This window comes from Pseudomonas sp. SID14000, from assembly GCF_002165135.1.
Lineage (GTDB): Bacteria > Pseudomonadota > Gammaproteobacteria > Pseudomonadales > Pseudomonadaceae > Aquipseudomonas.
Window position 1 is genome coordinate 1 of the sequence record NZ_NFZQ01000007.1, and the last position, 57403, is coordinate 57403.

Genomic DNA, 57403 nt, shown 5'->3' on the forward strand with positions numbered 1-57403 from the left:
GCACGATGGCGCGGAGCTGGTCGAGGGTAACGGAACCGTTGCTGGCGACGCTGACGGTGAATACCAGGAGGTTGGTAGTGGCCGTGCGGCCTTCCACCACGGTGCCGTTGAGCGACAGGTTGACTGCTTCGCCAGTGGCCGTGTCGACCAGGCCGGAGGCACCCGCCACCACGCCCAGGGCGTAGGTGAGCGTACCGGCGCCATCGGCGCCGAAGGCCGAGGTGAAGTTGGCGGCGAAGCTTTGGGTGGCGTTGGTCGTCAGGTCCGTTTCATCGACGGTGAGGACCGGTTCCGTGCCGGTGGTGCTGATACTGGGGCCATCATCTTCGAAGGTCATCCTGGAACCGATTTCGGCGGTTGCGGTAGAGACCTGGCGAAGCATGAAGCCACCGATATCGAAGTCGGCATGTTCATTGCCTTTGGCGTCGACGGCGGCCCCATTCTCGACGAGTACGCGGTTGTGATCCAGCGTGGTGGTGTACTCGATCTTCTGGCCGGCTTTGATGCCGGTGAGGGTGGCGACGCCGGAAGCGAAGCTGATGACGATGCTCGGGTCATTCACCGACCCGTCCGAGTTCTCGATCACTTGCCCGGTGGCAATATTGATGACGCGAACATTGGTGATCGCCACCGACGCATCGTTGGTGTAGCCATTGACGAAATTCACTCCAGGTTCAGCGGCGGTGCTGAAGGCGCTGATCCTGACCACGGCGCTCTTGCCGCTTTGCAACTGCACCACATCGAACGTGGCCGACTTTGCATTGAAGACGGCGGTGAAGTCGACGTTAGCTTCTATATCTGCTTCGTTCTGGTCCAGGTTGGGAATGGTCACATTCTGCCGGGCGCCGGTGACGAAGGTAAAACGGATACCTTCCTGTTCCACGATCATCTGGTTGTTGGTGCCGAAGGTGGTCGGGCCGCCCGCCTGGCTGGTATTTATCGTATCGCCCGTAGTGATATTGGCGCCGCTCGACTGGTCGGCCGGGTCCTTCCCTGTGGCGATGATCGTCGGGTCGGTGATGCGCAGGATGCCGCCATCATTGACCACGGTCGGGTTCGCTGTCGTGAACATCAGGAACAGGTTCTGGCCGGAGGGCGCGTTGGCCAGGCTGAATACCAGGTCCTGACTGGTTCCGATGAACACCTTGTTCAGCAGATTGAGCGCGTCGTCGGCGTTGCTTGTGTCCGGATGCTTCAGTGGTTGGTATTCCACCGTCCAGATCTTGCCGCCACTGACGGGCGATCCGGTTTCTTCGATATAGCCTGCGAAGATGATCGCACCTGTTGGCCCGCCAGCCCGGCCCAGCACGATGTTGTTGTTGGTATCGGTGTAGAGCAGGATGTCGACGCCATCGAGGGTATCCAGCCCGCTGTCCAGGCCATTGAGGGGCGCGCCAAGGCTGTCGGTGAAGCTGATGTCGGTGATGTTGCCTCCCGGTGCCGGGGTGATGGTGAATGCATCGCTCCCGGTGTTGCCCACGGCCCCGGTATAGCCGCTCAAGGCGGCACCTGCCGGGGTACCGGCACCCAGTGCGGTCAAACGGGTCGAGAAGGCGGAGGGCAGGGTCGCCACCAGGATGTCGTTGTCGTCGGCATCCGAGGCCGGGCTTGGTGTGGCTGTGCCGTTCTGCAACCCGGCCGTTTCGTCCAGCGTCACGCTCACACCGGTCGCAGTGATGAGCGGCGCGCTGTCTGTGAACGATGCCGTGGCCATCACGTCGTCAGCGCTGCCGTACACTTGGTCGGCACCTGCGGCGGTCGCGCTGAGCAGGAAGGTGGCTCCCGCCGAGTCGTCAGGGTTGACGTACCACGAGGTGGTGATGCTGCCGTTGACTTGGCCGTCGAGATCACCAGCGCCGCCGTCGGTCACGTACCAGGGTGTGTGCCCCTCGCCGGAGTCGGTGGCGAGCACATCGTCGGGGGTGCCCCACAGGTTATCCGCGCCGGCGTCCGTGGCATGGTCCACCTCGAATGCGACCGTGCTGCCAGCCGAGAAGCCGTTGGCCGTGATGGTGGCAGTGCTGCCAGGGCTATAGTCGCTCAGGTCGGTGCTCACGGTTGGTGAGGAGATGGGGGGCAGGTCGTCGCTGGTGGGGCTGCTGTGTTTGTCCGTTGGCGAAGCGTTCTTTTTGCGAATAGTCATGGCTCTCTCCCAAGCTCTGCCAGTGTCGAGGCCGGACTGCAGACCTCTGTTACAGGCTTTCACTATGGCGAAGCGCCATGGACTGCGCATCGGCTGATACTCCTAGGCGGGCTGGGAGTATCGGACTACCTGGCGTTGGTGCCGGGAGGTCGAATGCACGGTTGCATGCCATTCAACACATGCCTGCCGTATTCGGCTGCAACCACTTCCCGGCATCCGCTACCTGACTTAATATACTCTTCAGTACAAATATTGAATGTGCCCTCCGCGAAAGGATTCATCATGTTGCGCCATGCCTTGTCCATCGCTCTGCCCGCCGCTGCCGTGCTGTTCCTGGCGGCGTGCGGCCAGGAAGCCGCCCCACCTGCCGCGCCACGCCCGGCGCTGGTGGTGCAGCCGCAGCCGGCCGAAGCCGCTGCCGACAGTTACCCCGGTGAAGTGCGTGCGCGCTTCGAGCCGGAGCTGGCCTTCCGCATTGGCGGCAAGGTCAGCAAACGCCTGGTCGAAGAGGGGCAGCGGGTCAAGGCTGAGCAGCCGCTGGCCGAGCTGGACCCGCAGGACGTGCGCCTGCAACTGGAAGCCAACCGCGCCCAGCTGGCAGCCGCCGAGGCCAACCTGTCGCTGGTGCGTGCCGAGCGCGATCGCTATCAGAAGCTGCTGGAGCGGCAAATGGTCAGCCACTCCCAGTACGACAACGCCGAAAACCTCTACCGTGCAGGCCTTGCCCGCTTGAAGCAGGCCAAGGCCGAGTTCGACGTGGCTGGCAACCAGGCCGAGTATGCCGTGCTGCGTGCGCCGCAGGCCGGGGTGATCGCCAAGCGTCAAGTTGAAGTGGGCCAGGTGGTCGCTGCCGGGCAGACCGTGTTCACGCTCGCTGCTGATGGCGAGCGGGAAGTGGCCATCGGCCTGCCGGAGCAGCAATTCGCACGTTTCGCCGTCGGGCAACCGGTAAGCGTGGAACTGTGGTCGCACCCGCAAGAGCGCTTCCAGGGGCGCATCCGCGAGCTGTCACCGGCCGCCGACCCGCGTTCGCGCACCTTCGCTGCCCGCATCGCCTTTACCTCGGCCGCCACGCCGGCAGAGCTCGGCCAGAGCGCCCGGGTGTTCATTGCCCACGAAGGGCTGATCCCGCTGGCGGTGCCCTTGTCGGCTGTCACTGCGGAAAACGGCCAGGCCTATGTCTGGCGGGTGAACAAGGACAGCCGCCTGGAGCGGGCAGTAGTGCGCCTGGGGGCCTATGGCGCCGACAGCGTACCGGTGCTCGAGGGCCTTGCCCCCGGCGACTGGGTGGTCGCCGCTGGCGGCCATGTACTGCGCGAGGGCCAGAAAGTACGCCCCGTGGACCGTACCAACCGCGTAGTGAACCTGACGGCCAAGGAGTAAGTTCCGATGGGTTTCAACCTTTCTGCCTGGGCGCTGCGCAATCGCCAGATTGTCCTGTTCCTGATGATCCTGCTGGCGGCCATTGGCGCCATGTCCTACACCAAGCTCGGCCAGAGCGAGGACCCACCGTTCACCTTCAAGGCCATGGTCATCCGTACCCTGTGGCCTGGTGCCACCGCCGAGGAAGTGTCGCGCCAGGTCACCGAACGCATCGAGAAGAAGCTGATGGAAACCGGCGAGTACGAGCGGATCGTCTCGTTCTCCCGCCCGGGGGAATCGCAGGTCACCTTCATGGCCCGCGACTCGCTGCATTCCAAGGACATCCCCGAGCTGTGGTACCAGATCCGCAAGAAGGTCGCGGACATCCGCCATACCTTGCCGCCGGAAATCCAGGGCCCGTTCTTCAATGACGAGTTCGGTACCACCTTCGGCAATATCTATGCACTGACCGGTGAGGGCTTCGACTACGCGGTGCTCAAGGACTATGCCGACCGTATCCAGATCCAGCTGCAGCGGGTCAAGGACGTGGGCAAGGTCGAGCTGATCGGCCTGCAGGACGAGAAAATCTGGATCGAGCTGTCCAACCTCAAGCTGGCCACTCTCGGCGTGCCGCTGGAGGCCGTGCAGCAGGCCCTGCAGGAACAGAATGCCGTCAGCACCGCCGGCTTCTTCGAAACGCCCAGCGAGCGCCTGCAGTTGCGGGTGAGCGGGCGCTTCGACAGCGTCGAGCAGATTCGCCAGTTCCCCATTCGCATTGGTGACCGTACCTTCCGTATCGGTGATGTAGCCGAGGTGCACCGCGGTTTCAACGACCCACCCGCGCCGCGCATGCGTTTCATGGGTGAGGATGCCATCGGCCTGGCGGTGTCGATGAAGGACGGCGGCGACATCCTGGTACTGGGCAAGGCATTGGAAAGCGAATTCGAACGCCTGGCACGCAGCCTGCCTGCCGGCATGGAGTTGCGCAAGGTCTCGGACCAGCCGGCGGCGGTCAAGGCCGGCGTGGGCGAGTTCGTTCAGGTGCTGGTCGAGGCGCTGGTCATCGTGCTGCTGGTGAGTTTCTTCTCGTTGGGCCTGCGCACGGGGTTGGTGGTGGCGCTGGCCATCCCGCTGGTGCTGGCCATGACCTTCGCCGCCATGCACTACTTCGGCATCGGCCTGCACAAGATTTCCCTTGGCGCGCTGGTGCTGGCCCTGGGCTTGCTGGTGGATGATGCGATCATTGCCGTGGAGATGATGGCGATAAAGATGGAGCAGGGTTACGACCGCCTCAAGGCGGCCAGCTACGCCTGGAGCAGCACCGCGTTCCCGATGCTCACCGGCACCCTGATCACGGCGGCGGGCTTCCTGCCCATTGCCACGGCGGCCTCCAGTACGGGCGAATACACCCGTTCGATTTTCCAGGTGGTGACCATCGCCTTGCTGACCTCCTGGGTCGCCGCCGTGGTATTCGTGCCTTACCTGGGCGAGCGCCTGCTGCCAGACCTGGCCAAGCTGCATGCCGCGCGGCATGGCAAGGACGGTCACGCGCCAGACCCTTATGCCACACCGTTCTACCAGCGTGTGCGGCGTGTGGTGGAGTGGTGCGTGCGGCGGCGCAAGACGGTGATCCTGCTGACCATTGCTGCTTTTGTCGGCAGCATCTTGCTGTTCCGCTTCGTGCCCCAGCAGTTCTTCCCGGCCTCTGGGCGCCCGGAGCTGATGGTCGACCTGAAGCTGGCCGAAGGCGCCTCGCTGGCCAATACCGCCGAGCGGGTCAAGCAGTTGGAGGCGCTGCTCAAGCAGCAGGACGGCATCGACAACTACGTGGCCTACGTGGGCACCGGTTCGCCGCGTTTCTACCTGCCGCTGGACCAACAACTGCCGGCAGCCAGCTTCGCCCAGTTCGTGGTGCTGGCCAAGTCAATGGAGGATCGCGAGCGCCTGCGTAGCTGGCTGATCAGCACCGTGGACCAGCAGTTCCCCGACCTGCGTGCCCGGGTCACTCGCCTGGAGAACGGCCCGCCGGTGGGTTACCCGGTGCAGTTCCGGGTAACTGGCGAGCACATCGAGAAGGCCCGTGCTTTGGCCCGTGAAGTGGCCGACAAGGTGCGCCAGAACCCGCATGTGGTGAACGTGCACCTGGATTGGGAGGAGCCGAGCAAGGCGGTATTCCTCGAGATCGACCAGGACCGAGCCCGCGCCCTGGGCGTGAGCACCGCGCACCTGTCGAGCTTCCTGCAAAGCTCGCTGACCGGCACCACGGTCAGCCAGTACCGCGAGGACAACGAGTTGATCGAGATCCTGCTGCGCGGCACCCGGCAGGAACGCAGCGAGCTGGGCAACCTCGGCAGCCTGGCACTGCCGACCGACAACGGCCAGAGCGTGGCGCTGTCGCAAGTGGCGACCCTGGAGTATGGCTTCGAGGAAGGTATTATCTGGCACCGTAACCGCTTGCCGACGGTGACCGTGCGCGCCGATATCTATGACAAGGAGCAACCGGCGACGCTGGTGAAACAGATCGAGCCGACCCTGCGGGAGATACGCGCCAGGCTGCCGGATGGCTACCTGCTGGAAGTGGGCGGTACGGTTGAGGACTCCGAGCGTGGGCAGAAGTCGGTGAATGCCGGCATGCCACTGTTTGTGGTGGTGGTGCTGAGTTTGCTGATGATCCAGCTGCGCAGCTTCTCGCGCACGGTGATGGTGTTCCTCACCGCGCCGCTGGGGTTGATTGGCGTGACCCTGTTCCTGCTGGTGTTCCGCCAGCCTTTTGGCTTTGTCGCCATGCTCGGCACCATTGCCCTGGCGGGGATGATCATGCGCAACTCGGTAATTCTGGTGGACCAGATCGAGCAGGACATCGCGGCGGGGATGGAGCGCTGGCAGGCGATTATCGAAGCCACGGTGCGGCGCTTCCGTCCGATCGTGCTGACCGCACTGGCGGCGGTGCTGGCGATGATTCCGTTGTCGCGCAGTGTGTTCTACGGGCCGATGGCGGTGGCGATCATGGGTGGTTTGATCGTGGCCACGGTGCTGACCCTGCTGTTCTTGCCGGCGTTGTATGCGGCTTGGTTCAGGGTGAAGAAGGGCTGAAGACCGCAGGGGAGGGCTTTGCCCTCCTATCGCGACACAAGGCCGCTCCCACAAAGGTCCTGCATTCGCCGATCAATGTAGGAGCGGCCTTGTGTCGCGATGGGCTGCAAAGCAGCCCCCAGGGGGCCCTCAGAGGGCGCCGAAGACCTTCTTGGCCAGGCTGGTAGCCGCTTCAGCCGGGTTTTGGCGAATGCTCTGTTCCTGTTTGGCAATCATCTCGAACAGGCCATCCAGTGCCTTTTCGGTCACGTAGTTCTCGATGCTGGCGCTCTTGGCATCGACCACACCCAACGCCACGGCCTGCCCGGCAAAGTTGTTGTACTGCTGAGCCAGGCCAACCTTGTCGGTAGCCTGCTTGACGATCGGCAGGAACCTGGCGCGGATCTGTTCGCGGCTGCTCTTGTTCAGGTACTGGGTGGCCGAGTCGTCACCGCCGCTGAGGATGCCCTTGGCATCGGTCACGCTCATGTTCTTCACGGCATCCACGAGAATGGCCTGGGCCTGCGGTACGGCAGCCTCGGCGGCCTTGTTCATGCTGGTTTCCAGGGCTTCGACCTGTTCACCCTTGCCGAACATCTTCATCGCCTTGGCGGCCTTGCCCAGGTTGCCTGGCAGTTCGATGCGCACTTCAGGGTTGTTGCTGAAGCCGCCCGGGGTGCTCAGTTGCTTGACGGCCACTTGTGCGCCCTGGGTCAGGGCATCCTTCAGGCCACCGGTGGCGTCTTTCTGGGTCAGGTCGCCCAGCGACAGGGCCAGGGTACTGGCCGACAGCAGCAGGCCGGCACACAGAGTGGTGAAGCGCAGGGAGGTGCGGATCATGAAGCTTTCCTTGTAATCAGATGAATACGGGGATCAGCGGACCGGGTCGACCTTGATCCGCACGGGCTGTGGGTCACTGCCGTCGAGCATGACGCCGTGGTGTTCGGTGTTGATGAACAGCAGCTTGCCGTCCAGCTCGATGCGCGCGCTTACCGCATAGCGGTGGCCGGGCTTGACCTGGGCCGGATCGTAGGTGAGGTGGAATGGCAGCGGTACATTGCCTTTGACCGGGCCGGCCTGGCGGGCCAGGGTCACGGCAGGGGCATCCATCAGCGAAACATCCTGCAGTTCCACGCTCAAGGTAGCGGCAGGAGGCAGGGCAATACGCTGCAGGTAGAAGACTTCACCGTCCAGGCTGGCCTGGGTGGATGGGGTTTGGCTGGAGCAGGCTGCGAGCAAGGATGCGCAACACAGCATAAAGAGCTTTTTCATGGGGTCTCCGGTGTCCTTGGAGCTGACTTGTGGCCAACCCCAGGGACTTTAGCGGATTTTGCTCGATGAATCAGCGGCGTGGCTTGCGCAGGACGATCGCAGACAGATCGGGTGGATTGGAAAGGTCCAGGTCCCTGACGACATTGCCAGCGAATATCTTCCTGCGCTCTTTGTCATACAGGCCTAGATGCAGCTTGGCTGGTAGGCCATCCGGGACGGTAGCCGTGTCTACGAACAATGAGAACGGTGCGCCATTACCTTTCAGGTATAGGGAGTGTTCGGCGAGATTGCTGGCGTAACGATTGCTTCGACCGTCGTCCTGAACGACCAGCAACGTGGCATCCAGATAGGCCGTTTCCTGGCACAGCTCGGGTGGAACGCTCACATACCCGCTCAACTCCATGACAACCGGCTGGATGGGATGTTTTTCCCCCGTCGAGGCGGCGATGCCCACGGGCTCCAGGCTCAGTTGCAAGGGTATGCCCCTTGCTGCGTCGGCGGTTGTCAGGCTCTGTGTCATGCGCGCCAGAACGGCATCTTTGCCGGTGCCCGCCGTACACCGTGCGTCGAGAGTGATATCCACCATTCCAGTCATGCTCGCCCGGTCCAGATGCAGGCGAAATGGCATCGGCGATCCACTGGCCTGGGCACTGCAGGTGGCCAACAGCTGTTCGGTGCCCCCGGCCAGGCCTGTCACACTAACGGTGAGGCGTGGCGACCCTTCGGGCAGGTCAGGAATGTACGGGGCAGTGATGTTACCGGCGATTTCCAGGGTAGCTAGCATGCAGTCACCCCCTACGCGGAGCCAGGGTCGATTGGGGCGCAACGACGCTGTCGACAGTTACCTGTTGCGTACCCGAGATAGTGGCCGGCTCTATCGGATGACGGCTGGTGTTCACGAAGTGGAGTTGACCGTCTTTTTCGATACGCACGGCAAGGGCATATACATGGTCCGGAGCGATCAGGCTGCTGTCGAAAGTAAGCTGCAGGTTGATTGGCAGCAGGCCGCCACAGCGTAGGCGTAATTCGGCAAGGCTTATGGCTGGCGCATCCTGGAGCGAAACATCGAGCAGGCTCAATTTGACCTGCCCGGATGGCGGAAGCGTGCTCTTGCCAGAGGAAACGATTTCAACGTTGAATGACTTCATTTGTGTCATGTTGGTGCTCCTTGAGAGGGATATGTTGTTGCAGAACATTGATCCTCGCCCCTCTCAAGGGCCGACAGCAGGTTGAAAACTTACCCTTGCACTTCCTCCGGCGGTTCGTCACGGTGCAATGCCACTTGGCGGATCGACAGGCGCAGCTCGGCCGACAGCACTCGCTTGGCCACGCCTTCAGCCAGCTCGCCCAGCTTGTCGTGATAACCCAGCTTGCCCTGCGCGTCTGCATGCAGCACGCCTTGCTCGACCAGGGTCTGGATGAAGTGGCGGAACAGGGTCTTGTCGAAGAACTCCGGGGCGTTCAGGCCGTGCAGGATCGACAGGCGCTGGGCCATCATCACGCACAGGTCTTCCAGTTCTTCGGCGCTGAGGCTGTTCTGCCCACTGTTCAGCAACAGCGAGGTAGCCATGTAGAAACGCTGCAGGGTCTGGGTGATGGTGCGGGCGAGCAAGGTCAGCAACACGAACTGCCGTGAGCTGGGCGCCGGGCGAATGTAAGTGTCGTTGTCCTGACGCAGCAGCCCGTGCTCGACCAGCGCGGCCAGCCACTGGTCGATCACCGCATCCAGTTGCTCCGGCGTCCAGCGCAGGAACAGTTCGGCCTGCAGGTAGGGGTACAGCGCGTGCACATACTGGCCCAGCAGTTCGCGGCTCATGCGCGAGCTGCTGAGGAAGAAACTGCCCAGCAGCGCCGGCAGGGCGAAGATATGCAGCACGTTGTTGCGGTAATAAGTCATCAGTACCGCGTTGCCTTCGTCCAGGTACAGGATGCGGCCCAGGGCGTCCTTCTGCTCGGCCACCAGGTTCATGCCGCGCACGTGTTCGATCAGCGCCTGGCCGTCGCCGTCGGGAAGTGTGGTGTGCGGTGAGTAGGGCACCTGGCGCAGCAAGGCCAGGTACAGGTCAAGTACGCGGGTCAGGGCGCGCTCGTCCAGGGCCAGGCGGCTGGTGGACAGCAGCGCCAGGGCCACCAGGTTGACCGGGTTGATCGCGGCCGCTTCGTTGAGGTGGCGGGCCACGGTTTCGCCCAGGCGGGTGGTGGTGGCGTTGAGCCAGGTCGGGCGGTACTGCGGGCCATGGTCCTGTTCACGCCAGCCGGGCTGTTGCTGGTCGAGGAAGCCGGCCAGGCGGATCGGCTCGCCGAAGTTCACGTACACCTGGCCAAAGCGCTGCTTGAGCGCGCCGAATACCTTGAAGATATCGAAGATCGACTCTTTCTTCTTGCTGGCACCGCGCAGCTCGCCCAGGTAGGTGCGGCCTTCGAGCACACGCTCGTAGCCGATGTACACCGGCACGAACACGATTGGCGTGCGCGACGAACGCAGGAAGCTGCGCAGGGTAATGGCCAGCATCCCGGTGCGCGGTTGCAGCATGCGCCCGGTGCGCGAGCGACCGCCTTCGACGAAGTATTCGACCGGGAAACCCTTGGTGTACAAGGTGTGCAGGTATTCATTGAATACTGCGGTGTACAGCGGGTTGCCCTTGAATGTGCGGCGCATGAAGAAGGCACCGCCACGGCGCAGCAGGTTACCCACCAGCGGCATGTTGAGGTTGATGCCTGCCGCCACGTGCGGCGGGGTCAGACCGTTGCGGAACAGCAGGTACGACAGCAACAGGTAGTCGATGTGGCTGCGGTGGCACGGTACGTAGATCACTTCGTGGCCAGGGGCAATGCCCTGCACCTGTTCGATGTGGTTGACCTTGATGCCGTCGTAGATCTTGTTCCAGAACCAGCTCAGCACCACTTCGAGGAAGCGGATGGCGGTGTAGGTGTAGTCCGAGGCGATCTCGTTGCCATAGCGCAGAGCCTGGGCTTCGGCCTTGGCCAGCGGCAGGTTTTCGCGCTGCGCTTCATCGACGATGGCCTGGCGCACCTGGGGCGCGTGGATCAGGCCCTTGACCAGGTTGCGACGGTGCGAGATGTCCGGGCCGATAACGGCGGTCTTGAGGTTGCGAAAATGCACGCGCAGCAGGCGCTGGGCCATGCGCACGGTGCGCTCGTGGCCCTTGTTGTGCTGTACCAGTTCGCGCAGGTGGATGGGGGCGGAGAACTGCACCCGGGTCTTGCGCCCGAGGATCAGCACGGTCAGCAGCCGGCGCAGGCGCCCGGTAACCGCCCAGCTGTCGGCGAACAGCAACTTCCACGGGCTGGATTCGCTGGCCGGGGTCTGGCCCCAGAACACACTGACCGGAATGATCTGCGCATCCTCTTCGGCATGCTGGCTGACGGCGGCGACCAGGCGTTCCAGGGTGGGCGGGGCGCCGCGCTTGTCATGGCGGCCGAGCCAGTCCGGGTCCGGGGTCAGGTAGAAGAATGCCGCTGGTTCCTGCTGCGGGCCAACCGCCACCGGCAGTACCGGGCGCGGCAGGCCCGCCTTGGTGCATTCATGGTCGAGCACGGCCAGGTCGGTGAGCGCGGGCGAGGGCAGGGCATAGAACACCGGGCGGCTGCGGTCGAGTTTGAGGGTGAGGGAGGACTGGTTGATGGTCTCGGAGCGCACCCACAGGTACAACAGGCGACGCAGGGCGCCGAAGATCAGGCGGCGCAGGGGGGAACGGGTCATGGGGTGTGTGCCCTGGGTGTGATATTCAGGTGTGTATCCGGCCAATTAGTCTGCCGTATCCGCGCAAGTTCAGCAAAAATCGCCGAAAGGGGCGACGGTCATCAAATTTTTTTGTTCTGTGTCATATACTCGGCCTGCCACTTGCAGGATATTTGCGCAAGCGGCGTCGGCACGTGGCGGAGGCTTCGTGTCTACAAGGCGATTTTCACAATAAAAATCCGGAGTAGTTCAGATGTCGTCTCGTGAGACTGGGAATGTAAAGTGGTTCAACGATGCCAAGGGTTACGGCTTCATTCAGCGCGAAGGTGGTGCGGATGTGTTCGTTCACTATCGGGCGATTCGCGGTGAGGGGCATCGTACCCTGGTCGAAGGGCAGCGGGTGGAATACGCCTGCGTGCAGGGCCAGAAAGGCCTGCAAGCCGAGGACGTAGTGGGCCTCTGAGCCTCATGCGGTAAGGCTTGTTGTGGGAGCTGGCTTGCCGGCGATCACCGGCGAAGCCGGTGCCAGGCACCGTGTTGCCTGCATCGCCGGCAAGCCGGGCTCCCACAAAGAATGCAGTGCATTCAGGTGCGCCAGGTGATTTCCTCTTCACCGTCGGCGCTGATGCGGATCCAGCGATCGGCATCTTCTTCCCCGTCTTCTTCCACCCAGCCACCCGGCGCGCAGCGCACTTCCACACCCAGTGCGGCGAAAGCGGCGCGGGCGCAGGCAACGTCATCGGCCCAGGGGGTCTGGTCGCTTTCCAGGTAAAGGCTGTTCCATTTTCCTACAGCTTTGGGTAACCAGGTGACCGGAATGTTACCGGCCTGGCATTTGAAGGTCTGGCCTTTCTGCTGCCATTCGCTGCACGGGCCGATCGCCTGGGTAAGCCATTCGGCAATCTGCTTGTGGTCGACGTCGGCGTCCTTCAGGTAGATCTCGATATCAGGTTGGCGCATAAGGGCTCCGGTGTGCTCAATCTTGGCGCAGGAAATAGTCATAACGCATGGAAACCGTGACCTCGAACGGCTCGGGCTGGTCGATTACCCGGGCACGCTTTTCGGCACTGGCGCGCCAGCCGTGCGGGGTCATGGCCAGCAGGTCGGCGCGGGCCTTGGGCGCGACCAGGCTCAGGCGAAACTCGAGGGTTTCGCTGTGGGCATGGGCCATGCCTTCGGGTACCAACGCCAGGTGCTTGTCATCGGCGTAAGGGCGTACTTCATCGTAGAGCACTTCGCGCAGTTTCATCAGGTGGCCGCTGGTGGGGCCGACCCGCATCAGGCCGCCGCCGGGGCTGAGCAGGCGTTTGGCCTCGGCCCAGTCCAGCGGGCTGAACACGCTGGCGATGAACTGGCAGCTGGCGTCGGCCAGCGGCACCCGGGCCATGCTGGCGACCATCCAGGTGACCTCGGGCGCGCGGCGGCAGGCGCGCTTGACTGCCTCGCGGGAAATGTCCAGGGCAAAGCCGTCGGCGGCCGGCAGAGCCTGGGCGATCTGCGCAGTGTAGTAACCCTCGCCACAGCCGATGTCCAGCCAGGCACCGGGCTGGCGCTCGGCGGCCAGCTCGGCCAGGCGGCGCGCCACCGGCGCGTAGTGGCCGGCATCGAGGAAATCGCGGCGGGCCTCGACCATGGCCTGGTTGTCACCCGGGTCGCGGCTGTTCTTGTGCTGTACCGGCAGCAGGTTCAGGTAACCCTGGCGGGCGCGGTCGAAGCGGTGACCGGCCGGGCACACCACACCGTTGTCGAGCCGGCTCAGTGGCGCCTGGCAAAGAGGGCAGGCGAGCATCAGGCGAGCAACCGGACCAGGGTCTGGTAGTAGATTTCGGTCAGCAGGTCGAGGTCGCTGGCCAGGATCCGCTCATCCACTTGGTGGATGGTGGCGTTGACCGGGCCGAGCTCGACCACCTGGGTACCCATGGTGGCGATGAAGCGGCCATCGGAGGTACCGCCGCTGGTGGACGGCTGGGTGTCGCGGCCGGTGACGTCCTTGATGCTTGCCGAGACTGCGTTCAGCAATTCGCCCGGTTCGGTGAGGAACGGCAGGCCCGACAGCGCCCAGTCGATTGACCAGTCCAGTTCATGCTTGTCGAGGATTGCCGACACCCGCTCCTGCAGGCCTTCGACAGTCGACTCGGTGGAGAAGCGGAAATTGAACAGTGCGGTCAGCTCGCCCGGGACCACGTTGGTGGCGCCGGTGCCGGAATTGAGGTTGGAGATCTGGAAGCTGGTCGGCGGGAAGAATGCATTGCCTTCGTCCCAGTGCTCGGCCGCCAGTTCCGCCAGCGCCGGCGCGGCCAGGTGGATCGGGTTACGCGCCAGGTGCGGGTAGGCCACATGGCCCTGCTTGCCGCGCACGGTCAGCTTGGCGCCAAGCGAGCCACGGCGGCCGTTCTTGACCACATCACCCAGCAGGGTGGTGCTGGAGGGTTCGCCGACGATGCACCAGTCCAGGCGCTCGTTGCGTGCTTTCAGGCGCTCGACCACGGCCTTGGTACCATGGTGGGCCGGGCCTTCCTCGTCGCTGGTGATCAGGAACGCGACCTTGCCGCGGTGGTCCGGGTAGTCCTGCACGAAGCGCTCGCTGGCAATCACCATGGAGGCCAGGCTGCCTTTCATGTCGGCGGCGCCACGGCCGCAGAGCATGCCGTCGGCGTCGATCAGCGCTTCGAACGGCTCATGCTGCCATTGCTGCACCGGGCCGGTGGGTACCACGTCGGTGTGGCCGGCGAAGCACAGCACCGGGCCGTCCTGAGTGCCGTGGGTGGCCCAGAAATTGTCGACGTCTTCGATGCGCATCGGTTCCAGCTGGAAGCCCACGGCGCCCAGGCGGTTCATCATCTGAGCCTGGCAGTCGGCATCGACGGGGGTGACCGAGGGGCGGCGGATCAGGTCGCAGGCCAGTTGAAGGGTGGGCGAAAGCTCGGCTGGGGCCGTCATGGGGGACTCCGGGGCAAGGCAAGGCGGGGAAATCTGAGGGGCGTTATCTTATATCAAACCGATGGGCCATTGGGGCCGCTTTGCGGCCCTTTCGCGACACAAGGCCGCTCCCACAGGATCACCACAGCCCATCAGGCGTGTGCAATACCTGTGGGAGCGGCCTTGTGTCGCGAAAGGGGCGCAAAGCGCCCCCAGGATCTCAAGCCTGTTGCGGTTCGGCAGCCTTTTCTACGGGCTTGGGCAGCGACGACAGGAACGCCATCACCAGCGCCGCCACATAAGGCAACGACTGCACCAGTAACATCGCCACCCAGAAGCGCATGTCCGAACTCGGCAGCCCCTGTACCAGGTAGATACCCAGCGCCGCGCCCCACAGCAGCAACATGATGAACAACTCTTCTCGCGCCTCGGAAATCGCCACCAGCAGCCCGTGGCTGTCGGCGTTCTTCGGTGTGCGGAAGAACGGCATGCTGCTGGTGAAGAACCCGTACAGCACCGCCTTGGCGATGGTATGCGACAGTGCCAGCCCCGCCAGTGCCGCAGCAAAGGCATCCTTCAGGTTCACCCCCACCGCACGGCGGTAGAGGAAGATGATCTTGCCGACCTTGAAGAAGAACAGCGCCAGCGGTGGAATGGCGAAGATCATCAAGGGCGGATCGACCCGGTGCGGCACGATGATCATGGCCGCCGACCACAGCAGCGCGCCAACGGTGAAGAAGATGTTCATGCCATCGGCGATCCATGGTAGCCAGCCGGCCAGGAAGTGGTAGCGCTGGCCGCGGGTCAGTTCGCTGCCCTTGCCGCGCAGCAGGGCACTGGCATGGTGCTTGATGATCTGGATGGCGCCGTAGGCCCAGCGGAAACGTTGCTTCTTGAAGTCGATGAAGGTGTCAGGCATCAGGCCCTTGCCGTAGCTGTTGTGGGCATAGGCGGCCGACAGGCCTTTCTCGAACACCCGCAGGCCCAGTTCGGCATCCTCGCAGATGCACCACTCGGCCCAGCCAAGCTCTTCCAGCACGCTGCGCCGGGTCATGGTCATGGTGCCGTGCTGGATGATCGCGTCACGGTCGTTGCGGGTGACCATGCCGATATGGAAGAAGCCCTTGTACTCGCTGTAGCACAGCTTCTTGAAGGCGCTCTCGTGCTGGTCGCGATAGTCTTGCGGCGACTGCACCACGGCAATTTTCGGGTCGGCGAAGTGCGGCACCATGTGCTTGAGCCAGTTGCGATCGACGCAGTAGTCCGAGTCGATCACCGCGATCACTTCGGCGTCCTTGGCGGTGTGCGGGATCAGGTAGTTCAGCGCGCCGCCCTTGAAGCCGGCCAGGGGCGCGACGTGGAAGAACCTGAAGCGCTCGCCGAGCTTCTCGCAATGGGCCTTGAGCGGCTCCCATACGGCCGGGTCCTTGGTGTTGTTGTCGATCACCAGCACTTCGTAGTCGGGGTAGTCCAGTGCGGCCAGGGCATCGAGGGTCTGTTTCACCATCTCCGGCGGCTCGTTGTAGCACGGCACATGCACCGATACCTTGGGCCGATAGGCACTGTCGGCCTGCACCGGCAGGAACTCGCGCCGGCGCTTGTGTATCCATACCGCCTCGGCCAGCTCGTGGGCCTCGGTCAGCAGCACGATGAACACGCCCAGCGCGCCGAGGGCCAGCAGCACGCCCACGGTCAGGCTGAACCAGGTGCTGTATTGCTGGCTGTAGTCGTAGGCGATCCATACCAGCACCGACCCGCACAGGAAGGTGATGAAGGTCAGGAAGGTGCGGCCGCGCTGGCGTAGGGCCGAACCGTCGATGAACAGCACCATCAGCGCAATCAACGCCAGCACCACAGAGGCAACCGCCAGGGCACGCCATTGCGGGATCGCCACCACCGGGCCGTCGAAGTTGAATTTTTGCTGGCGCTCGGCGTTGTACACGCCCCAGTAGGCGCCCACCGAGCCTTCGTCGCTGGCCTTCCACGGCTGGTCGTAGGCTTCGATGACGAAGTAGTTGTAGCCACGGCGGTTGAGGGTGTTGACCAGGGTGCGCAGATAGATGGCCTGGTCAGCCTGGGTGGCATCGGCGCCGCCGCGCATGCGGCCGTTGCTCGGCCAGCCGACTTCCGACAGCAGCAGGGGCTTACGCGGGAACTGGTGCTTCAGCTCGCGGGCACGGTCGAGCACGAACTTGACCGAGTCCTTCATCGGCACAAACTCCCAGTACGGCAGGATGTGCGCGGCAATCAGGTCGACGTGCTTGGCCAGTTGCGGGTTTTCCTTCCAGATGTGCCATTGCTCGCTGGTGGTCACCGGCACCTTGACGGCTGCGCGTACCCGGTCCAGGTACTTGATCAGGTTCTCCGGGGTGATTTCCTCACGGAACAGCGCCTCGTTGCCGACTACTACCCGCACCACGCTGCGCGAAGTGTTGGCCAGCTGGATGGCCGTGGCGATTTCACGCTCGTTGCGCTCCAGGTCAGGGCTGATCCAGATCCCCAGTGTTACCCGCAGGCCGAATTCCTCGGCCAGGCGCGGAATATCCGCCTGGGTGCCCTCCACGGTGTAGATCCGGATGCTGTCGGTCAGTTTGCTCAACTGTTCCAGGTCCTGACGCATCTCGTCGTCATTGGGGTACTGGCCCTTCTGCGGGCTTTCGCCCAGGCGGAATGGTGAATACGAGAAGCCAGAGATCTGCTCTGGCCAGGCGGGGGCGGAAACCGGGCGGTTGATCAGTGCCCAGAACCCGGTGAACAACGCGGCGATGGCCAGGACCACGACCAGGTTCAGGCCGAATTTACGTGAAGACATTGTCGTCCATATGTGTCGAAGTGATAGGACATTAAAGCAGGGTTGGTAGTGTCTTTCCTAACGATGCAGGCCATGGGCCCGCTGGCATATAATGCGCGCCGGTTTTTTGGGGTATGAACATGAGCACAGAAGATCCACGCTTCGCCGGCGTTGCCCGGCTGTATGGCGACCAGGGGCTGCACCGTCTGGGCCAGGCCCATGTGGCCGTGGTCGGTATTGGCGGGGTAGGCTCGTGGGCGGCGGAAGCGCTGGCCCGCAGTGGCGTGGGCGAGATCACCCTGTTCGACCTCGACGATGTGTGCGTCAGCAACACCAATCGCCAGGCCCACGCCCTGGACGGGCAGGTGGGGCGGCCCAAGGTCGAGGTCATGGCCGAGCGCCTGCGGGCGATCAACCCGGCGTGCACGGTGCATGCGGTGGCCGACTTCGTCACCCGTGACACCATGGTTGAGTACATTACCGAGAACCTCGACTGCGTGATCGACTGCATCGACAGCGTCATGGCCAAGGCGGCGTTGATCGCCTGGTGCCGGCGGCGCAAGATCACCATCGTCACTACTGGTGGCGCCGGTGGGCAGATCGACCCGACACAGATCCAGATCGCCGACCTGAACAAGACCTTCAACGACCCGCTGGCCTCGCGGGTGCGTTCCACCCTGCGCCGCGACTACAACTTCTCACGCAATGTCAGCCGCAACTATGGCGTGCCCTGCGTGTTCTCCAGCGAACAGCTGCGCTACCCCAAGGGCGATGGCAGCGTTTGCCTGCAGAAAAGCTTCGTGGGCGAGGGCGTGCGCCTGGACTGCTCGGGTGGCTTTGGCGCGGTGATGATGGTGACCGCGACCTTTGGCATGGTGGCGGCGAGCAAGGCGGTGGAAAAACTGGTGGCTGGGGCGCGGCGGCCTTCGGAGCGGGTCAAGCCTGAGTAGACCGCGTGGGCTTCTTCGCGGGTAAACCCGCTCCCACAGGTAGTACATCTCTCCCAGGAAAGGTGAGGATCCTGTGGGAGCGGGTTTACCCGCGAAGAAGCCAGCACCATTTAGTGGGGAGACGCCAGCTCCGCCATCCGCTGCAACACCGCATGCAGCCCATTGCTGCGTGACGGCGACAGCTGGCGCTCCAGCCCCAGCTGAGTGAACCACTCACGCAGATCAAGCCCGGCCAGTTCCTCATTGGCCAACCCTTGCACCCGCACCAGCAACAACGCCAACAGCCCACGCAACAAGCGGGCATCGCTACTCGCCTTGAACCGCCACAACCCCTCAACCTGCTCGGCCACAAGCCAAACCAGGCTTTCGCAGCCATGTACCCGGTTGGCCTCGGTCTTCTCGCTGTCAGCCAGCGGCTCAAGCCGGTCGCCCCACTGCATCAGCAGCCGCGCTCGCTGTTCCCAGCCCTTGCCCTGCTCAAAAGCTTCCAGCGCCTGGCGCGCCTGATCCGGCAGGGTCATCGCAACAGCTCCAGGCCTTGATCCAGCGCCTCGAAGAAACGCTGCAAGTCATCGCTGTCGTTATACAGCCCCAAGGACACGCGGATCGCGCCCTCCAGGCCCAGGCCCTTCAGCAGCGGCATGGCACAGTGGTGCCCGGCACGTACGGCAATGCCTTGCTCGGTCAGCAGGTGGGCGATGTCGGCGTTGTGCACACCTTCGATGACGAAACTGGCAAGGGCCGCTTGTGGCGTGCCGAGGATGCGCACGCCATCGCGGTCCGCCAGGCCACGCAGCAGGTGCTGGTGCAGGCTGGCTTCATGGGTTTCGAGCGCCTGAGCATCGAGGCTGGCCAGGTAGTCCAGGGTTGCACCCAGGCCGATCACCCCGGCGATCGGCGGCGTACCTGCCTCGAACCCCAGCGGTGCCGGGCGGAAGCCGGCGCTGTGGTACTCGGCCACTTGCACCATCTCGCCGCCGAACTGCCAGTGGTGCAGCAGCCCCAGCGCCTGGGTGCGCCCGTACAGCACGCCAACGCCCTCCGGGCCGTACAGTTTGTGGCTGGAGAACACATAGAAGTCACAGCCAAGCTGCTGCACATCATGGCGACCATGCACCACCCCCTGGGCACCGTCGACCACGGTCAGCGCGCCTTGCGCACGGGCATGGGCCAGCAGCGCCGGCAGCGGCTGCCAGGTGCCCAGCACGTTGGACAGCTGGCTCACCGCCAGCACGCGGGTGCGTGGGCCGATCAGTTGCAGCGCCTGGTCCAGGTCAATACGACCATGGGCATCCAGTGGCAGCACCACCAGGCGCAGGTTGCGCCGGCGCGCCAGCTGTTGCCAGGGCAGCAGGTTGGCATGGTGTTCCAGGGCGCTGACGGCAATTTCGTCACCGGCCTCGAAGCGGTGTTCCAAGCCATAAGCCAGCAGGTTCAGCGCCGAGGTGGCGCCGTGGGTGAAAATGATCTGGCCTGAGTCTGCCGCATTGAGCCAGGCCGCAACCTTGTCGCGGCTGGTTTCGAAGGCCTGGGTCGCCAGTGCGCCGGGCAAGTGCTGGGCACGGTGCACGTTGGCCGCGCCATGGCTGTAGTAATGGCTCAGTGCATCGAGCAGGGCTTGCGGCTTCTGGGTAGTGGCGGCGCTGTCCAGGTAGGTCTGGTGCTGCCGTTGCAGGGCGGCGATGGCGGGAAAATCGGCACGCCAGGGGGAGGGCTGGAACATGGTCGCGGGGCCTGGAATGAAAATCGGGTCTGGCGTGGTGCCAGACCCGATCTTAACATTTCAAACGCTGAGAATCCGCTGTTCGCGAGCAAGCTCGCGTCTACAGGGGGTGACGGATTCTCAGTTATGCGCGTGCAGCGCCTCGTTCAGCTCGATGGCCGACTTGTGGGTCTTGCACTCCACCGCGCCGTTCAGCGAGTTGCGGCGGAACAGCAGGTCGGTCTGGCCGGCCAGGTCGCGGGCCTTGACCACTTTGACCAGTTGGTTGTTCTCGTCCAGCAGGTTCACCTTGGTACCGGCGGTGATGTACAGGCCGGCTTCGACGGTGTTGCGGTCGCCCAGTGGAATGCCGATACCGGCGTTGGCGCCGATCAGGCAGCCTTCGCCAACCTTGATGACGATATTGCCGCCACCGGACAGGGTACCCATGGTCGAGCAGCCGCCGCCCAGGTCCGAGCCCTTGCCGACGAATACGCCGGCGGAAACGCGGCCTTCGATCATGCCCGGGCCTTCGGTGCCAGCGTTAAAGTTGACGAAGCCTTCGTGCATGATGGTGGTGCCTTCGCCGATGTAGGCGCCCAGGCGCACACGGGCGGTGTCGGCGATACGCACGCCGGCCGGTACCACGTAGTCGGTCATTTTCGGGAACTTGTCCACCGAGAACACTTCCAGCAGCTCGCCCTTCAGGCGCGCTTCCAGTTGCAGTTCGGCCAGTTCGGCCAGGTCGACCGCGCCCTGGTTAGTCCAGGCCACGTTCGGCAGCAGCGGGAAGATGCCGGCCAGGCTCAGGCCGTGCGGCTTGACCAGGCGGTGCGACAGCAGGTGCAGCTTGAGGTAGGCCTCTGGGGTCGAGGTCAGCGCGGCGTCTTCGGCCAGCAGGGTGGCGACCAGCGGCTTGTGGCTTTCAGCCAGGCGGGTCAGCAGGGCGGCCTGGGCGGCATCCACACCCTTCACGGCTTCGGCCAGTTGCGCGGCCTGGGCGTTGCTGAAGGCGATGGCCTGGTTACCACCTTGGTAACCGAGAACAGGGGCTACCGCGGCGACCAGTTCGGCGCTCGGGTTGAGCAGCGGTTGTGCGTAGAACACTTCCAGCCAGGCGCCCTGGCGGTTCTGGGAGCCGACACCGAAGGCCAGGCTGAACAGGGTATTGGACATGTGATTACCTCGTGCGAAATAGGGTAGGGGCTCAGGCCAGGGCAGCGGCGTACAGGTCAGGCTTGAAGCCGACCAGGGTACGCGCGCCAAGGTCGAGCACCGGGCGCTTGATCATCGACGGCTGGGCCAGCATCAGTTCGACAGCCTTGGCCTGGTCGAGGCCGGCCTTGCTGGCGTCGTCCAGCTTGCGGAAGGTGGTGCCGGCACGGTTGAGGATGACTTCCCAGCCGTGTTCGTCGCACCAGCGGTTCAGGCTGTCACGGTCGATGCCTTGGGTCTTGTAGTCGTGGAATTCGTAGGCAATGGCCTGGTCTTCGAGCCAGGTACGTGCCTTTTTCATGGTGTCACAGGCTTTGATGCCGTAGAGCGTGTAGGTCATTGTGTGCATTGGGATCACAGGCTGCCCCAATCTCTCCGTTTTCCGATTTCAGTCGCGGGATTATGCGGGAACGATCCTGTGAGCGCCACGGGTGTGCATGTCCTGGATCTTGCAGTGTGTCGGAGACCGAGCGCCGCCCGCGCGGCGCTTCGCAGCACAAGGCTGCTCCTACATCTGTTTCGGGCCAGTAACGCCTGTACCAACGCACGCGACCGCCTAGTTTGCTCGACACGATATCGAGGCGTACGCCAGGGGGCCGCGTGCCGCGCTCACAGGAATGACTGGCCCGAAACAAACGGTAGGAGCAGCCTTGTGCTGCGAAGCGCCGCGCGGGCGGCGCTCGATCTCACAGGCACAGCAAGACTCAAGGCATGCATCTGCTGGGCGATAAGGGGGCGAACCTGCGCCACCGACAAACCGAAGTATCATCATGTTACATATTCATCCGCCACCTGCGACTATCGTGCAGCGGCCTCGAATCGCCCATCGCCGCTAACATATTGTTTCAATGGCGATGTTTCGCCTTGTTGTCGTTTCTGGTTCACAAAGGAAGCTTTCCCGGATGCAGTCCGCCTACACCGTCCTCATCCTGCTGACGTTGGTCAGCGTGTCGAAGCTGGTCGGCCGCATGATTCCGCTGCCCTTGCCGTTGGTGCAGATCGCCGCCGGCGCCTTGCTCGCATGGCCGACACTGGGCCTGCATGTGGCCCTGGACCCCGAGTTGTTCCTGTTCCTGTTCCTGCCGCCGTTGCTGTTCGCCGACGGCTGGCGCATTCCGAAGCGCGAGTTGTGGCGCATTCGTGGGCCGGTGGTAGCGCTGGCCGTGGGTCTGGTGCTGTTTACCGTGGTCGGAGCCGGTTACTTCATTCAATGGCTGCTGCCGAGCATCCCGCTGCCAGTGGCCTTCGCCCTGGCCGCAGTGTTGTCGCCGACCGACGCCGTGGCGGTTTCGGCCATTACCCAGGACCGCCTGCCCACCCCGCTGATGCACATGCTCCAGGGCGAGGCCCTGATGAACGATGCCTCGGGCCTGGTGACCTTCAAGTTCGCCCTGGCGGCGGCGATCACCGGGGTATTCTCGCTGACCGATGCAAGCTTCAGCTTCGTGCTGGTCGCCCTGGGCGGCCTGGCGGTGGGTGTGGCCCTGAGCTGGTTGATCGGCCGCCTGCGCGCGTGGATGATCGCCCGTGGCTGGGACGACCCGGCGACCCATGTGGTGTTCATGTTGCTGCTGCCGTTCGCCGCCTACGTGCTGGCCGAGCGCCTGGGTGTGTCGGGCATCCTCTCGGCGGTAGCTGCCGGCATGATGCAGAGCTGGCTCGACCTGCTGCCACGGCAGACCAGCACCCGCCTGCTCAACCGTAGCGTTTGGTCGCTGCTGGAGTTCGCTTTCAACGGCCTGATCTTTCTGCTGCTGGGCCTGCAGTTGCCGGACATCATCAAGGCGGTGGTCAGCCACGAAACCACCGTTTGGCCGACCCTGGCATACCGTTGCCTGGATGTGGTGGCGATCTTCGTGGCGTTGATCCTGCTGCGGTTCATATGGGTGCAGAGCATCTGGCGTTCGATCGGTGTAGTGCGCCGCTGGCGCGGCAAGCCGGCGCTGGTGCTGATGCCCACGGCGCGCTCTTGCTGGCTGCTGACCTTGGGGGGTGTGCGCGGTGCAGTCACTCTGGCCGGTGTGATGTCGATCCCGTTGCTGATCGGAGCAGGCAAGGCCTTCCCGGAGCGTGACCTGCTGATCTTCATTGCGGCTGGGGTGATCCTGCTGTCGTTGATCAGTGCCTGTATCGCGCTGCCGCTGTTGCTGCGCGGGGTGACCAAGAGCCCGGACGAGCGTTTGCACCAGGAAGTGCAGGAGGCCTGGCGGCGCACGGCCGAGGCGGCGATCCATGCACTGGAGGCAGAGGAAGTGATCGACAGCAATGCGCCACAGGATGCCGCACAGGCGACCTTGGCAACCGAGTTGAAGGCGCGTTTGATGGCTGAGTACCGGGATGAGCTGGACAGCTACAACGACAGCGCCGAGGCCAAGGCCCTGGCCGAACAGATGGACCTGCTGGAGCGACGACTGCGCCTGCGTGCGCTGCGGGCGCAGCGGCTGGAGCTGTATGAACTGCATCGCCAGCATCTGGTGGGGGATGAAGTGGTGCGGCAGGTGCTGGGTGAGCTGGATATGAGTGAGGCAAACCTAGGGTCAGTCAGGTAGACCGCAGGGGCCGCTATGCGCCCCCTGTAGGAGCGGGTTTACCCGCGAACACCGGCACAGCCGGTGCCATGCACCGCGTCGCCTGATTCGCGGGTAAACCCGCTCCTACAGGTACTGCACAACATTCGAGAGTTGTACGGCCCCTGTCGAATCAGTGGTTCTGCAGGAATGCGCGAATCCGCTCCGCCGCCTCGATGCACTCGGCCAGCGGCGCAACCAGCGCCATGCGCACACGCCCGGCGCCCGGGTTCACGCCATCCACCTCACGCGACAGGTACGACCCCGGCACCACCGTCACATGCTGGGCCTCGAACAGGTCGCGGGTAAACTCGGCATCGTCGCCGGGTACCTTGGCCCACAAGTAGAAGCTGCCATCCGGGCGCTGCACGTCCAGCACCGGCTGCAGGATATCCAGCACGGCATCGTACTTGGCGCGGTACTGGTCGCGGTTCTCGCGCACATGCGCCTCGTCCTGCCAGGCAGCAATGCTGGCCAGCTGGGTTTGTACCGGCATGGCGCAGCCGTGGTAGGTACGGTACAGCAGGAACGGCTTGATGATTTCGGCGTCACCGGCGACGAAGCCCGAGCGCAGGCCCGGCAGGTTGGAGCGCTTGGACAGGCTGTGGAATACCACGCAGCGCTTGAAGTCGCTGCGGCCCAGTTCCGCACAGGCCGTCAGCAGGCCTGGTGGCGGGGCGTCCTCGTCGAAGTACAGCTCGCTGTAGCACTCATCGGCGGCAATCACGAAGTCGTGTTCGTCGGCCAGGGCAATCAGCTTCTTCAGGGTGTCCATCGGCACCAGTGCGCCAGTGGGGTTGCCCGGTGAGCACAGGAACAGGATCTGGCAACGCTTCCACACTTCAGCCGGCACGGCGTCGAAGTCGGGGTTGAAGCCGTTGCTTTCCAGGCATGGCAGGTAGTGCGGGGTGGCACCGGCCAGCAGTGCTGCGCCTTCATAGATCTGGTAGAACGGGTTGGGACTGACTACCAGGCCGTCATCGGCGCGGTTGACCACGGCCTGGGTGAAGGCGAACAGTGCTTCGCGGGTGCCGTTGACCGGCAGGATGTGGCGGTCGGCGTCCAGCCAGCCGGCCGGTACGCCAAAGCGCCGCTCGCACCACTGGGCAATGGCCTGGCGCAAGGCCGGCAGGCCGATGGTGCTCGGGTACACCGCCAGCTTGTCGAGGTTGTCGGCCATGGCCTGGGCGACGAACGCCGGCGATTCATGCTTCGGCTCACCGATCGACAGGGCAATGGCGCGCTTGTCCGCCGCAGGCTTCACGCTGCCCAGCAGGGCGCGGAGTTTTTCGAACGGGTAGGGCTGAAGCTGGGTCAAGGCATGGTTCATCGGCGCAAGATCTCGTCAATCGTCTAGTCGTTAAAAAGTTACGCGGGTAGGGCTGGCATCGCTGACCTGGCCGGCCTGCAACTGCTGGACGATGGCCTCCTGCAGTCGGCTGCACAGCTGTGGGTCGGACAGCGGCTGGTTGTCGGCATCGGTGATGAAGAAAACGTCTTCCACCCGCTCGCCAAGGGTGGCGATCTTGGCGTTCTGCAGCGACAGGTCGAACTCCAGGAAGATGCGCCCCAGCCTGGCCAGCAGGCCTGGGCGGTCGGGCGCGGTGATTTCGAGGATGGTCACCGGTCGCTGGGCATCGTTGAGGATGGTCACCTGTGGCGGGAAGTCGAAGTGCTTGAGCTGGCGCGGTACCCGACGCTGGATGATGGTCGGGTAGTCCTCGGGGTTGCGCAGCGCTTCGGTCAGGCCGTCGCGAATCTGCTTGACCCGCTGCGGGTTGTCGCCGATCGAGCCGCCGTCGTTGTCCAGCACGATGTAGGTGTCGAGGGTGAACTGGCTGCTCGAAGTGATGATCCGCGCGTCATGAATGTTCAGGTTCAGCTGCGACATGGCCGCCACCGTCACGGCAAAGAAGTCGTGCTGGTCGGGGGCGTAGATGAAGATCTGCGTGCCACCCTCGAACTCGCGCTGGGTGGTTTCCTTGATCAGTACCAGCGGCCCGCCATCGGCCGGCTGCTGGAGGATCGCGTCACTGTGCCAGGCCACGTCGGCGGCGGTGTGTTTGAGGAAGTAGTCATCGCCCAACTGCGACCACAGTTGCTCGACGTCGTCCGGGTCGGTGCCCTCACGCACCAGGATGTCCAGCGCCGCCGATTGGGTCTGGCGAATCTGCTCTTCGCGGTCCAGCGGGTTTTCCAGGCCACGGCGCAGGGCGCGCTTGGTCTCGGTGTACAGCTGGCGCAGCAGGCTGGCCCGCCATGAGTTCCACAAGCTGGGGTTGGTGGCGTTGATATCGGCCACGGTCAGCACGTACAGGTAGTCCAGGCGCGTCTCGTCGCCCACGTGCAGGGCAAAATCGTTGATCACCTGAGGGTCGGACAGGTCTTTGCGCTGTGCGGTGGTCGACATCACCAGGTGGTTTTGCACCAGCCAGACGATCAGCCGGCTGTCCCAGGGCGGCAACTGGTGGCGTTCGCAGAACTTCTGCGCATCCAGCGCGCCCAGTTCGGAATGGTCGCCCTGGCGGCCCTTGCCGATGTCGTGGTACAGGCCGGCCAGGTAGATCAGCTCGGGCTTGGGCAGGCGGCCCATGAGCTTGCTGGCAAGCGGGAATTTTTCGGATACCGGCGTGTATTGCAGCTTGCGCAGGTGCTTGATGAGGTTGAGGGTGTGCGCATCGACCGTATAGATGTGAAACAGGTCGTGTTGCATCTGCCCGACGATCAGGCCGAATTCCGGCAGGTAGCGGCCAAGGATGCCGTAACGGTTCATTCGCCGCAGGTTGCGGTGGATGCCGATTTCGCACTTGAACAGCTCGATGAACAGGCTGGTGTTGCGGATATCGGTGCGGAAGGTGTCGTCGATCAGGTGCCGGTGCTCGCGCAGCAGCCGCACGGTATCGGCGCGTACGCCCTTGATCTCGGGGTGCTGGGCCATGAGCACGAAGATTTCCAGCATGGCGAACGGCGTGCGCTTGAACACGTTCGGCCTGACCGCTTCTATATAGCCGTCATGCAGGCGGAAGCGCGCGTTCAGCGGCTGAGTGGTGCCGCTGTCGTCGTCGGCGAGGATGACCTCCTCGAAGTGCTGGATGATCAGGTCGCACAGCTGGCTGATGCTCATCACCACCCGGTAGTACTGCTGCATGAACTGTTCGATCGCCCGCTTGGGGTTGTCGTCTTTGTAGCCCAGCAGTGCGGCGATGCTGCGCTGGTGGTCGAACAGCAGGCGGTCCTCGGCGCGCCCGGCCAGCATGTGCAAGGCGTAGCGCACCTTCCACAGGAAGTCCTGGGACGAGGCCAGCAGTTCGTTCTCGCTTTCCAGCAGGAAACCTTCGCCGGCCAGCGCGTGCAGGTTGAGGGTGCCGTACTGGCGGCGGGCCACCCATAGCACTGTCTGGATGTCGCGCAGGCCACCGGGTGAACCTTTCACATTGGGTTCGAGGTTGTACTCGGTGTCGTTGTATTTGTGGTGGCGGGCCTTGAGTTCGGCTCGCTTGGCCAGGAAAAAGTCCTTGCTCGGCCACATGTGCGACGTGCTGGTCACCTCCAGCATGTGCTGGCGCAGGGCCTCGGGGCCGGCAATGGTGCGGCTTTCCATCAGGTTGGTGATGACCGTCAGGTCAGCGCGGGCCTGCTCGGCACACTCGTCGACGGTGCGCACGCTCTGGCCCACTTCCAGGCCGATGTCCCACAGCAGGGTGAGAAACCGCTCGATGGCGTCGCGGTACTGCTCGTGCTCGGCAGCGCCCAGCAAGATCAGCAGGTCGATGTCCGAATGCGGGTGCAGTTCACCGCGCCCGTAGCCACCCACCGCGACAAGGGCGATGCCGCCCTGGTCGCCCCAGTCGAACTGGTTCCAGGCCTGTTGCAGGATATTGTCGACGAGCCAGGCACGGGCCTCGATCAGTGGACGGATTTCGCTGCCACTGCGGAAACGCTTGTCGAGCACCTCGCCGGCCTGGCGGATGGCTTTCTTGAAGGCGGCGATGGGGCTCGCCTTGAGGGCCAGTTCCGCCTGGAACTGGCCGCGGTCGAACAGCTCGGGGTCCACCTGGGGCATCGCGTCACGTTCCTGTCGTGGGGTGGCCTGTCGGAGTGCGTTCAGGCCGAGGTGCGCGGGATGGTGTCGTCCTTGCGCAGGGTGAAAATCTCGTAGCCGGTCGCGGTCACCACCAGGGTGTGTTCCCACTGGGCCGAGAGCTTGCGGTCCTTGGTGATGGCGGTCCAGCCGTCGCCCAGCACCTTGGTGTCGGCCTTGCCCTGGTTGATCATCGGCTCGATGGTGAAGGTCATGCCTTCCTTCAGTTCCATGCCGGTGCCGGCGCGGCCGTAGTGCAGGATCTGCGGCTCTTCGTGGAACACCTTGCCGATGCCGTGGCCGCAGAACTCGCGCACTACCGAGAAACCGTTCTTTTCAGCGTGCTTCTGGATCACTTCGCCGATGTCGCCCAGGCGGCAGCCCGGCCTGACCAGCTCGATGGCCTTGTACATGCACTCCTGGGTGACCTTGGACAGGCGCTCGGCCCATACCGGCACGGTGCCGACGTGGAACATACGGCTGGTGTCGCCGTGGTAGCCGTCCTTGATCACGGTGACGTCGATGTTCAGCGTGTCGCCGTCCTTGAGTGGCTTGTCGTTGGGGATGCCGTGGCAGACCACATGGTTGATCGAGGTGCAGATCGACTTCGGGTAGCCCTTGTAGTTGAGCGGTGCCGGGATGGCCTGCTGGACGTTGACGATGTAGTCGTGGCACAGGCGGTCCAGCTCTTCGGTGGTGACACCGGGCTTGACGTGTTCTTCGATCATTTCCAGCACCTCGGCGGCCAGACGGCCAGCGATGCGCATCTTCTCGATGTCTTCTGCGGTCTTGATGGTGACGGTCATTACAGGCTCTCTACAGCGCCGGATAAGGCGCGAACAAACGGGAAAGGCCGGATTCTAGCAGAGCGGGGCGCCGATCGGTCGGGATAAAGGCGGCCATGCTGCTGTCTATAGCTGGCATTCTGGCGCGAAAGCCGGGGTGCTGCAAAAACTGCTGACGGACGCAACAGTATCCGGGTTCCGTTCGGCCGCGGTCTGTGGTATAAAATGCGCCGCTTTCGGGGTGACCCCGTCAGCACTTAACCCACACACGTGTCGACACGATGACCTGGGTGCCCCGAGTTGCAGAATTCGCGGGTTGGTCATTGGGATACGTGGAGGCCCAACCCGACTTATCAAGGAACTATCATGTCCCAAGTCAACATGCGCGATATGCTGAAGGCCGGTGTGCACTTCGGCCACCAGACCCGTTACTGGAACCCGAAAATGGGCAAGTACATTTTCGGCGCGCGTAACAAGATCCACATCGTCAACCTGGAAAAAACCCTGCCGATGTTCAACGACGCTCTGGCGTTCGTAGAGCGCCTGGCCCAGGGCAAGAACAAGATCCTGTTCGTCGGCACCAAGCGTTCCGCCGGCAAGATCGTCGCCGAGCAAGCTGCTCGTTGCGGTTCGCCGTACGTTGACCACCGTTGGTTGGGCGGCATGCTGACCAACTACAAGACCATCCGTGCTTCGATCAAGCGTCTGCGCGACCTGGAAACCCAGGCCGAAGACGGCACTTTCGCCAAGCTGACCAAGAAAGAAGCCCTGATGCGCTCCCGCGACCTGGAAAAACTGGATCGCAGCCTGGGCGGTATCAAGGACATGGGCGGTCTGCCAGACGCTCTGTTCGTTATCGACGTTGATCACGAGCGCATCGCGATCACCGAAGCCAACAAGCTGGGCATCCCGGTTATCGGCGTTGTCGATACCAACAGCAGCCCGGAAGGTGTTGACTACATCATCCCAGGTAACGATGACGCCATCCGCGCTATCGAGCTGTACATGACTTCGATGGCTGACGCAGTCATCCGCGGCCGCAACAACGTTGCCGGCGGCACCGAAGTTTACGCTGAAGAAGCGGCTGCACCTGCTGCCGAGTAATTAGACGCTAGCGTCGACTTGGCACGCAAAAAGGGGGCTCTGCCCCCTTTTTGCCACCTTGAAATCCTGCTGTCAGCATCGGCCCCGCATCATGGGCTCGCTGAGATAAATGCAGCGGATTTGCAGAATTGAACGCCCGTGACGAACGGGTGGAATGGTTGAAAAACTTTCCAAGAGGATTTTGAAATGGCAGCAATTACTGCAGCGCTGGTCAAAGAACTGCGCGAGCGTACCGGCGAAGGCATGATGGATTGCAAGAAGGCCCTGGAAAAGGCCGGCGGCGACATCGAAAAAGCCATTGATGACATGCGTGCCTCGGGCGCCATCAAGGCCGCCAAAAAGGCTGGCAACGTCGCTGCTGAAGGCGCTATCGCCGTCAAGACCGACGGTAAATCTGCCGTCCTGCTGGAAGTGAACTCGCAGACCGACTTCCTGGCCCTGCAAGACGACTTCAAGAACTTCGTTGCCGAAAGCATCGAAGAAGCCTTTGCCCAGAAGCTGACCGACGCTGCTCCGCTGATCGCTTCGCGTGAAGCTGCTCGTGAAGCCCTGGTTGCCAAGTGCGGCGAGAACGTCAACATCCGTCGCCTGGTGCGTGTTGAGGGTGACGTTGTCGGCGCCTACCTGCACGGCAACAAGATCGGCGCTGCCGTTGTCCTGAAAGGCGGCGACGTCGATCTGGCCAAGAACATCGCCATGCACGTTGCAGCTTCGAACCCTGAGTTCCTGCTGCCGTCGGAAGTATCGGCCGAAGCCATCGAGCGCGAGAAGGGCGTCTTCCTGCAGCTGAACGCTGACAAGATCGCCGGCAAGCCGGAAAACATCGTCGAGAACATGATCAAAGGTCGTATCTCGAAGTTCCTGGCCGAAGCCTCGCTGGTCGAGCAAGCCTTCGTCATGAACCCGGAAGTCAAGGTTGGCGAGCTGGCCAAGAAAGCCGGCGCTGAAATCGTTTCCTTCACCTACTTCAAGGTCGGCGAAGGTATCGAGAAGCCAGTCGACAACTTCGCTGAAGAAGTTGCCGCTCAGGTCGCTGCTGCCAAGCAGTAAGACAGCCCCGTCTGTCGCCCCAAAGAGGCTGCCCGCTCACGCGCGCAGCCTCTTTGTCAAAACGGCGAAGGGTTTATAAGGCCCGCCGCCGCTGGCACCGAAGCGGTGCCACGCTACAGTTAGCAGGCTGCAAACAGCCCGCACGAATTTTCTAAAAGTACGCCGCAGGAGAGACTCGCAATGGCTCAGCAGGTGAGTGGTCGCCAACCTCGCTATAAACGCATTTTGCTCAAACTTAGCGGCGAGGCCCTGATGGGCTCGGAAGACTTCGGGATCGACCCGAAAGTGCTGGATCGCATGGCCCTTGAAGTTGGCCAGCTGGTAGGGATCGGTGTCCAGGTCGGCCTGGTGATCGGTGGTGGCAACCTGTTCCGCGGCGCCGCGCTCAGCGCAGCCGGCATGGATCGCGTCACCGGTGACCACATGGGCATGCTGGCCACCGTGATGAACGGCCTGGCCATGCGCGACGCGCTGGAGCGCTCGAATATCCCGGCCCTGGTCATGTCGGCCATTTCCATGGTCGGTGTCACCGATCATTACGATCGTCGCAAAGCTATTCGCCACCTCAACTCCGGGGATGTGGTAATTTTCTCCGCCGGTACCGGCAACCCGTTCTTCACCACCGACTCCGCGGCCTGCCTGCGCGCCATCGAAATCGATGCCGACGTGGTGCTGAAGGCGACCAAGGTCGATGGTGTGTACACTGCCGATCCATTCAAGGACCCGCATGCCGAGAAGTTCGATCACCTGACCTACGACGAGGTCCTGGATCGCAAGCTGGGTGTGATGGACCTGACCGCAATCTGCCTGTGCCGTGACCACAAGATGCCATTGCGGGTATTCAACATGAACAAGCCTGGCGCCCTGCTGAACATCGTGGTGGGTGGCGCTGAAGGTACTCTGATCGAGGAAGGCCAAGCATGATCAACGACATCAAGAAAGACGCGCAGGAGCGCATGACCAAGTCCCTCGAGGCCCTGGCTCGCAACCTGGCGGCAATCCGCACCGGTCGCGCTCACCCAAGCATCCTGGACAGCGTCAAGGTCCCGGCCTGGGGCAGCGAGATGCCGCTGAACCAGGTGGCCGCGATCACCGTCGAAGATGCCCGTACCCTGAAGATCGTCGCTCACGACAAGAACCTCAGCGCCGCCATCGAGAAGGCCATCCTTACCTCTGACCTGGGCCTGAACCCATCCAGCGCCGGTACTACCATCCGTGTGCCGATGCCGGCCCTGACCGAGGAAACCCGCAAGGGCTACACCAAGCAGGCCAGCGGCGTTGCCGAGGATGCCAAGGTGGCCGTGCGCAACGTGCGCCGTGATGCCCTGGCTGACCTGAAGAAGCTGACCAAGGACAAGGAAATCAGCGAAGACGAAGAGCGTCGCGCCGCTGACGAGATCCAGAAGCTGACCGACAAGTTCGTTGCCGAAGTCGATGCCGCCTTCAAAGCCAAGGAAAAGGACCTGATGGCCGTCTAAGGCCGGGGTTTTTTAATGGAAAAGACCAAGCCAGCGGCGCCGTCCTCGGTGCCGCGTCATGTCGCGATCATCATGGATGGCAACAACCGCTGGGCGAAGAAGCGCCTGCTGCCCGGCGTTGCCGGGCACAAGGCAGGTGTCGACGCCGTTCGCGCGGTCATCGAAGTCTGTGCCGAGTCCGGGGTCGAGGTACTGACCCTGTTCGCCTTCTCCAGCGAGAACTGGCAGCGTCCCGCCGAAGAGGTCGGTGCGTTGATGGAGTTGTTCTTCTCGGCCTTGCGCCGCGAGGCCAAGCGCCTCAACGAGAACAACATCAGCCTGCGTATCATCGGTGACCGTTCGCGTTTCCATCCCGAGCTGCAGGCTGCCATGCGCGAGGCGGAGGCGCTGACCGCCGGCAACAACCGCTTCATCCTGCAGATCGCGGCCAACTACGGTGGCCAGTGGGACATCGCCCAGGCCGCCCAGCGGTTGGCGCGGGAAGTGCAAGCCGGGCATCTGCGCCCTGAAGATATCACCCCGGACCTGCTGCAGACCTGCCTGGCAACCGGCGAGCTGCCGCTGCCGGACCTGTGCATCCGCACCGGTGGCGAGCACCGCATCAGCAACTTCCTGCTGTGGCAACTGGCCTACGCCGAGCTGTACTTCTCCGACCTGTACTGGCCGGACTTCAAACACGAGGCCATGCGCAACGCCCTGGCCGATTTCGCTTCGCGCCAGCGCCGCTTCGGTAAGACCAGCGAGCAGGTCGAGGCTGGAGCTCGTGCTTAATGCTTAAACAACGCATCATTACCGCGCTGATCCTGCTGCCGATCGCGCTGGGTGGCTTCTTCCTGCTCAATGGTGGGGATTTCGCCCTGTTCATCGGCTTTGTGGTGACCCTCGGCGCCTGGGAGTGGGCGCGCCTGGCCGGGCTGATGGCCCAGCCGCTGCGCATCGCCTATGCCGTGGTCGTCGCCGGAGCGCTGATGCTGCTGTACATCCTTCCGGAGCTGGCACCCTGGGTGCTGGGCGCCGCAGTGATCTGGTGGGGGTTGGCCACCTGGCTTGTGCTTACCTACCCGCGCAGCAGCGAGCTGTGGGCCAGTGCCGCCTGCCGGTTGCTGATCGGCCTGCTGGTATTGCTGCCGGCCTGGCAGGGGCTTGTGCTGCTCAAGCACTGGCCACTGGGTAACTGGCTGATCCTGTCGGTCATGGTGCTGGTCTGGGCTGCCGATATTGGCGCGTACTTCTCTGGTCGTGCCTTCGGCAAGCGCAAGCTGGCGCCACAGGTCAGCCCGGGCAAGAGCTGGGAAGGCGTGTATGGCGGCCTGGCGGTCAGCCTGGCGATTGCCCTGGTGGTCGGCATCAGTCGCGATTGGTCCTTCGGCCAGATTCTGCTGGGCCTGATGGGGGCCGCGCTGGTGGTCATGTCTTCGGTGGTCGGTGACCTGACCGAAAGCATGTTCAAGCGCCGTTCCGGCATCAAGGACAGCAGCAACCTGTTGCCAGGCCACGGTGGGGTGCTCGACCGTATCGACAGCCTGACCGCGGCGATCCCGATTTTCGCCGTGCTGCTGTGGGCTGCCGAATGGGGTGTGATGTGAGTCGTCCGCAGCGTATTACCGTGCTCGGGGCCACCGGCTCCATCGGCCTGAGCACGCTGGATGTCATCGCGCGCCATCCTGACCGCTACCAGGTGTTCGCCCTGAGCGGCTTTTCGCGTATCGACGAACTGCTGGCCCTGTGCCTGCTCCATCGCCCGTCGTTTGCCGTGGTGCCAAGCGCCGAGGCGGCCGTGCGACTGCGTGAGAGCCTGGCTGTATCAGGCTGTGCCACCGAGGTGCTGGAAGGCGAGGCCGGGCTGTGCCAGGTGGCTTCTGCACCGGAAGTGGACGCGGTGATGGCGGCCATCGTCGGCGCTGCCGGCCTGCGCCCAACCCTGGCGGCGGTCGAGGCGGGCAAGAAGGTGTTGCTGGCCAACAAGGAGGCGCTGGTGATGTCCGGCGCGCTGTTCATCGAGGCGGTGCGGCGCAGTGGCGCCGTGCTGCTGCCGATCGACAGCGAGCACAACGCGATCTTCCAGTGCATGCCCGTCGACTACGCGCGCGGCCTGAGTGCCGTCGGCGTGCGCCGGATCCTGCTCACTGCCTCCGGTGGGCCGTTCCGCGAGACCCCCGTCAAGGCCCTGCTGGACGTCACTCCGGAGCAGGCCTGCGCGCACCCCAACTGGTCCATGGGGCGCAAGATTTCCGTGGATTCGGCCAGCATGATGAACAAGGGCCTGGAGCTGATCGAGGCCTGTTGGCTGTTCGATGCCGCACCGGCCAAGGTCGAGGTAGTGGTGCACCCGCAGAGCGTGATCCACTCCCTGGTGGACTACGTGGATGGTTCGGTGCTGGCGCAGCTGGGTAACCCGGATATGCGCACGCCCATCGCCAACGCCCTGGCCTGGCCCGAGCGGATCGATTCCGGGGTGGCCCCGCTGGACCTGTTCGCCATCGCCCGTCTGGATTTCCAGGCGCCCGACGAACAGCGCTTCCCTTGCCTGCGCCTGGCGCGGCAGGCTGCCGAGGCCGGCAACAGCGCACCGGCCGTGCTCAATGCGGTCAACGAGGTTGCGGTCGAGGCATTTCTCCAGCGGCGTATCCGCTTCCCGGAAATCGCGGGTATGATCGAACAGGTGCTCGACCAGGAGCCCGTCGTACCGCTGCCGTCGCTGGACGCGGTGTTCGCCGCCGACCAGCGTGCCCGGGAGCTTTCCCGTGAGTGGCTGAGGCGTCACGGTCGCTGATGCAGGCCTGCCACGGTTCATGAGGGGGGCTGGGCATGATGCCGGCCCGCTGAACATCATTCGGAGATGGATATGACAGCGCTCTACATGATTATCGGCACCCTTATAGCCTTGGGTGTGCTGGTCACCTTCCATGAGTTCGGCCACTTCTGGGTGGCACGCCGCTGTGGCGTCAAGGTGCTGCGCTTCTCGGTGGGCTTCGGCACGCCGCTGCTGCGCTGGCATGACCGCCATGGCACCGAGTTCGTAATCGCGGCGATCCCGCTGGGTGGTTACGTCAAGATGCTCGATGAGCGCGAGGGCGACGTGCCGCCGGCGCTGCTCGGGCAGTCGTTCAACCGCAAGTCCGTGCGCCAGCGCATCGCTATCGTCGCGGCGGGGCCGGTTGCCAACTTCCTGCTGGCCATCCTGTTCTTCTGGGTGCTGGCGATGCTGGGTACCCAGCAGATCCGCCCGGTGATCGGTGCGGTCGATGCTGGCAGCCTGGCAGCATCGGCGGGCCTGACCGCAGGTCAGGAAATTGTTTCCATCGACGGCAAACCGACCAATGGTTGGTCGGCAGTCAACCTTCAGCTGGTTCGCCGTCTGGGCGAGAGCGGCACCTTGCAGGTTGGCGTGCGTGAAGAGGGCGCCAGTGCCGAGCGCCTGCTGCAGGTGAAGCTGCAGAGTTGGCTCAAGGGGGCCGACGAGCCGGACCCGATCCAGTCCCTGGGGTTGCACCCTTGGCGCCCGGCGATCGTGCCGGTGCTGGCCGAGATCGACCCGAAGGGCCCGGCTGCCGCTGCGGGCCTGAAAACCGGTGACAAGCTGCTGGCCTTCGATGGCGTGGCCGTGAACGAATGGCAGCAGGTGGTCGATGCCGTGCGGGCGCGCCCGCAAGCCAGGATAGTGGTGCGTGTCGAGCGCGATGGTGCTGCGCTGGACGTACCGGTCACCCTGGCGCGCAAGGGTGAGGGCAAGGCTGCCGGTGGCTACCTTGGCGCCGGGGTAAAAGGTGGCGAATGGCCTGCCAACATGCTTCGCGAAGTCAGCTACGGCCCGCTCGATGCAGTGGGTGAGGGGTTGTCGCGTACCTGGAGCATGAGCGTCCTGACCCTTGAATCGCTGAAGAAAATGCTGTTCGGGGAGCTCTCGGTAAAAAACTTGAGCGGACCGATAACCATTGCTAAAGTGGCGGGCGCTTCAGCCCAGTCCGGCGTGGGGGATTTCCTGAATTTCCTGGCCTACCTGAGCATAAGCCTGGGGGTTCTTAACCTGCTGCCCATCCCGGTTCTGGATGGGGGGCATTTGCTGTTTTACCTGGTCGAGTGGGTGCGCGGTCGTCCGCTGTCGGATCGGGTGCAAGGTTGGGGGGTCCAGATCGGTATCAGTTTGGTCATAGGGGTGATGTTGCTCGCCCTGATCAACGATCTGGGTCGACTATAAAGCTTCGCTCAATTGCGAAACCTGCCGTTTTGTCACGGCGGGTTGTTTATTGCCAGTTGGAATAAAAGGACTTCATGAAACGTCTGCTGCTAACTGCGGTCATGTCCGCACTGATGATCGCTGAAGTTCACGCCGAGTCCTTCACCATCTCCGATATTCGCGTCAACGGCCTGCAGCGGGTTTCCGCCGGCAGTGTCTTCGGTGCCTTGCCGCTGAACGTCGGCGACCAGGCTGATGACCGCCGCCTGGTGGAGTCGACCCGTTCCCTGTTCAAGACTGGCTTCTTCCAGGACATCCAGCTGAACCGCGATGGCAATGTCCTGATCATCAACGTGGTCGAGCGCCCGTCGGTGTCGAGCATCGAGATCGAAGGCAACAAGGCGATCAGCACCGAAGACCTGATGAAGGGCCTGAAGCAATCGGGCCTGGCCGAAGGCGAGATCTTCCAGCGTGCCACCCTCGAAGGTGTGCGTAACGAGTTGCAGCGCCAGTACGTGGCCCAGGGCCGCTACTCTGCCGAGGTCGACGCCGAGGTGGTGCCGCAACCGCGCAACCGCGTGGCGCTGAAGATCAAGATCAACGAAGGCACCGTTGCCGCCATCCAGCACATCAACATCGTTGGCAACAACGTGTTCGACGACGAGACCCTGGCGCAGCTGTTCGAGCTGAAGACCACCAACTGGCTGTCGTTCTTCAAGAACGACGACAAGTACGCCCGCGAAAAGCTCTCCGGTGACCTGGAGCGCCTGCGTTCCTACTACCTGGACCGCGGCTACATCAACATGGACATCGCTTCCACCCAGGTGTCCATCACGCCGGACAAGAAACACGTCTACATCACCGTCAACATCAACGAAGGCGAGAAGTACACCGTTCGCGACGTGAAGCTGTCCGGTGACCTTAAGGTGCCGGAAGACCAGGTCAAGTCGCTGCTGTTGGTGCAGCCTGGCCAGGTGTTCTCGCGCAAGGTGATGACCAGCACTTCAGAGCTGATCACCCGTCGCCTGGGTAACGAAGGCTATACCTTCGCCAACGTCAACGGCGTGCCGCAGCCGAACGATGAAGACCACACCGTCGACATCATGTTCGTGGTCGACCCCGGCAAGCGTGCGTACGTCAACCGCATCAACTACCGCGGCAACACCAAGACCGAAGACGAAGTACTGCGTCGCGAGATGCGCCAGATGGAAGGTGGCTGGGCCTCGACCTACCTGATCGACCAGTCCAAGACCCGCCTGGAGCGCCTGGGCTTCTTCAAGGAAGTCAACGTCGAAACCCCTGCGGTGCCTGGCACCGACGACCAGGTCGATGTCAACTACAGCGTCGAGGAGCAGGCCTCCGGCTCGATCACCGCCAGCGTCGGTTTCGCCCAAAGCGCCGGCCTGATCCTTGGTGGTTCGATCAGCCAGAGCAACTTCCTCGGTACCGGTAACAAGGTGTCCATCGGCCTGACCCGTTCGGAATACCAGACCCGCTACAACTTCGGCTTCGTTGACCCCTACTTCACCGCCGACGGCGTGAGCCTGGGCTACAACGCCTTCTACCGCAGCACTGACTACGACGACCTTGACGTCGACGTTGCCAGCTATGCGGTGGACAGCTACGGTGCAGGCGTCAGCCTCGGCTACCCGATCAGCGAGACCTCGCGCCTGACCTATGGCTTGAGCGTGCAGCAGGACAAGATCAAGACCGGCAAGTACACCGTTGACGAGATCTTCGACTTCCTCGAAGAGGAAGGCGACAACTTCCTGAACTTCAAGGCCTCGATCGGCTGGTCCGAATCGACTCTGAACAAGGGCGTGCTGGCAACTCGCGGTCACTCCCAGAGCCTGACACTGGAATCCACCATTCCGGGCAGCGACCTGTCGTTCTTCAAGCTCGACTACCGTGGCCAGCTGTTCAAGCCGATCACCAATGACTACACCCTGCGCCTGCATACCGAGCTGGGCTATGGTGATGGCTACGGCAGCACCTCCGGCCTGCCGTTCTACGAGAACTACTTCGCGGGTGGTTTCAACTCCGTCCGTGGCTTCAAGGACAGCAGCCTGGGCCCACGCAGTACCCCAAGCCGCGGCGAGGCCGACGGTGGCAAGCCGGGTACCATCCGTGACCCGGACCAGGATCCGTTGCCGTTTGGTGGCAACGTGCTGGTACAAGGCGGTGTCGAGCTGCTGTTCCCGATGCCGTTCGTCAAGGACCAGCGTTCGCTGCGCACCTCCGTGTTCTGGGACGTGGGTAACGTGTTCGATACCAATTGTGGCAACCAGCCTGATTGCGAGAAGGTCGGTTTCTCGGGCATGGCCAGTTCGGTCGGCCTGGGCGTGACCTGGATCACTGCACTGGGCCCGCTGAGCTTCAGCCTGGCAATGCCGGTCAAGAAGCCGGACGATGCCGATACCCAGGTGTTCCAATTCTCTCTGGGCCAGACCTTCTGAGGTCGGTCCTTGCTTAATGACAACGGTTTATCCAGGAGTGCATCGTGCGTAAGTTGACTCAACTGGCCGTAGTGGCCGCGGCGCTGGTCGCCACCCCGGCTTTCGCCGAAATGAAGGTTGCCGTCCTGAACTATCAGATGGCCCTGCTGGAATCGGATGCCGCCAAGAAATACGCGGTGGATGCCGAGAAGAAGTTCGGCCCGCAACTGACCAAGCTGAAAAACCTGGAAAGCAGCGCCAAGGGCATCCAGGATCGTCTGATCAAGGGTGGCGACAAGATGCAGCAGCAGGAGCGTGAGCGCCTGGAGCTCGAGTTCAAGCAAAAAGCCCGTGACTTCCAGTTCCAGTCCAAGGAGCTGAATGAAGCCAAGGCCGTTGCCGACCGCGACATGCTCAAGCAACTGAAGCCGAAGCTGGATGGTGCTGTCGAGGAAGTGATCAAGAAAGGTGGTTACGACCTGGTCCTCGAGCGTGGCGCGGTTATCGATGTCAAGCCTCAGTACGACATCACCCGCCAGGTCATCGAGCGCATGAACCAAGCCCGTTGATATGACCGTGACCATGACGCTAGGCCAGTTGGCCGAGGCCCTCGGCGCCACCCTAAAGGGGCCCGAGGCGCTGCAGATTACCGGGCTGGCCACCTTGCAGGAGGCTGGCCCCGGTCAGTTGAGCTTCCTCGCCAACCCACAGTACCGCAAGTTCCTGGATAGCAGTCAGGCGGCTGCGGTGCTGCTGAAGGCGGCGGACGCCGAAGGCTTTGCCGGCAATGCGCTGATCGTCGCCGATCCCTACCTGGCCTACGCGCGTATTTCCCACCTGTTCGACCCCAAACCCAAGGCTGTGGCGGGTATTCATCCCAGCGCCGTGGTGGCCGGGGACGCGCAAGTGGATGCCAGTGCCAGCATCGGGCCGTTTGTAGTCATCGAGAGCGGTGCGCGCATCGCAGCCAATGTCAGCGTGGGTGCACACTGCGTGATCGGTGCCCGTTGCGTGATCGGTGAGGGCGGTTGGCTGGCCCCGCGGGTCACCCTGTACCATGATGTGACCATTGGCAAGCGTGTGGTCATCCAGTCGGGTGCGGTGATCGGCGGTGAAGGCTTCGGCTTTGCCAACGAGAAGGGCGTGTGGCGCAAGATCGCCCAGATCGGTGGCGTGACCATCGGCGACGACGTGGAAATCGGTGTCAACACCGCAGTCGATCGTGGTGCGCTGTCGGACACGCGAATCGCTGACGGGGTCAAGCTCGACAACCAGATCCAGATCGCCCACAACGTGCAGATCGGTGAGCATACAGCCATGGCCGCTTGCGTCGGGATTTCCGGCAGTACGCGCATCGGCAAGCATTGCACTATTGCCGGCGGTGTTGGCATGGTGGGTCATATCGATGTCTGTGATAACGTTTTCGTATCCGGGATGACCATGGTGACCCGTTCGATCACCGAACCGGGTGCCTATTCTTCCGGCACTGCCATGCAGCCACTGGCTGAATGGCGCAAGAGCGCCGCGCGTATCCGGCACCTGGACGACATGGCCAAGCGTCTCCAGCAGCTGGAAAAACGCGTCGATACCGTGACCTCAGGTGGCCAGCCGGCATCAGAAGGCTGATACCATTCCCTGAGCAAGAGTGAACAGTCGCTAGCTGGCTCCTCTTTGGACTGCAAAAGGAGCGTGTGGTCAGCACCTGCGCTCCCTATTCTTATTACAGGCTTCCCCCCCGAAATGATGGACATCAACGAGATTCGCGAATACCTGCCTCACCGTTACCCGTTCCTGCTGGTGGATCGCGTGACGGATCTGGACTACGAGGCCCAGAGCATTCGTGCCTACAAGAATGTCAGCATCAACGAGCCGTTCTTCAACGGCCATTTTCCGGCGCACCCGATCATGCCGGGCGTCCTGATCATCGAAGCCATGGCACAGGCCGCTGGTATCCTCGGTTTCAAGATGCTCGACGCCAAGCCGGCCGATGGCACCCTGTACTACTTCGTCGGCTCCGACAAGCTGCGTTTCCGTCAGCCGGTACTGCCGGGTGACCAGTTGGTGCTGGAAGCCAAGTTCCTCAGCCGCAAGAGCATGATCTGGAAGTTCGAGTGCCGCGCCCTGGTCGACGGCAAGCCGGTTTGCTCGGCAGAAATCACTTGCGCGGAACGCTCCCTATGAGTTCGATTGATCCTCGGGCCATTATCGACCCGTCGGCCAAGCTGGCCGACGGTGTCGAGGTCGGCCCCTGGTCGATCGTTGGCCCCGATGTGGAAATCGGGGAGGGCACCGTTATCGGCCCGCATGTTGTGCTCAAAGGGCCTACCCGCATCGGCAAGCACAACCGTATCTTTCAGTTTTCCTCGATCGGCGAAGATACCCCGGACCTCAAGTACAAGGGTGAGCCGACGCGTCTGGTGATCGGCGACCACAATGTGATCCGTGAAGGGGTGACCATTCACCGCGGCACCGTCCAGGACCGCTCGGAAACCACTGTGGGCGACCACAACCTGATCATGGCCTATGCCCATATCGGCCACGACAGCGTCATCGGCAACCACTGCATCCTGGTCAACAACACGGCCCTGGCCGGTCATGTGCACGTGGGCGACTGGGCGATCCTGTCCGGCTACACCCTGGTGCACCAGTACTGCCATATCGGTGCCCATGCGTTTTCCGGCATGGGCACGGCGATCGGCAAGGATGTCCCGGCCTTCGTCACCGTGTTCGGCAGCCCGGCCGAAGCCCGCAGCATGAACTTCGAAGGTATGCGCCGCCGGGGTTTCAGCGACGAGGTGATCCACGTGCTGCGCCGTTGCTACAAGATCGTCTATCGCCAGGGCCTGACCGTCGAAGACGCGCTCAAGGAACTGGAGGAGCTGGCTGCGAAGCACCCTGAGGTCGAGCTGTTCCGTCAGTCGATCGTGAACTCCGCTCGCGGCATCACCCGCTGACATGGCTCAGCTTTGCGTAGCCTTGGTCGCAGGTGAGGCCAGCGGCGACATTCTCGGTTCAGGCTTGATGCGTGCCCTCAAGGCACGCCATCCCGACGTACGGTTCATTGGTGTTGGCGGCCCCTTGATGGAAGCCGAAGGCCTGCAATCCTATTTCCCCATGGAGCGCCTGGCGGTCATGGGCCTGGTCGAAGTATTGGGGCGCCTGCGCGAGCTGCTCAAGCGCCGCAAGCTGCTGATCCAGACCCTGATCGACGAAAGGCCCGATGTATTCATCGGCATCGATGCCCCTGATTTCACCCTCAACATCGAACTGAAACTGCGCCAGGCCGGGATCAAGACCGTACACTACGTCAGCCCGTCGGTCTGGGCATGGCGGCAGAAGCGCGTGCTGAAGATTCGCGAAGGTTGCGACTTGATGCTGACGCTGTTGCCATTCGAGGCGCGGTTCTATGAGGAGCAGGGCGTGCCGGTGCGCTTCGTCGGCCACCCGTTGGCCGACACCATCCCGCTCGAAGCCGACCGCCCGGCGGCGCGTGCTGCGCTGGGCCTGGGCGATGGTCCGGTAGTGGCGTTGATGCCAGGCAGCCGGGGCGGCGAAGTAGGGCGCCTGGGGGCGCTGTTCCTGGATGCCGCCGAACGGCTGCTCCAGCAGTTACCGGGTGTGCGTTTCGTGCTGCCCTGCGCCAATGCCGCGCGGCGCGCCCAGGTCGAGCAGATGCTCGAAGGGCGCGAGTTGCCGCTGACCCTGCTCGATGGCCAGTCGCACCAGGCCCTGGCGGCCTGTGACGTGGTGCTGATCGCCTCGGGTACCGCCACCCTCGAAGCGCTGCTGTACAAGCGGCCGATGGTAGTGGCTTATCGCCTGGCTCCCCTGACCTTCTGGATCCTCAAGCGCCTGGTGAAGAGCCCTTACGTGTCGTTGCCGAACCTGCTGGCTCAGCGTGCGCTGGTGCCCGAGCTGCTGCAGGACGCCGCCACCAGCGAAACCCTGGCCAGCACCCTGGCGCCGCTGGTAGCCGATGGCAGCCAGCAGACCGAACGTTTCGACGAAATTCATCGCACCCTGCGCCGTGACGCCTCCAACCAGGCGGCCGAGGCGGTACTGGCCTTGCTCAAGGACCGCTGACATGCAAATTGGACTGGACTTCAACCTGGTCGAAGACCTGGTCGCCGGTGTCGACGAAGTGGGCCGTGGCCCGCTGTGCGGCGCAGTGGTGACTGCGGCGGTGATCCTCGACCCGGCGCGCCCGATCCTCGGCCTGAACGATTCGAAGAAACTCACCGAAGCCAAGCGCGAGGCGCTGTTCGACGAGATCTGCGAAAAGGCCCTGAGCTTCTGCATCGCCCGCGCCGAGGTCGAGGAAATCGACCGCCTGAATATCCTGCAGGCCACCATGCTGGCCATGCAACGCGCAGTGGAGGGCCTGCACATTACACCGAAGCTGGCCTTGATCGACGGTAACCGCTGCCCGAAACTGGCCGTACCGGCGTCGCCGGTAGTCAAGGGTGACAGCCAGGTACCGGCCATCGCGGCGGCGTCGATCCTGGCCAAGGTGACCCGTGACCGGGAGATGAGCGCATTCGAGCTGATCTACCCTGGTTATGGCATTGGCGGGCACAAGGGCTACCCGACCCCGGTGCACCTCGAGGCGCTGGCACGGTTGGGGCCTACGCCCATTCATCGGCGCTCCTTTGCCCCGGTGCGGGCTGCGTGGGATGCACGTGAAGGCGTCATCGACTCCCTGATCTGACCTATTAGTTCGTTGCTGCAGGCGTCACGCTATCCTCTGTGGGAGCGGCTTTAGCCGCGAACACCGGCGCAGCCGGTGCCATACACCGCGTTGGATTCTTCGCGGCGGTTCGACGCCTCGATGAACCCGCTCCCACAGGGGCGGCGGTGCGCGCACATTCTTTATTCTCTGCCCGACACCGCAACCCCAAATCCTATCCTCAATTAAGCTACAATCCCGCCCTTGTCGTTCAGCACTGCTACAGGATCTTCCATGTCGGTTCCCTTCGTTCACCTGCGCGTCCACTCCGAATTCTCGCTGGTCGACGGCCTGGTGCGGATCAAGCCGCTGGCCAAGGCGCTGGCCGGGATGAACATGCCGGCGGTGGCGATCACCGACCAGAGCAACATGTGCTCGCTGGTGAAGTTCTACAAGACCGCCATGGGCGCCGGCATCAAGCCGATCTGCGGCGCCGACCTGTGGCTGGCCGCCGCCGACCCGGAAGCTCCGCTGTCGCGTATCTGCTTCCTGGCCATGAACCCAAAGGGCTACCGCAACCTCACCGAACTGATCTCGCGCGGCTGGACCGACGGCCAGCGCAACGGTCTGGTCATCCTCCAGCGTGAATGGATCGCCCCCGCCAGCGAGGGCCTGATCGCCCTGTCTGCAGGCAAGGAGGGCGACATCGGCATGGCCTTGCTGGCCGGTCGGCAAGATGAAGCCGAGGCCCTGCTGCAGGACTGGATGGCAATGTTCCCCGAGCGCTTTTATGTCGAAGTGCAGCGCACCAACCGCGCCCGCGACGAGGAATATGTGCACGCTGCCGTGGCCCTGGCGGACAAGTTCGGGGCTCCGCTGGTGGCAACCAACGATGTGCGTTTCATCAAGCAGTCGGACTTCGACGCTCACGAAACCCGCGTGTGCATCGGTGAGGGCTGGACCCTCGACGATCCGCGCCGGCCAAGGATGTACAGCGACCAGCAGTACCTGAAGTCGGCCGATGAAATGGCCGAGCTGTTCAGCGACTTGCCCGACGCCATCGCCAACACGGTCGAGATCGCCAAGCGCTGCAACATCCAGGTGCAACTGGGCAAGTACTTTCTGCCCGACTTTCCCACGCCCAACGGCATGGGAATCGATGACTACCTGCGGCATGTGTCCCACGAAGGCCTGGAAGAGCGCCTGGCGGTGCTTTGGCCGAAAGAGACCACGCCCAATTACGAAGAGAAGCGCCAGGTCTACCTGGACCGCCTGAAGTTCGAACTGGACATCATCATCCAGATGGGCTTCCCCGGTTACTTCCTGATCGTGATGGACTTCATCAAGTGGGCCAAGAACAACGGCGTGCCGGTCGGCCCGGGCCGGGGGTCGGGTGCCGGCTCGCTGGTGGCCTACGTGCTGAAGATCACCGACCTCGACCCGCTGGCCTACGACCTGCTGTTCGAGCGCTTCCTCAACCCCGAACGTATTTCCATGCCCGACTTCGACGTCGACTTCTGCATGGATGGCCGTGACCGGGTGATCGACTATGTGGCCGAAGCCTATGGCCGTAACGCGGTCAGCCAGATCATCACCTTCGGTACCATGGCGGCGAAGGCGGTGGTACGAGACGTAGCGCGGGTACAGGGCAAGTCCTACGGCCTGGCCGACCGTCTGTCGAAGATGATCCCGTTCGAAGTGGGCATGACCCTGGAGAAGGCCTACGAGCAGGAAGAGATCCTGCGAGACTTCCTCAAGGGCGACGAAGACGCCCGCGAGATCTGGGACATGGCTCTGAAGCTCGAAGGCGTGACGCGGGGTACCGGCAAGCACGCCGGTGGTGTGGTCATCGCCCCGACCAAGCTCACCGACTTCTCGCCGATCGCCTGTGACGAAGAGGGTGGCGGCCTGGTGACCCAGTTCGACAAGGATGACGTCGAGGCCGCGGGCCTGGTGAAGTTCGACTTCCTCGGCCTGCGGACCCTGACCATCATCAAGTGGGCGATGGAGATCATCAACCGGGAGCAGGCCAAGAAGAACCTGCCCGACGTCAACATCGACTTCATCCCGCTGGACGACCGCAAGACCTACGAGCTGTTGCAGAAGGCCGAAACCACGGCGGTGTTCCAGCTTGAATCGCGTGGCATGAAGGAGCTGATCAAGAAGCTCAAGCCCGACTGCCTGGAAGACCTGATCGCACTGGTGGCACTGTTCCGCCCGGGCCCGTTGCAGTCGGGCATGGTGGACGACTTCATCAACCGCAAGCACGGCCGCGCCGAGCTGGCCTACCCGCACCCGGACTACCAGTATGAAGGCCTGAAGCCGGTACTGGCACCCACCTATGGCATCATCCTGTACCAGGAGCAGGTGATGCAGATCGCCCAGGTGATGGCTGGCTACACCCTTGGTGGCGCCGACATGTTGCGCCGGGCCATGGGTAAGAAAAAGCCCGAGGAGATGGCCAAGCAGCGCGGTGGTTTCATCGAGGGTTGCGCCAATAACAATATCGACGCGGATCTTGCCGGCAACATCTTCGACCTGGTGGAGAAATTTGCCGGTTACGGCTTCAACAAATCCCACTCCGCCGCCTACGGCCTGGTGTCGTACCAGACCGCCTGGCTGAAAACCCATCATCCGGCGCCATTCATGGCCGCAGTGCTGTCGGCAGATATGCACAACACCGACAAGGTGGTGGTGCTGGTCGAGGAAGTGCGCAGCATGAAGCTGCGCCTCGACGCGCCGGACGTGAACTTCTCCGACTTCAAGTTCACCGTCAACGATGACGGGCGTATCGTCTACGGGCTGGGCGCTATCAAGGGCGTCGGTGAAGGCCCGGTGGAGGCGATCGTCGAGGCCCGTGCCCAGGGGGGGCCGTTCAAGGACCTGTTCGATTTCTGTGAGCGCATCGACCTCAAGCGGGTCAACAAGCGTACCCTCGACGCGCTGATCCGCAGTGGCGCGCTGGACCGCCTGGGACCGCACTTCCATGACGAGATCAAGGCCTACCACGCCAACATCGACATCAACCGTGCAACCTTGCTCTCGGCACTGGGCGAGGCCATCAAGGCTGCCGAGCAGGCCGCCCATACCGCTGACAGTGGCCATGTCGACCTGTTCGGCGGCATGTTCGACGAAGTGGACGCCGACGTCTACGTCAACCACCGCAAAGTGCGCCCGCTGACCCTCAAGGAACGCCTGAAGGGCGAGAAGGACACCCTTGGCCTGTACCTCACTGGCCACCCGATCGACGAGTACGAGACCGAGATCCGCCGCTTCGCCCGCCAGCGCATCATTGACCTCAAGCCATCACGCGATACCCAGACCATCGCCGGCATGATCATTGCCCTGCGGGTGATGAAGAACAAGAAGGGCGACAAGATGGGCTTCGTCACCCTGGATGACCGCTCCGGGCGCATCGAGGCTTCGCTGTTTGCCGATGCCTTCATGGCGGCACAGTCGTTGCTGCAGACCGATGCCATGGTGGTGGTCGAAGGTGAGGTCAGCAACGACGATTTCTCCGGTGGCCTGCGCCTGCGGGTGAAGCAGGTGATGACCATGGAGGACGCGCGCACCAAGCTTGCCGAGAGCCTGCGCCTGAAGGTGGCACACGAAGCGCTCAAGGGTGACCGGCTGAAGTGGCTGGGCGAGCTGATCACCCGCCATCGCGGTGCTTGCCCGATCACTCTTGAGTACACCGGCAGTGACGCCAAGGCCATGCTGCAGTTCGGTGATCAGTGGGCCATCGACCCGGCCGATGGGCTGATTCAGGCGCTGCGTGACCAGTTCGGGCGTGAGAACGTCTTCCTGCAATATCGTTGAACCGACAAAAAATTTAATCTCGACCTGAATGCGCCTGATCCCTTAAGGTAGGGCGCCAAACGGATCAACCGGCCGGCCGCCTGGCCGTAGACCCAAGACGGATGACTATGAACCCGAATTTTCTCGATTTCGAACAGCCGATTGCCGACCTGCAAGCCAAGATCGAAGGCCTGCGCCTGGTAGGCAACGACAACTCGCTGAACATCAGCGATGAAATTGCCCGTCTGCAAGACAAGAGCAACACCCTGACCGAAAGCATTTTCGGCAACCTGACCAGCTGGCAGATCGCCCGCCTGGCCCGTCATCCACGTCGTCCTTACACCCTGGACTACCTGGAGCACATCTTTACCGAGTTCGAAGAGCTGCACGGTGACCGCCACTTCGCCGACGACGCCGCCATCGTTGGTGGTACTGCGCGCCTGGACGGCAAGCCAGTCATGGTCATCGGCCACCAGAAGGGCCGTGAAGTGCGCGAGAAGGTACGCCGCAACTTCGGCATGCCGCGCCCTGAAGGCTACCGCAAGGCCTGCCGTCTCATGGAAATGGCCGAGCGCTTCAAGATGCCGATCCTGACCTTCATCGACACCCCGGGCGCCTACCCGGGCATCGACGCCGAAGAGCGCAACCAGAGCGAGGCCATCGCCTGGAACCTGCGCGTGATGGCGCGCCTGAAAACCCCGATCATCGCCACCGTGATCGGTGAGGGTGGTTCCGGCGGTGCACTGGCCATCGGCGTGTGCGACCAGTTGAACATGCTGCAGTACTCCACCTACTCGGTGATCTCGCCGGAAGGCTGCGCCTCGATCCTGTGGAAGACCGCCGACAAGGCAGCTGATGCGGCCGAGGCCATGGGCATCACTGCTGAGCGGCTGAAGAGCCTGAACATCGTCGACAAGGTCATCCAGGAACCGCTCGGCGGCGCCCACCGTGACCCGGCGAAGATGTCGGAAAGTATCCGTGCCGACCTGGTACAGCAGCTGGACATGCTCGGCAAGCTCGACCACGACGCGCTGCTGGCTCGTCGTTACGATCGCCTGATGAGCTACGGTATCTGACATGCCCTGGGGCCGCTTTGCGGCCCTTTCGCGACACAAGGCCGCTCCTACAGGATTACGCGATCCCCTGTAGGAGCGGCCTTGTGTCGCGAAAGGGGTGCAAAGCACCCCCGGCAATCTCAAGCCATGTGAGGCCCCAATGATCAACCTCACCCCCTGGCTCAACGCCCCAACCTGGTACATCGCCTTCTCCGGCGGCCTCGACTCCACCGTCCTCCTGCACCTGCTGGCCGACTACGCCCGCAATCACGCATCGCCTGCGCTGCGCGCCATCCACGTCCACCACGGTCTGCAACCCGTCGCCGACGCCTGGCCCGTCCACTGCCAGACGGTCTGCGACAATCTCGGTATCGAACTCCAGGTCATCCACGTCCAGGTCATTCCCGGCGCCAGTCTCGAACAGGCCGCCCGCGACGCCCGTTATGCTGCCTTCAGGCAAACCCTCGGCCCGGGTGACATCCTGTTCACCGGTCAGCACTGCGACGACCAGGCCGAAACCCTGCTGTTCCGTCTGCTGCGCGGCGCCGGCCTGCGCGGCCTGGCAGCAATGCCGGGGCAGCGGGCGCTCGGGCAGGGCAGCCTGGCCAGGCCATTGCTGGGCTGTTCCCGCCAGCAACTGCAGGATTACGCCCAGGCCAATGAGCTGGTCTGGGTCGAAGATCCGTCAAACGCTGACACACGATTTGCCCGCAACTACCTGCGCGGCGAAGTGTTTCCGGTACTTCAGCAGCGGTGGCCGCAAGCCAGCCAGAACCTCGCCCGCACCGCCGAGCACCTGGGCGAAGCCTTGGGCCTGCTGGACGAGTTGGCCCAGGATGACCTAGCGCTCGCCGAGGTGGGCGCACCGGTGGCTTGGCCGGGGCTGGACTCCCTCGACCTGGCTACTCTGGTGGCACTGTCGCCGGCCCGCCAGCGCAACGCCCTGCAATACTGGCTGAGCCGGCGCACGCGCCTGCCCGACACCCGGCACTGGACCGGCTGGGCGGACCTGCGCGATGCCGCCGCTGATGCCCAGCCCGTCTGGCAGCTTGGCGATGGGCAATTGCTGCGCAGTCATGGGCGCATCTGGTGGTTGAGCGGCGACTGGTTGCAGCTGCCCGCCGGCGAACTGGCCTGGGTCGATCCTGCCGAGCCTTTGCCGTTGCCGGGTAACGGCAGTGTGCGTCTTGCTGGCGCGCCGCCGCCGGGCGGCTTGCGCATCACCTACCGCCAGGGCGGTGAAGTACTGGATCTCCCAGGCCGTGGCCGACGTGACCTGAAGCGCCTGCTCAACGAGTTGCAGGTGCCGCTCTTCCTGCGTCCGCGCCTGCCATTGCTGTATCAGGACGAGCGCCTGCTGGCGGTGGCCAACCTGCCCGGGCTGGTGCAGGCGGATTGCCAGCTGCATTGGCAATTGCCGACGAACGCGCAAGGTTTGAGCTGAAGGGTACATTCGGGTAGACTACCCTCCCTTCTTGATACAGCTTCTGTGGGTTCCGCGAAAACACAGTAGTTGCCGATTACCAAGCAGTTTTTTGCTGGGCTGATTCTTAAAATGACGAGCGAGCTCCATGCCGGGGATACCCCTGGTCTGTACAGACGCGGCAGTTTTTCGGGATGCACTGTGATTGACGCAGGTGATCGGGGGCTTCGGCCTTCCTTCGCTTTCTCCGGCGGCGCTGGCCGCCTTAACGCAGACTTCTAGGGTTTTTCATGACGCGCTACATATTCGTCACGGGCGGTGTTGTTTCTTCATTGGGGAAAGGCATTGCCTCGGCTTCCCTGGCGGCCATCCTGGAAGCGCGGGGCCTGAAGGTCACCATGCTCAAGCTGGATCCGTACATCAACGTCGATCCGGGCACCATGAGCCCGTTCCAGCACGGTGAAGTGTTCGTCACCCACGATGGCGCCGAGACCGACCTCGACCTGGGCCACTACGAGCGGTTCATCCGCACCACCATGACCCAGAACAACAACTTCACCACCGGCCGCATCTACGAGCACGTACTGCGCAAGGAGCGTCGTGGTGACTACCTGGGCGCGACCATCCAGGTCATCCCGCACATCACCGACGAAATCAAGCGTCGCATCATCAAGGGCGCCGGCGATGCCGATGTGGCCCTGGTGGAAATCGGCGGTACCGTGGGTGACATCGAGTCGCAGCCGTTCCTCGAGGCCATCCGCCAGCTGCGCGTCGAAGTGGGCTCCAAGCGCGCCATGCTGATGCACCTGACCCTGGTCCCGTACATCGCTACCGCTGGCGAGACCAAGACCAAGCCGACCCAGCACTCTGTCAAGGAGCTGCGCTCCATCGGCCTGCAACCTGATGTGCTGATCTGCCGGTCCGACCACCCGGTCGATGCCTCGTCGCGTCGCAAGATCGCGCTGTTCACCAACGTTGAAGAGCGTGCGGTGATTTCGCTGGAAGACGTCGACACCATTTACAAGATCCCGGGCGTGCTGCACGCACAGGGCCTGGACGACTTCGTCGTCGAGCGCTTCGGCCTGCAGTGCAATGGCGCAGACCTGTCCGAGTGGGACAAGGTGGTCGATGCCAAGCTCAACCCTGAGCACGAAGTGACCATCGCCATGGTCGGCAAGTACATGGAGCTGCTGGATGCTTACAAGTCGCTGATCGAAGCGATGAGCCACGCCGGCATCACCAACCGCACCAAGGTCAACCTGCGCTACATCGACTCGGAAGACATCGAGAACCAGGGCACCAGCCTGCTCGAAGGTGCCGATGCCATCCTGGTTCCGGGCGGTTTCGGCCTGCGCGGCGTGGAAGGCAAGATCACCGCGGTGCAATACGCCCGCGAGAACAAAGTGCCGTACCTGGGTATCTGCCTGGGCATGCAGGTTGCCGTGATCGAATTCGCCCGTAACGTGATGGGCTGGAAAGATGCCAACTCCACCGAGTTCGACCGCAATAGCGGCCACCCGGTAGTCGGCCTGATCACCGAGTGGGCCGATGCCACCGGTGCCGTCGAAACCCGCAGCGAAGCCTCCGACCTGGGCGGCACCATGCGCCTGGGCGCACAGGACTGCCAGCTGATTGCCGGTTCCAAGGTGCACGAATGCTACGGCAAGGACGTTATCACCGAGCGTCACCGTCACCGCTACGAAGTGAACAACAACCTGCTGCCGCAACTGGTCGACGCCGGCCTGGTGGTTTCCGGCCGTTCCGAAGACGGCGCGCTGGTGGAAGTGGTCGAGTCCAAGGATCACCCATGGTTCGTCGCCTGCCAGTTCCACCCGGAATTCACCTCGACCCCGCGTGACGGCCACCCGCTGTTCAGTGGTTTCGTCAAGGCAGCCCTGGCTCAGAAGAACAAGGCCTGATCAATGACCCAGAAGATCATTCGCGTCGGTAACATCGAGATCGCCAACGACAAGCCGTTCGTCCTGTTCGGCGGCATGAACGTTCTGGAGTCCCGTGACCTGGCAATGAAGGTCTGCGAAGAGTACGTGCGGGTGACCGAGAAGCTCGGTATCCCGTACGTGTTCAAGGCCAGCTTCGACAAGGCCAACCGTTCGTCGGTGACGTCCTACCGGGGCCCGGGCATGGAAGAAGGGCTGAAGATCTTCGAAGAGATCAAGCGCACCTTCAACGTGCCGGTCATTACCGACGTGCACGAGCCTTACCAGGCCGAGCCGGTCGCCAAGGTGTGCGACATCATCCAGCTGCCGGCCTTCCTGTCGCGGCAGACCGACCTGGTGGTGGCCATGGCCAAGACCGGCGCGGTGATCAACATCAAGAAGGCCCAGTTCCTCGCACCCCAGGAAATGAAGCACATCCTGACCAAGTGCGAAGAGGCCGGTAACGACCAGTTGATCCTCTGCGAGCGTGGTTCGAGCTTCGGCTACAACAACCTGGTGGTAGACATGCTCGGCTTCGGGATCATGAAGCAGTTCGAGTATCCGGTGTTCTTCGACGTGACCCACGCCCTGCAGATGCCGGGTGGTCGTGCCGACTCTGCCGGTGGTCGCCGCGCCCAGGTTACCGACCTGGCCAAGGCTGGCATGAGTCAGAGCCTGGCCGGGCTGTTCCTCGAAGCCCACCCCGATCCGGACAATGCCAAATGCGATGGTCCATGCGCTCTGCGCCTGGACAAGCTGGAGCCGTTCCTGGCCCAGCTCAAGCAACTGGACGACCTGGTGAAAAGTTTTCCGACGGTAGAAACCGCGTAAAGCTCAATTCTCGGGTAAAGTACCGTCCGATCCGCCCCTGACCAGTCGGTCAGGGGTTCCCTTCACCTGGCCTGCCCACTGCAAGTCCGCCCGGTGAACGGCAAGAATTTCCTAAGCTAAGTTGTTTTCGTCAATTCTGGAGTGCTTACAACAATGGCAAAAATCGTCGACATCAAAGGTCGTGAAGTTCTCGATTCGCGTGGCAACCCCACCGTGGAAGCCGATGTACTGCTCGACAACGGCATCATCGGCAGCGCCTGCGCGCCGTCCGGTGCTTCCACTGGCTCGCGCGAAGCGCTGGAGCTGCGTGATGGCGACAAGAGCCGTTACCTGGGCAAGGGCGTGCTGAAGGCCGTCGCCAACATCAACGGCCCGATCCGTGACCTGCTGCTGGGCAAGGACCCTGCCGACCAGAAGGCCCTGGACCGCGCCATGATCGAGCTGGACGGTACCGAGAACAAGGCCAAGCTGGGCGCCAACGCCATCCTGGCCGTTTCCCTGGCTGCCGCCAAGGCCGCTGCCCAGGACCAGGACCTGCCGCTGTACGCGCACATCGCCAACCTGAACGGCACCCCGGGCCAGTACTCGATGCCGGTACCGATGATGAACATCATCAACGGTGGCGAGCATGCCGACAACAACGTCGACATCCAGGAATTCATGGTTCAGCCGGTTGGCGCCAAGACCTTCTCTGATGGCCTGCGCATGGGTACCGAAATCTTCCACCACCTCAAGGCCGTGCTGAAGGCCCGTGGCCTGAACACCGCCGTTGGTGACGAAGGTGGTTTCGCTCCTAACCTGGCTTCCAACGAAGATGCCCTGGGCGCCATCGCCGAAGCCGTTGAAAAAGCCGGCTACAAGCTGGGCACCGACGTGACCCTGGCCCTGGACTGCGCAGCTTCCGAGTTCTACGAAGACGGCAAGTACAACCTGTCCGGCGAGGGCAAGTCGTTCGACGCCGAAGGCTTTGCCGAGTACCTGAAAGGCCTGACCGAGCGCTTCCCGATCATCTCGATCGAAGACGGCCTGGACGAGTCCGACTGGGCTGGCTGGAAGATCCTCACCGACAAGATCGGCGCCAAGGTGCAGCTGGTTGGCGACGACCTGTTCGTGACCAACACCAAGATCCTCAAGGAAGGTATCGAGAAGGGCATCGGTAACTCGATCCTGATCAAGTTCAACCAGATCGGCTCGCTGACCGAAACCCTGGAAGCCATCCAGATGGCCAAGGCTGCTGGCTACACCGCGGTGATCTCGCACCGTTCCGGTGAAACCGAAGATTCGACCATTGCCGACCTGGCCGTGGGTACCGCTGCTGGCCAGATCAAGACTGGCTCGCTGTGCCGTTCCGACCGCGTTTCCAAGTACAACCAGCTGCTGCGCATCGAAGAGCAACTGGGTGCCAAAGCGGTTTACCGCGGTCGTGCCGAGTTTCGCGGCTAAGCAAGAGATGGTAAAAAGACAGCAGCCGGAGTTGTAGGAACGTTCGTACTGATCTTTCCTACATCCCAACGGGTTTCTGTCGACGAAGCCTGGCCTCGGCCAGGCTTCGTGCTATTCGAGGCCCCGAAGTAAAAAGTACCCGGCAGCCTTTTTAACCTGGATAACGTGATGCGCAGTCCCTATTGGTTGTTCCTCGTCCTGCTCCTGCTGCTGGGTGGCCTGCAATACCGCCTGTGGGTGGGTAACGGCAGCCTGGCGCAAGTGACCGAGCTGAAGCAGCAGATTGCCGAGCAGCATGCCGAAAACGAGCGCTTGCTCGAGCGCAACCGCGTGCTCGATGCCGAAGTGCTGGAGTTGAAAAAAGGTATGGAGACCGTTGAAGAACGGGCTCGCCACGAATTGGGAATGGTCAAAGAGGGTGAAACCCTCTTCCAGTTGCCACAAAAATGATCGAAACGTTACCGGCCTTCTGGGCCGTTATCCCTGCTGCGGGCGTTGGTGCCCGCATGGCTGCCGACCGCCCCAAGCAATACCTGGAGCTGGCCGGGCAGACTATTCTCGAGCACAGCCTCGACTGTTTTCTTGGCCACCCGATGCTCAAGGGCGTGGTGGTCAGCATTGCCGAAGACGACCCGTACTGGCCTCGCCTGCGCTGCGCCAGCGACCCGCGCATCCAGCGTGCGTCGGGTGGCCGCGAGCGTGCCGATTCGGTGCTCAATGCCTTGCTGATGCTGCATGCCCAAGGGGCAGCGGACAGCGACTGGGTGCTGGTGCACGATGCCGCGCGACCGAACCTGGCGCGCAGCGATCTGGACAAGCTGTTGTCGGCGCTGGCGGACGACCCGGTGGGTGGTCTGCTGGCGGTGCCGGCGCGCGATACCCTCAAGCGGGCCAATGCCGATGGCCGGGTGGGCGCCACCGTAGACCGCAGCACCATCTGGCAGGCCTATACGCCGCAGATGTTCCGACTGGGGGCTTTGCATCGGGCGCTGGCCGAATGCCTGGTGTCGGATGTGCTGGTGACTGACGAGTCCTCTGCCATCGAGTGGTCTGGCCAGGCGCCACGGCTGGTCGAAGGGCGCAGTGACAACATCAAGGTGACCCGGCCGGAAGACCTGGAGTGGTTGCGCCAGCGTTGGGCAGGGCGCCGCTGAATTTCTTGTTCCTGTGCCGGCCTCTTCGCGGGTAAACCCGCTCCCACAGGTATCGCACATCCCTTCAGGTTTGCGCTGTACCTGTGGGAGCGGGTTTACCCGCGAAGAGGCCGGCACAGCCAACACGCCGCTTCAGCCTTGCCGATACTCCGGCAGCCCCGCCAACCCTTCCTTCAGGTAATCCACCAACCGCCGCACCTTCGGCGAAAGGTGCCGCTGCTGCGGATATAGCGCCCACACCGCCGTGTTCGGCGGCTGGTGCGCCTCCAGCAACGACACCAGCGCGCCGCTGTTCAAATGCTCCAGCACGTAATAATCCGGCAGCTGGCACAACCCCATCCCCTGCAGCGCAGCGTCCAGCACCGCCTGGCCGCTGTTGCAACGCCAGTTGCCTTGCACTCGCTGGCTGATCTCGCGGCCGTCCTGCTGCAGCGCCCACAAGTCCGAGCTGCCCACCAGGCAATTGTGTCGCGCCAGTTCCGACAGGCTGTGTGGCCGACCATAACGTTCCAGGTAGGCCGGTGAGGCGCACAGGTACATTCGCCGGGGCGCCAGACGGGTTGCCACCAGTCGCGAGTCGGCCAGCCGGCCCAGGCGGATGGCCAGGTCCATGCCTTCATGCACCAGGTCGAGGGTGTGGTTGCTCAGTTCCACATCCACCCGCAACTGCGGGTACAACGCCATGAACCGCGTCACCAGCGGCACGATGAAGCGCTCGCCATAGGCCACCGCACAGGTCATGCGCAGCAACCCCTTGGGTTCGCTGGCCAGGTCACCTATGGCGCGCAGGGCTTCCTCGCGGCCATCCTGCAGGCGCTGGCAGTGCTGCAGAAATGTCTGCCCCGCCTCGCTCAGGGTCACCCGCCGGGTACTGCGGTACAGCAGGCGCGTCTGCAGCCGTTCCTCCAGCCGGGCGATCTGCCGGCTGATGTGCGACGAGGAAACCCCCAGGCGTTCGGCGGCCGCGGTGAACTGGCCCGACTCGGCCACGGCGACGAATTCGTCGATGCCTTCCCAGCGGCTACTCATTGATTATCCCTGTGTGGCAATAATGTTTTGTCTTTGCTTGGATTATTCATCAAAAGACGGTGAATTACACTGCCAGACAGAATCGACCCACCGTCTGGAGACCTTTGATGATCAAGTCCCGTGCTGCCGTAGCCTTCGAAGCCAAGAAACCCCTGGAAATCGTCGAAGTCGACGTGGCCATGCCCAAGGCCGGTGAAGTGTTGCTGCGCGTGGTCGCCAGCGGTGTCTGCCACACCGATGCCTACACCCTGTCCGGCGCCGACCCGGAGGGCATCTTCCCGTCGATCCTCGGCCACGAAGGTGGCGCGATCGTCGAAGCGGTAGGCGAGGGCGTTACCTCGGTCGCCGTTGGTGACCACGTCATTCCGCTGTACACCCCGGAATGCGGCAAGTGCAAGTTCTGCCTCTCGGGCAAGACCAACCTGTGCCAGGCCATTCGCGCCACCCAGGGCAAGGGCCTGATGCCGGACGGCACCACGCGCTTCTCCTACAAGGGCCAGCAGCTGTTCCACTACATGGGTACCTCGACCTTCTCCGAATACACCGTGCTGCCTGAAATCTCCGTGGCCAAGATCCAGAAAGAAGCGCCGCTGGAAAAGGTCTGCCTGCTGGGTTGTGGCGTCACCACCGGTATCGGCGCGGTGCTTAACACCGCCAAGGTCAAACCGGGTGACACCGTGGCCATCTTCGGCCTGGGCGGTATCGGCCTGTCGGCGGTCATCGGTGCGGTCAAGGCCAAGGCCTCGCGCATCATCGCCATCGACATCAACCCGGCCAAGTTCGAAATCGCCCGCCAGCTGGGGGCCACCGACTGCATCAACCCGAAAGACTACGACCGCCCGATCCAGGAAGTGATCGTCGACCTCACCGACGGCGGCGTGGACTTCTCCTTCGAGTGCATCGGCAACGTGCAACTGATGCGTGCGGCGCTGGAGTGCTGCCACAAGGGCTGGGGCGAGTCGGTGATCATCGGTGTGGCCGGTGCCGGCCAGGAAATCGCCACCCGTCCGTTCCAGCTGGTCACCGGTCGTGTATGGCGTGGTTCTGCGTTCGGCGGCGTGCGTGGCCGCAGCGAGCTGCCAAGCTACGTGGAAATGTCCGAGAAGGGCGAGATCCCGCTGGATACCTTCATCACCCACACCATGGGCCTGGAAGACATCAACAAGGCCTTCGACCTGATGCATGAAGGCAAGAGCATCCGCAGCGTGATCCACTTCTGAGGTTTGCCATGAGCCTGGATAACATCTCCTGCCAGAAGAGC

At 63.1% G+C, this 57403-nt stretch carries 48 protein-coding genes (1 of these 48 cut by a window edge); 30 read left to right on the forward strand and 18 right to left on the reverse strand.

The features are described 5' to 3' along the window. A partial coding sequence (locus CAY82_RS11865) for a DUF5801 repeats-in-toxin domain-containing protein (RefSeq protein ID WP_256576268.1) occupies positions 1-1714 on the reverse strand: 1714 nt, incomplete at its 3' end. Between the two features lie 711 nt (positions 1715-2425). Here CAY82_RS11865 and CAY82_RS11870 point away from each other — a divergent pair. After that, positions 2426-3526 (forward strand): efflux RND transporter periplasmic adaptor subunit, encoded by a 1101-nt coding sequence (locus tag CAY82_RS11870; protein WP_087501376.1) that lies wholly within the window; start codon positions 2426-2428, stop codon positions 3524-3526. A gap of 6 nt (positions 3527-3532) precedes the next feature. Next, a complete protein-coding gene (locus CAY82_RS11875; protein ID WP_087501377.1) occupies positions 3533-6598 on the forward strand; it encodes an efflux RND transporter permease subunit in 3066 nt (1021 codons plus the stop codon). A 129-nt stretch (positions 6599-6727) separates the two neighbouring features. Here the strand turns inward: CAY82_RS11875 and CAY82_RS11880 are convergent, their stop codons facing one another. From CAY82_RS11880 to plsB, 5 genes are all read right to left on the reverse strand, one after another. Beyond that, positions 6728-7417, reverse strand: coding sequence for a DUF4197 domain-containing protein (locus CAY82_RS11880; RefSeq protein ID WP_087501378.1), 690 nt, complete (start codon positions 7415-7417; stop codon positions 6728-6730). 33 nt (positions 7418-7450) lie between these two features. Then, entirely contained in the window at positions 7451-7849 is a 399-nt protein-coding gene (locus CAY82_RS11885; RefSeq protein WP_087501379.1) for a YbaY family lipoprotein, read from the reverse strand. A gap of 70 nt (positions 7850-7919) precedes the next feature. Beyond that, positions 7920-8633, reverse strand: a complete 714-nt coding sequence (locus CAY82_RS11890) for a hypothetical protein (RefSeq protein WP_087501380.1) — start codon at positions 8631-8633, stop codon at positions 7920-7922. Between the two features lie 4 nt (positions 8634-8637). Beyond that, the gene (locus tag CAY82_RS11895) at positions 8638-9006 is read right to left on the reverse strand and encodes a YbaY family lipoprotein (protein ID WP_087501381.1); all 369 of its coding nucleotides are present in this window, start codon (positions 9004-9006) and stop codon (positions 8638-8640) included. 80 nt (positions 9007-9086) lie between these two features. After that, on the reverse strand, positions 9087-11573 hold the full coding sequence (gene plsB / locus CAY82_RS11900) for a glycerol-3-phosphate 1-O-acyltransferase PlsB (RefSeq protein ID WP_087501382.1): 2487 nt from the start codon (positions 11571-11573) through the stop codon (positions 9087-9089). Between the two features lie 232 nt (positions 11574-11805). Here plsB and CAY82_RS11905 point away from each other — a divergent pair, with 232 nt between their 5' ends. Further along, the gene (locus tag CAY82_RS11905; protein ID WP_003252255.1) at positions 11806-12015 is read left to right on the forward strand and encodes a cold-shock protein; all 210 of its coding nucleotides are present in this window, start codon (positions 11806-11808) and stop codon (positions 12013-12015) included. 122 nt (positions 12016-12137) lie between these two features. On the opposite strand, the gene CAY82_RS11910 is transcribed toward CAY82_RS11905, so the two are convergent. The 4 genes from CAY82_RS11910 to CAY82_RS11925 form a co-directional block, all read right to left on the reverse strand. Further along, a complete protein-coding gene (locus CAY82_RS11910) occupies positions 12138-12512 on the reverse strand; it encodes a hypothetical protein (protein WP_087501383.1) in 375 nt (124 codons plus the stop codon). A gap of 16 nt (positions 12513-12528) precedes the next feature. Beyond that, positions 12529-13341 (reverse strand): putative RNA methyltransferase, encoded by an 813-nt coding sequence (locus CAY82_RS11915; RefSeq protein WP_087501384.1) that lies wholly within the window; start codon positions 13339-13341, stop codon positions 12529-12531. Beyond that, positions 13341-14492 (reverse strand): succinyl-diaminopimelate desuccinylase, encoded by a 1152-nt coding sequence (gene dapE / locus CAY82_RS11920; RefSeq protein ID WP_087501385.1) that lies wholly within the window; start codon positions 14490-14492, stop codon positions 13341-13343. The genes CAY82_RS11915 and dapE overlap by 1 nt, the downstream gene beginning before the upstream one ends. Positions 14493-14691: 199 nt before the next feature. Continuing rightward, the gene (locus CAY82_RS11925; RefSeq protein WP_087501386.1) at positions 14692-17283 is read right to left on the reverse strand and encodes a glycosyltransferase; all 2592 of its coding nucleotides are present in this window, start codon (positions 17281-17283) and stop codon (positions 14692-14694) included. A 119-nt stretch (positions 17284-17402) separates the two neighbouring features. Between CAY82_RS11925 and tcdA the strand changes: the two genes are divergently transcribed. Continuing rightward, complete coding sequence (gene tcdA, locus CAY82_RS11930; protein ID WP_170931064.1) at positions 17403-18212, forward strand: tRNA cyclic N6-threonylcarbamoyladenosine(37) synthase TcdA; 810 nt, start codon at positions 17403-17405, stop codon at positions 18210-18212. A gap of 110 nt (positions 18213-18322) precedes the next feature. On the opposite strand, the gene CAY82_RS11935 is transcribed toward tcdA, so the two are convergent. The 4 genes from CAY82_RS11935 to CAY82_RS11950 form a co-directional block, all read right to left on the reverse strand. Further along, positions 18323-18733, reverse strand: a complete 411-nt coding sequence (locus CAY82_RS11935; protein ID WP_087501388.1) for a SufE family protein — start codon at positions 18731-18733, stop codon at positions 18323-18325. Then, positions 18730-19935, reverse strand: coding sequence for a cysteine desulfurase (locus tag CAY82_RS11940; RefSeq protein WP_087501389.1), 1206 nt, complete (start codon positions 19933-19935; stop codon positions 18730-18732). Before CAY82_RS11940 ends, CAY82_RS11935 begins: the two co-directional genes overlap by 4 nt. A 120-nt stretch (positions 19936-20055) precedes the next feature. Further along, positions 20056-21090 carry a 2,3,4,5-tetrahydropyridine-2,6-dicarboxylate N-succinyltransferase gene (gene dapD, locus CAY82_RS11945; protein WP_063911503.1) on the reverse strand — a complete coding sequence of 345 codons (1035 nt, stop codon included), beginning with the start codon at positions 21088-21090 and terminating at the stop codon, positions 20056-20058. A 31-nt stretch (positions 21091-21121) separates the two neighbouring features. Next, entirely contained in the window at positions 21122-21469 is a 348-nt protein-coding gene (locus tag CAY82_RS11950) for an ArsC family reductase (RefSeq protein WP_170931069.1), read from the reverse strand. 562 nt (positions 21470-22031) lie between these two features. Between CAY82_RS11950 and CAY82_RS11955 the strand changes: the two genes are divergently transcribed. After that, positions 22032-23678, forward strand: coding sequence for a Na+/H+ antiporter (locus tag CAY82_RS11955; protein WP_087501391.1), 1647 nt, complete (start codon positions 22032-22034; stop codon positions 23676-23678). Positions 23679-23829: 151 nt separating this feature from the next. Here CAY82_RS11955 and dapC read toward each other — a convergent pair whose 3' ends face one another. From dapC to map, 3 genes are read right to left on the reverse strand one after another with little or no spacing between them, the layout of a single operon-like run. Then, the gene (gene dapC, locus CAY82_RS11960) at positions 23830-25026 is read right to left on the reverse strand and encodes a succinyldiaminopimelate transaminase (RefSeq protein WP_087501392.1); all 1197 of its coding nucleotides are present in this window, start codon (positions 25024-25026) and stop codon (positions 23830-23832) included. Positions 25027-25056: 30 nt separating this feature from the next. Beyond that, positions 25057-27759: a [protein-PII] uridylyltransferase gene (locus tag CAY82_RS11965; protein WP_087501393.1), complete on the reverse strand. Its 2703-nt coding sequence runs from the start codon at positions 27757-27759 to the stop codon at positions 25057-25059. A gap of 41 nt (positions 27760-27800) precedes the next feature. Beyond that, positions 27801-28583, reverse strand: coding sequence for a type I methionyl aminopeptidase (map, locus tag CAY82_RS11970; protein WP_087501394.1), 783 nt, complete (start codon positions 28581-28583; stop codon positions 27801-27803). Between the two features lie 345 nt (positions 28584-28928). Here map and rpsB point away from each other — a divergent pair, with 345 nt between their 5' ends. From rpsB to ispD, 23 genes are all read left to right on the forward strand, one after another. Further along, complete coding sequence (gene rpsB, locus CAY82_RS11975) at positions 28929-29666, forward strand: 30S ribosomal protein S2 (RefSeq protein WP_046616139.1); 738 nt, start codon at positions 28929-28931, stop codon at positions 29664-29666. A 186-nt stretch (positions 29667-29852) separates the two neighbouring features. Next, positions 29853-30716 carry a translation elongation factor Ts gene (tsf, locus tag CAY82_RS11980; protein WP_087501395.1) on the forward strand — a complete coding sequence of 288 codons (864 nt, stop codon included), beginning with the start codon at positions 29853-29855 and terminating at the stop codon, positions 30714-30716. 180 nt (positions 30717-30896) lie between these two features. Continuing rightward, on the forward strand, positions 30897-31640 hold the full coding sequence (pyrH, locus tag CAY82_RS11985) for a UMP kinase (RefSeq protein WP_003252294.1): 744 nt from the start codon (positions 30897-30899) through the stop codon (positions 31638-31640). Beyond that, on the forward strand, positions 31637-32194 hold the full coding sequence (gene frr / locus CAY82_RS11990) for a ribosome recycling factor (protein ID WP_087501396.1): 558 nt from the start codon (positions 31637-31639) through the stop codon (positions 32192-32194). The genes pyrH and frr overlap by 4 nt, the downstream gene beginning before the upstream one ends. 15 nt (positions 32195-32209) lie before the next feature. Continuing rightward, complete coding sequence (gene uppS / locus CAY82_RS11995) at positions 32210-32965, forward strand: polyprenyl diphosphate synthase (RefSeq protein ID WP_063911507.1); 756 nt, start codon at positions 32210-32212, stop codon at positions 32963-32965. Further along, positions 32965-33780, forward strand: coding sequence for a phosphatidate cytidylyltransferase (locus CAY82_RS12000; protein ID WP_087501397.1), 816 nt, complete (start codon positions 32965-32967; stop codon positions 33778-33780). Before uppS ends, CAY82_RS12000 begins: the two co-directional genes overlap by 1 nt. Beyond that, complete coding sequence (gene ispC / locus CAY82_RS12005; protein WP_087501398.1) at positions 33777-34967, forward strand: 1-deoxy-D-xylulose-5-phosphate reductoisomerase; 1191 nt, start codon at positions 33777-33779, stop codon at positions 34965-34967. The genes CAY82_RS12000 and ispC overlap by 4 nt, the downstream gene beginning before the upstream one ends. Before the next feature lie 72 nt (positions 34968-35039). Next, entirely contained in the window at positions 35040-36392 is a 1353-nt protein-coding gene (gene rseP / locus CAY82_RS12010; protein WP_087501399.1) for an RIP metalloprotease RseP, read from the forward strand. A 74-nt stretch (positions 36393-36466) separates the two neighbouring features. Further along, a complete protein-coding gene (bamA, locus tag CAY82_RS12015) occupies positions 36467-38827 on the forward strand; it encodes an outer membrane protein assembly factor BamA (RefSeq protein ID WP_087501400.1) in 2361 nt (786 codons plus the stop codon). A gap of 44 nt (positions 38828-38871) precedes the next feature. After that, entirely contained in the window at positions 38872-39375 is a 504-nt protein-coding gene (locus CAY82_RS12020; RefSeq protein WP_087501401.1) for an OmpH family outer membrane protein, read from the forward strand. Position 39376: 1 nt separating this feature from the next. Next, the gene (lpxD, locus tag CAY82_RS12025; protein ID WP_087501402.1) at positions 39377-40432 is read left to right on the forward strand and encodes a UDP-3-O-(3-hydroxymyristoyl)glucosamine N-acyltransferase; all 1056 of its coding nucleotides are present in this window, start codon (positions 39377-39379) and stop codon (positions 40430-40432) included. Positions 40433-40546: 114 nt separating this feature from the next. Beyond that, positions 40547-40987: a 3-hydroxyacyl-ACP dehydratase FabZ gene (gene fabZ, locus CAY82_RS12030; RefSeq protein WP_028634990.1), complete on the forward strand. Its 441-nt coding sequence runs from the start codon at positions 40547-40549 to the stop codon at positions 40985-40987. Then, complete coding sequence (lpxA, locus tag CAY82_RS12035) at positions 40984-41760, forward strand: acyl-ACP--UDP-N-acetylglucosamine O-acyltransferase (RefSeq protein WP_087501403.1); 777 nt, start codon at positions 40984-40986, stop codon at positions 41758-41760. The genes fabZ and lpxA overlap by 4 nt, the downstream gene beginning before the upstream one ends. Before the next feature lies 1 nt (position 41761). Then, complete coding sequence (gene lpxB, locus CAY82_RS12040) at positions 41762-42889, forward strand: lipid-A-disaccharide synthase (RefSeq protein ID WP_087501404.1); 1128 nt, start codon at positions 41762-41764, stop codon at positions 42887-42889. Position 42890: 1 nt separating this feature from the next. Continuing rightward, the gene (gene rnhB, locus CAY82_RS12045; protein ID WP_087501405.1) at positions 42891-43514 is read left to right on the forward strand and encodes a ribonuclease HII; all 624 of its coding nucleotides are present in this window, start codon (positions 42891-42893) and stop codon (positions 43512-43514) included. A gap of 252 nt (positions 43515-43766) precedes the next feature. Next, positions 43767-47291, forward strand: a complete 3525-nt coding sequence (gene dnaE, locus CAY82_RS12050) for a DNA polymerase III subunit alpha (RefSeq protein WP_087501406.1) — start codon at positions 43767-43769, stop codon at positions 47289-47291. Between the two features lie 107 nt (positions 47292-47398). Beyond that, the gene (accA, locus tag CAY82_RS12055) at positions 47399-48346 is read left to right on the forward strand and encodes an acetyl-CoA carboxylase carboxyl transferase subunit alpha (RefSeq protein ID WP_087501407.1); all 948 of its coding nucleotides are present in this window, start codon (positions 47399-47401) and stop codon (positions 48344-48346) included. 139 nt (positions 48347-48485) lie between these two features. After that, on the forward strand, positions 48486-49769 hold the full coding sequence (gene tilS, locus CAY82_RS12060; RefSeq protein ID WP_087501408.1) for a tRNA lysidine(34) synthetase TilS: 1284 nt from the start codon (positions 48486-48488) through the stop codon (positions 49767-49769). 269 nt (positions 49770-50038) lie between these two features. Next, positions 50039-51667: a CTP synthase gene (locus CAY82_RS12065; RefSeq protein ID WP_087501409.1), complete on the forward strand. Its 1629-nt coding sequence runs from the start codon at positions 50039-50041 to the stop codon at positions 51665-51667. A gap of 3 nt (positions 51668-51670) precedes the next feature. Then, positions 51671-52516, forward strand: a complete 846-nt coding sequence (kdsA, locus tag CAY82_RS12070) for a 3-deoxy-8-phosphooctulonate synthase (RefSeq protein ID WP_087501410.1) — start codon at positions 51671-51673, stop codon at positions 52514-52516. A 153-nt stretch (positions 52517-52669) separates the two neighbouring features. Continuing rightward, complete coding sequence (gene eno / locus CAY82_RS12075; RefSeq protein ID WP_013971266.1) at positions 52670-53959, forward strand: phosphopyruvate hydratase; 1290 nt, start codon at positions 52670-52672, stop codon at positions 53957-53959. 168 nt (positions 53960-54127) lie between these two features. Beyond that, positions 54128-54409, forward strand: coding sequence for a cell division protein FtsB (gene ftsB / locus CAY82_RS12080; protein ID WP_004375443.1), 282 nt, complete (start codon positions 54128-54130; stop codon positions 54407-54409). Beyond that, positions 54406-55113 (forward strand): 2-C-methyl-D-erythritol 4-phosphate cytidylyltransferase, encoded by a 708-nt coding sequence (gene ispD, locus CAY82_RS12085; protein WP_087501411.1) that lies wholly within the window; start codon positions 54406-54408, stop codon positions 55111-55113. The genes ftsB and ispD overlap by 4 nt, the downstream gene beginning before the upstream one ends. A 132-nt stretch (positions 55114-55245) precedes the next feature. On the opposite strand, the gene CAY82_RS12090 is transcribed toward ispD, so the two are convergent. Next, on the reverse strand, positions 55246-56142 hold the full coding sequence (locus tag CAY82_RS12090) for a LysR substrate-binding domain-containing protein (RefSeq protein WP_087501412.1): 897 nt from the start codon (positions 56140-56142) through the stop codon (positions 55246-55248). Positions 56143-56249: 107 nt separating this feature from the next. On the opposite strand from CAY82_RS12090, the gene CAY82_RS12095 reads away from it, so the two are divergent. Both CAY82_RS12095 and fghA read left to right on the forward strand, forming a co-directional pair. Then, on the forward strand, positions 56250-57362 hold the full coding sequence (locus CAY82_RS12095) for an S-(hydroxymethyl)glutathione dehydrogenase/class III alcohol dehydrogenase (RefSeq protein ID WP_016712915.1): 1113 nt from the start codon (positions 56250-56252) through the stop codon (positions 57360-57362). A gap of 8 nt (positions 57363-57370) precedes the next feature. Beyond that, a protein-coding gene (gene fghA, locus CAY82_RS12100) for an S-formylglutathione hydrolase (RefSeq protein ID WP_087501413.1) crosses the window boundary here: on the forward strand, positions 57371-57403 show its 5' portion. The gene runs 822 nt beyond the window's last position; the window shows 33 of its 855 coding nt (coding positions 1-33); the start codon lies at positions 57371-57373; its stop codon lies off the right edge, out of view.

What these genes read in the sequence shown, in the direction of transcription:
- CAY82_RS11895 (WP_087501381.1), bottom strand. Translation starts at nt 9,006, where the DNA reads ATGACACAAATGAAGTCATTCAACGTTGAAATCGTTTCCTCTGGCAAG.
- bamA (WP_087501400.1), top strand. Translation starts at nt 36,467, where the DNA reads ATGAAACGTCTGCTGCTAACTGCGGTCATGTCCGCACTGATGATCGCT.
- fabZ (WP_028634990.1), top strand. Translation starts at nt 40,547, where the DNA reads ATGATGGACATCAACGAGATTCGCGAATACCTGCCTCACCGTTACCCG.
- CAY82_RS11905 (WP_003252255.1), top strand. Translation starts at nt 11,806, where the DNA reads ATGTCGTCTCGTGAGACTGGGAATGTAAAGTGGTTCAACGATGCCAAG.
- pyrH (WP_003252294.1), top strand. Translation starts at nt 30,897, where the DNA reads ATGGCTCAGCAGGTGAGTGGTCGCCAACCTCGCTATAAACGCATTTTG.
- uppS (WP_063911507.1), top strand. Translation starts at nt 32,210, where the DNA reads ATGGAAAAGACCAAGCCAGCGGCGCCGTCCTCGGTGCCGCGTCATGTC.
- CAY82_RS11935 (WP_087501388.1), bottom strand. Translation starts at nt 18,733, where the DNA reads ATGACCCTGCCGGATCAGGCGCGCCAGGCGCTGGAAGCTTTTGAGCAG.
- CAY82_RS11890 (WP_087501380.1), bottom strand. Translation starts at nt 8,633, where the DNA reads ATGCTAGCTACCCTGGAAATCGCCGGTAACATCACTGCCCCGTACATT.
- tcdA (WP_170931064.1), top strand. Translation starts at nt 17,403, where the DNA reads ATGAGCACAGAAGATCCACGCTTCGCCGGCGTTGCCCGGCTGTATGGC.
- dnaE (WP_087501406.1), top strand. Translation starts at nt 43,767, where the DNA reads ATGTCGGTTCCCTTCGTTCACCTGCGCGTCCACTCCGAATTCTCGCTG.
- CAY82_RS11940 (WP_087501389.1), bottom strand. Translation starts at nt 19,935, where the DNA reads ATGTTCCAGCCCTCCCCCTGGCGTGCCGATTTTCCCGCCATCGCCGCC.
- CAY82_RS11875 (WP_087501377.1), top strand. Translation starts at nt 3,533, where the DNA reads ATGGGTTTCAACCTTTCTGCCTGGGCGCTGCGCAATCGCCAGATTGTC.
- ftsB (WP_004375443.1), top strand. Translation starts at nt 54,128, where the DNA reads ATGCGCAGTCCCTATTGGTTGTTCCTCGTCCTGCTCCTGCTGCTGGGT.
- lpxA (WP_087501403.1), top strand. Translation starts at nt 40,984, where the DNA reads ATGAGTTCGATTGATCCTCGGGCCATTATCGACCCGTCGGCCAAGCTG.
- CAY82_RS12095 (WP_016712915.1), top strand. Translation starts at nt 56,250, where the DNA reads ATGATCAAGTCCCGTGCTGCCGTAGCCTTCGAAGCCAAGAAACCCCTG.
- lpxB (WP_087501404.1), top strand. Translation starts at nt 41,762, where the DNA reads ATGGCTCAGCTTTGCGTAGCCTTGGTCGCAGGTGAGGCCAGCGGCGAC.
- ispD (WP_087501411.1), top strand. Translation starts at nt 54,406, where the DNA reads ATGATCGAAACGTTACCGGCCTTCTGGGCCGTTATCCCTGCTGCGGGC.
- dapD (WP_063911503.1), bottom strand. Translation starts at nt 21,090, where the DNA reads ATGTCCAATACCCTGTTCAGCCTGGCCTTCGGTGTCGGCTCCCAGAAC.
- dapE (WP_087501385.1), bottom strand. Translation starts at nt 14,492, where the DNA reads ATGACGGCCCCAGCCGAGCTTTCGCCCACCCTTCAACTGGCCTGCGAC.
- rpsB (WP_046616139.1), top strand. Translation starts at nt 28,929, where the DNA reads ATGTCCCAAGTCAACATGCGCGATATGCTGAAGGCCGGTGTGCACTTC.
- CAY82_RS12065 (WP_087501409.1), top strand. Translation starts at nt 50,039, where the DNA reads ATGACGCGCTACATATTCGTCACGGGCGGTGTTGTTTCTTCATTGGGG.
- lpxD (WP_087501402.1), top strand. Translation starts at nt 39,377, where the DNA reads ATGACCGTGACCATGACGCTAGGCCAGTTGGCCGAGGCCCTCGGCGCC.
- kdsA (WP_087501410.1), top strand. Translation starts at nt 51,671, where the DNA reads ATGACCCAGAAGATCATTCGCGTCGGTAACATCGAGATCGCCAACGAC.
- CAY82_RS11915 (WP_087501384.1), bottom strand. Translation starts at nt 13,341, where the DNA reads ATGCTCGCCTGCCCTCTTTGCCAGGCGCCACTGAGCCGGCTCGACAAC.
- CAY82_RS11870 (WP_087501376.1), top strand. Translation starts at nt 2,426, where the DNA reads ATGTTGCGCCATGCCTTGTCCATCGCTCTGCCCGCCGCTGCCGTGCTG.
- CAY82_RS11910 (WP_087501383.1), bottom strand. Translation starts at nt 12,512, where the DNA reads ATGCGCCAACCTGATATCGAGATCTACCTGAAGGACGCCGACGTCGAC.
- CAY82_RS11885 (WP_087501379.1), bottom strand. Translation starts at nt 7,849, where the DNA reads ATGAAAAAGCTCTTTATGCTGTGTTGCGCATCCTTGCTCGCAGCCTGC.
- CAY82_RS11925 (WP_087501386.1), bottom strand. Translation starts at nt 17,283, where the DNA reads ATGTCTTCACGTAAATTCGGCCTGAACCTGGTCGTGGTCCTGGCCATC.
- tilS (WP_087501408.1), top strand. Translation starts at nt 48,486, where the DNA reads ATGATCAACCTCACCCCCTGGCTCAACGCCCCAACCTGGTACATCGCC.
- CAY82_RS11955 (WP_087501391.1), top strand. Translation starts at nt 22,032, where the DNA reads ATGCAGTCCGCCTACACCGTCCTCATCCTGCTGACGTTGGTCAGCGTG.
- CAY82_RS12000 (WP_087501397.1), top strand. Translation starts at nt 32,965, where the DNA reads ATGCTTAAACAACGCATCATTACCGCGCTGATCCTGCTGCCGATCGCG.
- plsB (WP_087501382.1), bottom strand. Translation starts at nt 11,573, where the DNA reads ATGACCCGTTCCCCCCTGCGCCGCCTGATCTTCGGCGCCCTGCGTCGC.
- dapC (WP_087501392.1), bottom strand. Translation starts at nt 25,026, where the DNA reads ATGAACCATGCCTTGACCCAGCTTCAGCCCTACCCGTTCGAAAAACTC.
- CAY82_RS12090 (WP_087501412.1), bottom strand. Translation starts at nt 56,142, where the DNA reads ATGAGTAGCCGCTGGGAAGGCATCGACGAATTCGTCGCCGTGGCCGAG.
- map (WP_087501394.1), bottom strand. Translation starts at nt 28,583, where the DNA reads ATGACCGTCACCATCAAGACCGCAGAAGACATCGAGAAGATGCGCATC.
- CAY82_RS11965 (WP_087501393.1), bottom strand. Translation starts at nt 27,759, where the DNA reads ATGCCCCAGGTGGACCCCGAGCTGTTCGACCGCGGCCAGTTCCAGGCG.
- accA (WP_087501407.1), top strand. Translation starts at nt 47,399, where the DNA reads ATGAACCCGAATTTTCTCGATTTCGAACAGCCGATTGCCGACCTGCAA.
- tsf (WP_087501395.1), top strand. Translation starts at nt 29,853, where the DNA reads ATGGCAGCAATTACTGCAGCGCTGGTCAAAGAACTGCGCGAGCGTACC.
- CAY82_RS11950 (WP_170931069.1), bottom strand. Translation starts at nt 21,469, where the DNA reads ATGACCTACACGCTCTACGGCATCAAAGCCTGTGACACCATGAAAAAG.
- CAY82_RS11880 (WP_087501378.1), bottom strand. Translation starts at nt 7,417, where the DNA reads ATGATCCGCACCTCCCTGCGCTTCACCACTCTGTGTGCCGGCCTGCTG.
- eno (WP_013971266.1), top strand. Translation starts at nt 52,670, where the DNA reads ATGGCAAAAATCGTCGACATCAAAGGTCGTGAAGTTCTCGATTCGCGT.
- rseP (WP_087501399.1), top strand. Translation starts at nt 35,040, where the DNA reads ATGACAGCGCTCTACATGATTATCGGCACCCTTATAGCCTTGGGTGTG.
- rnhB (WP_087501405.1), top strand. Translation starts at nt 42,891, where the DNA reads ATGCAAATTGGACTGGACTTCAACCTGGTCGAAGACCTGGTCGCCGGT.
- frr (WP_087501396.1), top strand. Translation starts at nt 31,637, where the DNA reads ATGATCAACGACATCAAGAAAGACGCGCAGGAGCGCATGACCAAGTCC.